This window comes from Psychrobacter sp. bablab_jr014 (genome assembly GCF_016464015.1).
Lineage (GTDB): Bacteria > Pseudomonadota > Gammaproteobacteria > Pseudomonadales > Moraxellaceae > Psychrobacter.
Window position 1 is genome coordinate 1 of sequence record NZ_JACDXT010000035.1, and the last position, 43798, is coordinate 43798.

Consider the following 43798-nt stretch of genomic DNA (forward strand, 5'->3'; position numbering starts at 1 on the left):
CCCGCAGGGACAGGACTCTTTTTTGCCGCTTCATCGTTAAAAATAAACGCTTAGAATGACTAAACTTATTATTTTTAACCTCGAATCGCCTAAAAAATAGTCGCTGTCAGTGCCATGGTCGAATGGTCAACACGCCCTAATCAGATTTAGCGAATGCTTTGTTTAAAGCTCTCGCGTTCAAAGAGGCGCGTCATATACTCATGCAATGGACGACTGATAGCACGTGGCAACACAATATCCATGGCGTTCAAACGATGCAATAAAGGCGCAAGCAGCACATCACACCAGCCAAAAGTATCCGCCATAAAATAGGGCTTGTGTGCAAAGAGTGGCGACAAGGTGATTAATGAATCGGCCAATTGTTTGCGCGCCAATGCCGCACTTTTCTTATCAAAACTATCAGGATGGGTGAGCAGTTTGCGCCCTAGTGCCAGCCAGTCGTGCTGAATGCGCCAAGCCAACTGACGAAACTGCGCACGCGTCTTAGGCGTATCAGGCAACAGCTTATGGCTATGATAGCGCTCTTCTAAATATTCAAAAATGACATTAATCTCATATAGTGAGACTTCGCGCTGCTGCAAAACGGGCAAGGTATGATAGGGATTTAACTCACTTAAATCCTCAGGGCGCTCTGAATTAAGACGCGACAGATAATATTCTAATTGCTTTTCTTCTAACAGCAAACGCACCACATGACTGTCATAGCCGTCATCGGCATAGAGAATCAGCTGACTGCTTGGGATGTCATTGGCGTCTATCATGAAGGCCTATTGTTTTATTGTTATTAAAGAGTGCCATCGTAAACAATGTATGTCCTATTATCAAGGGAGCGTACGTAACTGGGCGCAATGTATGACTCAAGCGCCCTCAGTATATAGACATAATAAAAACGAGCACAATAAAAAAGGGCGCTACCGAAGCAGCGCCCTTTTATCCCTAGCGGTAACCCGTACCGATAGCGTGTATCACTTATTTGACGTCTTTCCAGTATTCTTTGTTCAGTAGGTATACTGGGATGAGCAGCACCAATAAGAACAAGATGACAAAGAAGCCAATCACTTGACGGTCATGACGGGCAGGCTCACCCATCCATGCCATAAAGTTGACCAAATCACCCACCTCACTGCGGAACTCTTCTTCACTCAGGTCTTCTTGCAAGTTATGCAATACATGCGGCATAGCTGCATTTTTGAGCACCAAGTTGTTCGCGCCCCAAGGACGGCTTGGATCTTCGTAGAATGACAATAGGTACGTGTATACCCAGTCATCACCGCGCAAACGCGTTTCAAGTGACAAATCAGGTGGCGCAGCACCGAACCATGATGCTTGAATCTCAGGGTCAATCTCAGCATCGATATGGTCACCGATTTGATCGGTGGTGACCATCAGGTATTTTTCGACCAGCTCAGGTGGAATCTCCAAGTCCTGTGCGATGCGTGAATGACGAACGTACTTAGCTGAGTGACAGCCAGCACAGTAGTTCATGAACAGTTTAGCGCCGTTTTGTAGCGAGCCTTTATTGGTAAAGTCAATGGGGGCTTCACTACAAGCCAAATGTTCTACCACGCCGTCGGCATTGGTAAAAGTACCACATCCGCCGCCTGCTGCCAGCGCACTACCAGCAGTCAAACTCAATGCCGCGCCTAAGCCTAGACCAGCTAGGGATTTGATTAGCGTGCTCATTAGTGACCTCCGGTAACGCGTTCTGGTGGCTGTTTACACTTCTCGATTGCAGTGTAAATTGGCATCAGTAAGAAAAACAAGAAATACAGGACAGTAAAGACACGAGCCATAATGGTAGCTGTCGGTGTCGCTGGCGTCGCACCTAAGTAGCCTAGAACGATAAAGCTGATAACAAAAATCGTTAGCGCAATCTTAGACAAAATACCTTTATAGCGGATTGAACGTACTGGCGAGCGGTCTAACCACGGAATGATAAACAGTACCGCAATCGCTGCACCCATCGCAATTACCCCGCCCAGCTTACTTGGAACCGCACGCAAGATGGCATAGAACGGTGTGTAGTACCATACTGGCGCGATATGCGCTGGTGTTTTTAGAGAGTTCGCCGCTTCAAAGTTAGGTGGCTCAAGGAAGAAGCCGCCGCCTTCAGGGAAGAAGAACACCACAGCAAAGAAGAAGATAAAGAACACCACGATACCAACCATGTCATGCACAGTGTAGTAAGGATGGAATTCAACACCGTCTAAAGGCACGCCGTTTTTGTCTTTTAGCTTCTTGATGTCGATACCATCAGGGTTGTTTGACCCCACATGGTGAAGCGCAACCAAGTGCATAAAGACGAGACCAACAAGCACCAGGGGAATAGCAACCACGTGTAGCGCGAAGAAACGGTTTAGGGTAATGCCTGAGATGATATAGTCACCACGTACCCACTCAGCAAGACCATCACCAATCACAGGCAGTGCTGCTGGCAAGTTCAAGATAACCTGCGCACCCCAGAATGACATGTTGCCCCAAGGGAGTAGGTAACCAAAGAAGCCTTCAGCCATCAAGGCAAGGTAGATGCCCATACCGATGAGCCAAATCAGCTCGCGTGGCTTTTGGTATGATCCGTAAAGTAATGCGCGGAACATGTGTAAGTACACAACCACGAAAAACGCCGATGCGCCTGTGGAATGCATATAACGAATGAGCCAGCCGCCTTTTACATCACGCATGATGTATTCAACAGAAGCAAATGCCCCTTCAGCGCTTGGGTTGTACATCATAGTAAGCCAAATACCAGTCACCAGTTGGTTGACCAATACGACCATCGATAATACGCCAAAAAAATACCAAAAATTGAAATTTTTTGGTGCGTAATATTTTGACATATGATATTCGTAGGTTTCGGTCGCAGGAAAGCGCGCGTCCACCCAACCCATCAATTTTTTGCCCATACTCATATTAAGCCTCCCCAACCGTTAGGATACCGCCATCCATACTATATTCTGGGACAGGTAGGTTAAGCGGTGCTGGAACGCCACTATAGACGCGACCTGCTAAGTCATACTTTGACCCGTGACATGGGCAGAAAAATCCGCCATACCAGTCATTACCACCCAAATCGGCAGCACCAACTTCAGGGCGATAGTTTGGCGCACAGCCCAAGTGCGTACATACGCCCTCAACCACCAAGATCGACGGATCGATAGAGCGGTTGGTATTTTTGCAGTATTCAGGTTGTACCGACGCTTCAGATTCAGGATCTGACAGTAATGGTGTTACAGATTCCAACCCTGCAACCATATCGTCGGTACGTTTGACCACATAGATGGGCTTACCGCGATATTTTACGACAATCATTTGTCCTGCTTCGATAGCACTGATGTCTTGGGTAACCGCTGCGCCCGCAGCTTCTGCCTTAGCACTTGGGTACCAAGAACGGACAAAAGGTGTAGCCACCGCAGCTACCCCAGCTGCACCAATCGCGGCAGTCGAGGCAATAAGAACTCTACGGCGTTGTACATTAACGCCTTCGGCATGGCTCATTAATACTTCCTCCAGGTGAATGAAATGGGATTATCCCACACTGGGTTTGTGGCTTAGAAATTTTACAATACCAATAGGTAAGCCACTTTAGCTGTGCCTAATTTTGCTAATTGTTGCTATTCTAAGCTATTTTGGTCATAAAATAAATTATTGTGTTAAAAATAAGACTGTCTTGATAGGCACACTAAACGTGCTATCAATAATTTATTGACTGCATTAAAGCCTATATAAGAAGCAATATTAGAGTATGCTCGAATGAGCGTACTGTACTATACCCTTAGAAATAATAAGGATATAGGGCAATAAAGTATGATACTTTAAATTAAGGAAATGTTCACTAACTTTCAACATTATTGCTAGCTTTTGCGTGCGTATTGTACACGCATCATCTTGTAACATACAGACAAAAAAATGAGACATCCAGAAAGACGCCTCATCATCGCGCACTCTTTCAAGTGCGCTAAATGCTATTAATTCTCTAGTGATTCCCAACGCTCAAGCTTTTCAAGCAATAAGTCATCAATCTCAGCGATACGTTCGCTGCCTTTAGTAGCCGCTTCTATATCTGTATTAAACCACGAGCCATCTGCCAGTTTTTCAGTCAGCTCGGCATGTTCAGCTTCTAGATCAGCAATCTCTTTTGGTAATCGCTCAAGCTCACGCTGTTCATTATAGTTGAGCTTCTTGGTAGGTTTGGTCGGCTTTTCTGGCGCAGCCTTTGGGGTACTGACTTGCTTTTTATTTTCCTTTTCAGCCTTATTGGCATCGATACGGGCTTTTTGTACCAAATACTCTTGATAGCCTCCCACATATTCATGAACCACGCCGCGACCTTCATCGTCTTTGTCAAAGACCCATGTTGAGGTAACCACATTGTCCATAAAAGAGCGGTCGTGACTGATAAGCAAAATGGTGCCGTTAAAGCTACTGACAGATTCTTCTAGCAGCTCGAGCGTCGCCATATCCAAATCGTTGGTCGGCTCATCAAGCACCAAAATGTTGGCAGGTTTGAGCAGCTGCTTTGCTAACAACACGCGGTTACGCTCGCCACCTGATAAAGCTTTAACAGGCGTCCGCGCACGCTCAGGCGCGAACAAAAAATCTTGTAAGTAGCTCATGATGTGCGTCTTTTTACCCGCGACTTCGATGTAATCCGAGCCTTCAGACACGTTTTGTGCGACGCTGGCTTCTAAATCAAGCTGATCACGCAGCTGATCAAAAAAAGCAATCTGCAAGTTGGTACCTAGCGTCACGCTGCCTGCTTTGGTAATGTCATCATCGGACATACCAAGCAGGGCTTTAATAAGTGTGGTTTTGCCCACGCCATTGGGTCCAATGATGCCAATTTTATCGCCACGGATAATCGTGGTATTAAAGCCGTGTACTAAGACGTCACCATCGTATTCCAAGTGCAGGTTTTTAACCTTACAAACCAGCTTACCGCTTTTCTCACTCTCGCCCATAGTGATATTGACATTGCCGACTTGTTCGCGGCGGCGTTTGCGCTCTTCACGTAAGGCTTTTAGCTCACGTACACGACCTTCGTTACGAGTACGACGCGCTTTGATACCTTGGCGAATCCATACTTCTTCTTGTGCCAGCTTTTTATCAAAGTTGGCGTTGTTTTTCTCTTCAGCGAGTAGCTGCTGCTCTTTTAATTCTTGATAGCGGGCGTAACCTTTCGCGCCTTGAGTAACGTCATAGCTTGAGAGCTGTCCACGATCCAGCTCGACAATTCGCGTCGCCAGCTTGTCGACGAACGCTCTATCATGCGTCACAAACAATAAGGTCAAACCTTGCCAATCGAGCAAAAAGCGCTCCAACCACTCAATGCTGTCAACATCCAAATGGTTGGTCGGCTCATCAAGCAGTAGCACATCAGGCTTGGTGACTAAAGCGCGTGCCAATAGTACGCGGCGTTTACGACCACCAGATAGCGACGCTAGGTCATCATCAGCATTTAATCCCATGGTTGTAATCAGGCGCGTGGCTTCACGTTCCAAATCCCAGCCGTGCACGGCATCAATGTCATGCTGCAAGGTTGCCATACGCTCACAAGCGCTCATATCACCTGTCGCGCATAGGTCGGCTTGTTCATTATACGACTTGAGTAGGGCAGCTGTTTTTTGGCTACCGCCCATCACTATCTCCAAGATATTGCCTGAAGTCTCAGGTACATCCTGCTCAAGCATGGCCACGCGCACACTGCTGTTAATAATAACTTCGCCACTGTCAGGCTGTAGCGAGCCATTGATCAATTTAAAAAGCGTTGATTTTCCTTCGCCGTTACGTCCGATAAGACAAACGCGCTCGCCGTCATTAATACTAAAATCAATACCGTCTAGAATAGGGGCAACGCCAAAGGCGAGATGAATGTTTTTTAGATGTATCAGTGCCATATAGTGTCAATCGTCAACTTATGCAGAAATAAGAAAAATAAGTGTGTATGGGCGCAGTAATTTTGCATGCGTTTATTTTGTGGCAGTATAGCATGGCGCTGTCGTACTGGCGTGACTGTCTGCGCTTTTATTCTAATGCCATCAAGTAAATGTTTTACAACCTTTCATACTATAAAAACTGCGCTATGTCAGATAATGCCTCGCGCTACTTGCCATAAGGTATTTATAATTAGAGGATGCCACGCACCATCGCTATCGAGAATATTATGAGCACGTCAGACAGAAATAGCCTAAGCGAAAAGGTGGTTGATATTAACGTAGACAATACGACTTCCTGCATTGATAATAGTAGATCAGGAGACGATACCAACAACCTTACGGATACTTATATCATGACGTATACCGATATCAATACGCAAGTAGTCGACTTGCAAATGACTATTGCTCATCTTGAAATCAGTGTAGAAAAGCTGGATGCCGTTGTTGCCCAGCAAGACAGACGCATTCAAACCATGCAGCGTCAATTACAGCTGATGTACAAGCATATTGAAAGCCAGCAATCAGAAGAAGGGATTGCCCCTTTTGATGTGATGGCTGATAAGCCACCGCATTATTAGCCTATTATTAGCCCTCTGCTAGTGCATTAGCAGTCATTCACTACCTATTTTAATAATGACAAATCAAGTATTATCAGAAGGTTGGCTATTTTATCTAGGCGCTTATAAGCGCCCTTTTTTATGACTTAATTTTAGATTTATATTTATTAAGATAAGTTTGAGTAGTGTTAAGTGACCAAACAGTCACAAATCAACAATATTATGTGCTTAGTGTTGTTTTGCAGTGTAAAAGACATTACTATCATACAAACAGGATACTCATCTTTAGATAAAAAAGTTGCAACAATAACGGGTTTATCGTGATATGAGATGACAATAACAAGGATGTTTGGAGATATATTATGCGCCATAATTTTCAGTTAAAAACCCTCGCAATAGCGGTTGCCAGCTTATCTGCTGTCAGCTTGACTCATGCCGCAGCATTGGATCGTTCAGGTCAAGACATTACTGCCTTTTTACAAGATGGCCTCTATGCTGAAGCGTCTTACACCTATATTGATGCGGATGTAACAGGCTATGATAGTGCAAACACTGCTTCCAATAGTAAAGAGTATGTTAAAGGTCGTGAGATTGATGATATTGCAGAGTCTTATGACTTTTTCCGTTATGGCGTAAAAACGGATGTGAATGATACCTTTAGTGTCGGTATTTTATACGATGAGCCATTTGGGGCAGCAGCAGATTACGTAGGGGATAATAACTTTGTAGGTGCGGCAACTGGAGCTGTAAACGATATCATTGCTTCACAGTTACAGGCAACAACAGGTGTAACGGATGTTGCAGGTTTAAAGGAATTGATTCAAGGAACTGAAACTACATTAAACAATTCAGCAAATTTCTTAGATCAGTCAAGAGCTCAAGTTGCGCAGTTACAGGCAGCGTTACAAAACGACCCAAGTTTGGAGCCTGTCCTGCGTGACAGAATCGATACAGCGTTAGAGCAGATTGCAGCAGGGGAAACTAAATTAGCAGAAGGAAGAGCTCAATTAGCTGGACTTGAGAGACTAGAAAACTTCGCTGATGGTCGACTTGCAAATGATGAAGGCACACAGGTCGAAGTACGTACCGAAAGCATCACTGGTATTTTGGGCATGAAATTTGGGCAAAATAAAAACTTCCAAGTTTACGGCGGCCCTGTCGCCCAGCGTTTAAAGGCTGATGTTAAACTGCGTGGCAGCGCTTATGGCGGAGCAACAGGCTATACTGCGCATATCAGCCCTGACCAAGATTATGGTTGGTTAGCGGGCTTTGCCTATAGCAAACCTGAGATTGGACTAAAGGCTGCATTAACTTACCGTTCAGAGATTGATCATAAAGCCAATATTGGTGAAACTTACCCATTGGTCGGCGCGTTGGGTGGTAACCCAGAGCAGAGTGGCACGATTGATATCACTACACCAGAGTCGGTCAACTTAGACTTCCAAACAGGTATTAACCCAACCACCTTAGCCACTGCGCGCGTACGTTACGTACCGTGGAGCGACTTTGAAATCGTACCACCATTGTACAATCAAGTCAGTAAGCGCGTAACGCAAGACGACAAAGGCTTGGCATTGGTAGATTACGATAAAGACCAGTGGGTGGTAGAGTTAGGACTTGCTAAGCGTTTAACCCCTGCGCTTGCTGTGTCTGGTAATATTGGCTGGGATAGTGGGGCAGGCAATCCGACCACCTCTTTGGGTCCTATCGAGGGCTATTACAGCGCAGGACTGGGTGCAAAATATAACTTTACCGAAAACTGGGCGGTTTCTGCAGGTGGTAAATACCTGTGGTTCGGTGATGCTAAAGGTCGAATCCCAACAGGCAAATTGGCCAGTGACTTCCAAGACAACGACGGTTATATCCTTGGTGTGAAGCTGTCTTATCAAGATAAATAAGTACTTATGTATGACAAGAGCGACCTAAGATAGGTCGCTTTTTTACGTTTTCTGGTTTATCGCAAACGCCAACACCAAGGAAAGCGTAGGCAAATACACTTTTATGTCTACTGTGGTAGAACCTGAATAAAATTGATATAGCATCGAACACACGCTCGATTAAGTGTGAAACGACCCCTATAAGTTGTGTCTAACTTATAGGGGTCAGTTCAAGATGCGAGACTTTCTATACAAAAATAATAACGTAGGACAAACGCTTGATCAATCATTCAGCCCATTCATAATAGGAATGGCTAGCGCTGCACAGGTGCTCACCACACGCTATAGGGCGTTGGTGTCTACACTTGGACGAGGGGTTAATGGATTGTGTTGCATTAAAAAACCTTGCCAGCCCCAGTGCAGAAAGTTACGGATATTGGCATGATCCGTACCATTTGGTGTGGCCATCACTTTGGCGTAGTGTTCGCCAAACAGTTGTAAGGTATCGAGTTGGTTCAGGCCGTGATGCTTGGCAAAACCGAATACCTTTGCGCTGCCTTCATTTTCGCCAGCATTGTTGTGCACCATGCCATTAACGAAAGCAACAGGCGTATAGCGATAGTAGTCATCAATAAAGCTGATGACGTCATTAAAATGTATGGCTTTTTTTTGTAAGCCGTTAAGTAAAGCAGAAACATCTGATTGGCGAATACTCATAGGTCATAAACCTCAAACAAATAAGAAAAGCACACTCATAGCAAGTTAGCGGTTAAAATAATCCTCATCATCAAACGATGGGGCAAAGCTGCCTTGCTCTAAATGCTGCATTTGTGATTGTACTGAACGCTCATGTTGAATACGCTGATAAATCTCTTCACGGTGCACAGCGATGTCCTTTGGCGCATTCACGCCCAAACGTACTTGGTTGCCTTTAACGCCCAAGACCGTCACACTGACTTCATCACCGATCATTAAAGTTTCGCCCACGCGGCGGGTCAAGATTAGCATGCGTCACACTCCTTATGTCGCATTAATAGGTTATAGCTCATTAAATGGTATCTCAATTACTAGGTATTGCAGCCCATCTGTTGCAGCTTGCCACAAATGTTGATGAAGTGTCTAGAATAAAAACACAGTTTTAGCGTATCAACGCGTGTATAAAGCCACAAAGAATAGGGTACGGATAAAAAAATTCATTTAGCCCAAATGAAGCCCACCATTATAGGTGGCATCATCACAACTGTCACGGTTTTTCAGTAAAACTGCGCGTCACTTATTGACGCTATATACAGCATCCCCTGAGCGTAGGTACACAAGTGGGCCATATAAATACTTGCAGTTCAGTGTATGTATAAAAAATAGGGCCACTTAGGACCCTATTTGATGCGATTGGCAAACTGCTAGCGCATGATACAGTGAAGCGCGCAGTTTATTGGCCAGCAACCTTGCTCTCGCCATCTTCACGGTCAAGACCAAACGCGGTGTGTAGTGATTTGACCGCTTTTTCTAAGTATTGCTCTTGGATAAGGACAGAAACTTTGATTTCGCTGGTTGAAATCATTTGGATATTGATATTGTTTTCGGCGAGGGTTTGGAACATACGACTGGCAACGCCTGCATGTGAGCGCATACCCACGCCAACCAGTGAGACTTTGACCACTTCGCTGTTACCAATCACTTCTTTGGCATTAATCTCGTCTTTGACTTCATTGTTTAGCACGTCAAGGGTTTTGTCCATATCATTGCGGTTGACTGTAAAGCTAAAGTCAGTCGTGCCGTTGGTCGATACATTTTGGACTATCATATCAATTTCAATATTGGCGTTACCCACTGGGCTTAAAATCGCTGAGGCGATACCAGGATGATCAGGCACACCGCGTACCACAATCTTTGCTTCGTCACGGTTAAAGGCGATACCTGAGATGATAGCCTGTTCCATGTTGTCTCCTTCGTCTTTTGTAATCAGGGTGCCGACGTTATTTTTAAAGTCGTCATCAAAGTTGCCATCTGTGTCTTCATCAAAGCTTGACAATACGCGTAATGGCACGCTGTATTTACCTGCAAACTCAACAGAGCGAATCTGCAAAATCTTTGAACCTAGGCTTGCCATTTCAAGCATTTCTTCAAAGGTGATTTTTTTGAGCTTTTTGGCTTTTGAGGTCACGCGAGGGTCAGTGGTGTATACGCCATCAACATCAGTATAAATCTGGCATTCATCGGCTCCAAGCGCTGCAGCAATAGCCACGCCTGTGGTATCCGAGCCGCCGCGACCCAATGTGGTCGCGTTGCCATGCTCATCAATGCCTTGAAAGCCTGCAACAATCACGATATTGCCAGCATCAAGTTGCTCACGAATATTATGATCATCAATACTTTCAATACGTGCTTTGTTGTGCGCGCTGTCGGTCTTGATAGCGACTTGACGGCCTGTGAATGATTGCGCGCCAATGCCTAACTCTTTAATCGCCATTGCAAGGAGTGAAATAGATACCTGCTCACCTGTTGAGACCATTTGGTCATATTCGCGTGGGTCAGGGTGCTTACTGATTTGACGCGCCAAATCAATCAAACGGTTGGTTTCGCCACTCATGGCTGAAACCACAACAACGACTTGATGACCATTGTCGTGCCAGCGCTTCACACGCTTGGCGACATTTTTGATGCGGTCAATACTGCCCATCGACGTGCCGCCATATTTTTGTACAATTAACGCCATAGAAATTTACCTATAATTTATCGATGACCATTGATTTGCGCGCACGACACAGCCTTACAGCGCAAGCAATGAGAACCCAAAGTATAAAAGCGATGTGCCAATATATGTTTTATGTTCTTTTTACGAAGTGATGTTCTTTATACCACAATCAACGCCAATATTTAAACCGCGCCCAAACGGATTCATAAGTATCGCAAGTTTTCTTTAGAAAATAGGGTATCCGTTTGGCAATAAGCGGCTTTTTATGATGAATAAAGCATGTCGCATTTAAGCCTTTTTATTATTTCTTGAATAACGACATGCTTTAGTTTTTTACTGCGCCAAAGTTTGTGCTAGCCAAGCAGGTAGCGCTTGAACGGTTGCAGCGCTGGTATCACTCTTTGGTGCGCCGCCTTGGGCATAGTCAGGCTTACCGCCGCCTTTACCGCCAAGCTCACCCGCTAGGTGGCGAATGATATCACCTGCTTTGATACGGCTGGTCAATGATTTTGCCACACTTGCCGCCAGTGCCAATTGCTCGTCTTTATCGCCGACAAGTACAATCACACTCTCAGGCAGTTTTGATTTGACATCGTCCATCAGGGTGCGAATCGATTTGCCATCGACGCCTGCGAGGATACTGACCAACACAGGCACGCCTTCGATGGTTTGTACATCATCAATCAGGCTTGCGGCTTGTGCGCTGGCAATTTTTTGTGACAAGCGCTCAAGCTGTTTTTCAAGCTCGCGCTGTTTGTCCGCCATAATGCGTACGCGCTCCGCAACTTCTGGACGCTTAACTTTAAGCTGTCCTGCTAGGGTGCTGAGCTGGGTGTCATTTTGCTGAATGTATTTGACCGCGCTCATTCCCGTCAAGGCTTCGATACGGCGCACGCCAGCGGCAATGCCAGACTCGCTGATGATTTTAAAGATGCCGATATCGCCTGTACGCTCAACATGCAGACCGCCGCACAGCTCGATAGAGAAGGGTACGGCTTTACCGTCAACCACACGCTCAGTGCCCATCTTTAAAACGCGGACGCTGTCACCGTATTTTTCGCCAAACAGGGCCATCGCGCCTTGTTCCATCGCTTCATCAATGTTCATGTGCGCGGTGGTGGCGGGGACGTTGGCTTGGATTTGTTCATTGACCAAGCGCTCAATAGTAATCAGGTCTTTGTCCGCAATTGGCTGGTCGTATGAAAAGTCAAAACGCAGCACGTCGCTAGTGACTTGTGAGCCTTTTTGCGTCACACCATCGCCCAAGATTTGACGAAGGGCAGCGTGCAATAGATGCGTTGCTGAGTGGTTTTTGGCGCTGGCAGTACGGATGGCAGAATGCACGGTGGCTTCGGCGCTTTGATTTCGCTGCACGTCACCCATCGTGACCACGCCATAATGGATGATGGCTTGACCTGATTTTTTGGTGTCTTGAACTTCAAACACGCCAGAGCTGCTGCGAATCTCACCCAGCTCGCCCGCCTGTCCGCCGCCTTCGGCATAAAACGGCGTGCTGTCTAGGACGATGACGCCTTCCATACCTTCTGAGAGGATGCTGACTTCTTGACCGTCTTGGTACAGCGCGATGATGTTGACCGCATTGTCAGACAGTGAGTCGTAGCCTGAAAAGTGCGTTGGCGTCTCGACCTGAATCACACTGCTGTAATCGACATCGAACTTGCCTGCATCACGTGCACGCGCACGCTGCTCTTGCATGTGCTCATCAAACTCAGACTCATTAATCACGATGCCACGTTCACGGGTGATGTCAGCAGTCAAATCAATCGGAAAGCCGTACGTGTCATACAGTTTAAACGCGGCAGCGCCTGATAGCGTGTCGCCTTCACTCAGACCATCAAGCTCAGTTGCCAGCAGTTTTAGACCTTGTGCTAAGGTTTTGGCAAACTGGGTTTCTTCTTTTAAGATGGCGTTTTCAATGGTGGCTTGCTGCGCGACCAATTCAGGATAGGCATCGCCCATCTCGGTAATCAGCGGGGCGACCATCTTATAAAAGAAGGTGTCTTCTGCGCCTAATTTATTGCCATGACGTACCGCACGGCGAATCACACGGCGCAGTACATAGCCGCGACCTTCGTTACTTGGCAATACCCCATCGGCAATCAAGAAAGACACGGCACGGATGTGGTCAGCGATGACTCTTAGCGAGGCTTGCTGGGTGTTTTCAATACCCAAGATGTCTGCCGCCGCATTCATCAGATTGACAAAGGTATCAATCTCATAGTTGCTGTGGACGCCCTGCATGATGGCGCTGATGCGCTCAAGTCCCATGCCTGTATCGACGCTGGGCGCAGGTAGCGGCAAGAGTGTGCCATCTTTTTGGCGGTTAAACTGCATAAAGACGCAGTTCCAAATCTCAATAAAGCGATCGCCGTCTTCTTCTGGCGTACCCGGCAGGCCGCCTTCGACGTCCGCGCCGTGGTCATAAAACACTTCGGTACACGGGCCGCAAGGGCCTGTATCACCCATCGTCCAAAAGTTGTCTGACGCATATGGCGCGCCTTTATTGTCACCGATACGGATGATGCGCTCAGCTGGCAAGCCGATGTCTTGATGCCAAATATCAAAGGCTTCGTCATCGGTCTCATAGATGGTGACGTACAGGCGGTCTTTGTCTAAACCAAGCTGCTCAGGTGAGGTCAAAAATTCCCAAATATACGCGATGCCTTGCTTCTTAAAATAATCGCCGAATGAGAAGTTACCCAGCATTTCAAAGAACGTGTGGTGACGCGCCGTGTAGCCGACGTTATCCAAGTCATTGTGCTTGCCGCCTGCGCGCACGCATTTTTGCGCACTGACCGCGCGGCTATAGTCACGTGGCTCCATGCCCAAAAACGTCTCTTTAAACTGGTTCATACCCGCATTGGTAAAGAGCAATGTCGGGTCATTGTGCGGAATTAGGCTCGATGAACGGACGGCGGTGTGCTGTTTACTGATAAAAAAATCTATAAAAGCTTGGCGAATATCGGCTGAGCGAAATGATTGGCTCACAGCGGCTCCTTACTGTTGATAATGATAGGACGCATGGATAAACAGACTATGCAATAGGCGGGTCTGCTTTAAAAATTATGCGGCGAATGCGCCCTAAATGATGAATGAAAGAAAGATAGGTAAATAGGTATAAAAATAATTTTGCTAGCGATTTTAGCACAATCATATACTGCGTGTTGACTATTCTCACCGCCGTGATGCGTGAGAATAGGCGGGTATGACGGTACTTGCGCGTCGCTATAAAGTATTAGCCAATAATTGTCATTTATTTTGCTACCTTAACGACAATGTAAAAAATAACCTCTGCCAAAGCATCAATTATTGGTGCTTAAGATTGCGGCGTCCGTTTCATCAAGCTGGTCATCGCCCTGTGGGTCAGACTCAATCACTTGTACAGGCAAATAACGCAGCTGCAATTTGACAGGCAAGTAACCTGGGAACTTTTCGTTCATATTTTTCGTAATGACTTGCTCGATCTCGCGCACATCGGTTGCGCTCGGAATGGTTTCACCGCGAATCACCGCACGGATGACCTGATGCCCGCCAACTTTGTTAAACTGAGTGTTGGTCAAGACGTTGCCTTGGCTGTCAAAATGCTGATTGATGGCTTCTTTGACTTGGTTTTCAAAGGCTTGCTGCTCAGCATTGCTCTGTAGGTTTAAGGTCAAATATACCCCAAGCCCAACGAGCAGCAGTAGGGTCACCGCATTACGGCGCAAAAAGGTGAGATAGGTGCCCGATTTATAATCGTCCTCAACCAAGCGGCGAAAGCCCAAAAACCACAGCACCATGGCATTGGTAAACTGAATGGCAATGATGTTGGTAATGGCGAGTAGCAATGCACCTGCGCCAAGCTGCATCTCACCATTGGCAAATAAGATACCACTGGCAGCTAGCGGCGGCACTAAGGCGGTCGCTACGGCAACACCAACGACTGCGACAGACAAATGGGGCGACACCATCGCGTACGCACCTGCCGTACCGCCCGCTAGCGCAATCATCAAATCCATGGAGGTGGGCTGAGTCCGTGACAAAATCTCATTGGTCAGCGGTTGCCCTTGATGCAATAGCCCGACCACAAAACCCACGATAATCACCAAAGAGATACCCGCCAGCACCGTCAATAGCGACTTGCGCAGTAGCGGCATACGATAGTCAATCACCGCCAGCGCCGCGCCTGTGATGGGTCCGAGCATCATCGCTACCAGCATCGCGCCGATGACCACCGCTGCTGAGTTGGTCACCAGACCGTAACTGGCGATAATCGCGGATAGAGTATTCATCACGAAATACATTTTGCTCGGCAGTGCGTTGGCTTCAATACTGACACGTACTTCGGGATAGTCGATTTTTTTATCGCTAAACTGCTCAGCGACGAACTGTTTATAGGATTCGAGCTTGGCTTCTTTTTCTTCTTTAATGACTTCTTCTTCGCTGAGACCTTCTTCGTTTATCGCCGCTTCGACAGGCGTTTCTTCTACCGTCGTTGTGCTTGTGCTTTGTGTGTCTGCCACTTCTTCGTCTGTGACGACAGGCTCGATGGTTTCTTCTGCTGGCTCGTCAGTCGTGTCGTTGGTCGCTGCCTCATTATTCGCTGCATTGGCGTCTGTGTTGTCTGCTTGTGCTTGTGGCTCGGCTGCTTGCCTTGACAAGGTTTGCTGGTCAGCGGTGTTATCAAGCGTGCCCGCCGTATCAGCGCTTTGTTCTGGGGGATTGGTCATGTCGTCATAAGCCGCGTCGGCAGGGGTACTGGCATCGTCTTCGCTGGCGTCACCTTCACTGCTCGGCATTTCAGGGTCTTCTAAGGTCGCGATGACCACATCAGGGCTGGGCGAGGTAATGGTCACTTTTGGTTCAGGTGGCTTGGCGCACTCCTGTCCATCACCTTCAGAGTCGCATGGCACATCATCTAAGGCAGTGCCGTCGCCCACTGCTGTAGACGCATTGGCATCAACATCACTTGCGCTCGTATCTTCATTGGACACAGGCGCATCGGTCGTGTTTTTTTCATCGTCCACAGTAATTTCGACGACTTTGTCTGCGTCGTTGGACATGACTTCTTGGTCATCATTGTCGGTATGCTTGGTGGTGTTGGGCGAAGATGCGCTCATGCAAAGATTGCCTATAGCTGGGGTTAAAGAAGTCTATTCTAATGATAAAGCGCACGGATGCAAAAGCAATCTGGTTTTTTATGGTTAAAGGCGAGATGGCTAAGAAATAAAGAGATAAAAGGTGAGAGACGACAATAAAAGCAAATAAGAATGATTTAAAACTTTTGTTTGTTTGAAAAACCACTATATTATCATGGTTTTTTATCAAAATCAGTCTTTTTTGATGTTCGATGGCGTCTATAATAAATACTTACTAAAAGTAGGGATATAGCAGTATCATAACCATAAAACCACAATAGCTATGAGGATTAATGTATGAACTGGGCATTATTTTCTATCGTATTCGCTATGGCATCGACTGTCAGTATGGGACTGTGCTTAATTGCCGCTTTGGTATTTGGCTTTAATGGCACGGCGCACATTTTAATTGCGGTAGCGGTGGGCATTTTGATTGCTATTCCTGCAGGACTGTTTTTTACCAAAAAAATCAGCCGCATCACGGGTAAAGAAGAGGGCTACGGATTTTAAGTTTGAGGGCAGCAAAAAGTAGTCAAGGGCAAAAATTCATTGCAGGGACAGCAACCAAAAAGCCCCGTCACTTGGTACGGGGCTTTTTGGTATTTATCTGTCTATTAAAAGTCGGTTGTCGACAGCTGTTATTCTAAGACAACGGTCGCGCCATTTTCGATGTTGGCGTACACTTCAAGCACATCCCAGTTGGTCAGACGGATACAGCCGTGTGATGCTTGACGGCTGATGCCTTCAGGTTTTGGTGAGCCATGTAGACCGTATGAAGGTTTTGACAAGCCCATCCATACCACACCGACGGGGTTGTTCGGTCCTGGTGGTAGCATATAGACTTTTTTGCCGCCTGCTTCGTCGACGGTGGCTTTGTACCACGGCATTTTGACTTTGTTGACGATTTTGTACGTGCCGTGTGGTGATGGCGTCGCGTCACTACCAACGGTGGTTGGATAAGTTGCGACCAGCTTATCGCCATTATAGGCGTACAAGGTCTTATCCGCTTTGTTCGCAACCACACGGTTAATACGCTGATTTAACTGCCCACGCGTATTAACGACAGTAATGGTTTCGCCTGCTTTATAGCTCTTATTTTTATTGAGCTTGTCTAAATAACGCACATCCATGTGAAAGCGCTCACCCAACATCTCTTTAATGTCTTGATAATACAGCCCTTTCATTTTTGATTTGGCTTCAGAGCCTGAAGGCGTCGAGGCAAAGTTGGTATCAATATCTTCTTGCGTTAGCGTATAGCTGACGAGGACAGGTTTGTTTTTATTCACACCTTGAACGAGGGCGTCCCACGTTTGCTGGTTCATCTTGCCTGTGGCTGGCAAGCCCTTCATATTTTGAAAGTTCGTCAATGCTTTTTTACTGTTCATGCCCCAGCCACCATCAATCGGGCCTGGTGAGGCATGATTCCAATCAAGCAGCGCTTGCATCTTGATGGTCATTGCTGAGTTGACTTTCATATTCGGCGACCATGTCGCGCTATTGACCTGTTTGGCATAGTCTGACAAGTTCAATGTGGTATGACGTTTGCCATCCGCATCTTCGATGCTTTTAATCGTTGGGTCGTTGCTAAAGTCTTGTAGCTGTTCACTTTCAGGAAGCTCAAACGATAAAGGGTCTGCTGAGCTGGCGGCAAAGCCTTGATTGGGCGCGCTAACCGCTTGACCTTCATCAATATCATCATCACGGTCGGCTTGCTCGTCTTTACGTGTCAGCTCTTCGGCAGTCATGTTATCCGCTGCTACTGAAGTAGTGGGCGCAGAGGCAGGTGCACGGCGCGCTTGATTGTTTTGGTTTTTAATCAGTTGTCCCATGCTATCGTCACTTGCAGCGCGTGCCTCAGTCGTCGCATTCACGCGATTGTTGCGGCTTTCTTCAAGGTTGATACCTGATAGCGAGCCGATGGTAAAGGCATTGTTGTCGCTCGGCGCTGCAACAGCTGGGTTGATGATACCAGCACTCAGGGCAGCGATAGATAAGGCGGTGATTAATGGTTTTTTTGTCATCATATATCAGTCACAGTTTATAGTTGCAATAAAGCTATTATGCGTATTATTGCAAGCTTGCGCAAATTTTTGCCGTGCGTTTTCGATGGACGCAGCGTACAAGTGTGGCTTGGTGACGTATTGACTACAAATGCGCAAAACTTGGGTCATTATTTGACGCGTATCTTGCGTAAACACTGAGCATAAATAGGATAGCGTAAGCTAAATGCTGTCTTAAAATAAGTATAAAATTGGCAAACGTATTGTTAATAATAAGAAAAAAATGTCAATAGCCGTTATGGTAGAAAAACAGATAAACCGCATAGTAATTGGCGCGCTTCATGGTTTACGTCTATAATGCGCATATTACTATTTTATTTATTCGTATTTGTGCGCCCACCACAGCCACATTCGACAAAAGGTGCGATATGTCAGAACATGAGACCATGAGCGCAGAAGCGTTTCAAGACCAATATTTTGATGGCGATGAAGGCTTTGATGAAGGTCTAATCGGTGAAGATGCCGAGTTTGCCACGCTACGTGCTGAGCTGGATGAGGCGCGCGAGCAGCTGTTTAGCATTCGTGACTTTATTCGTTTTGCGGTGACTCAGTTGCGTCAATACGATGTGGTGGTCGCGCAAGGGACGACGGATGAGTTTGCCGAAGCTGCCGCAATTGTGCTGCATAGCCTGTCGCTTGATTGGTCAGCCGATGAGCAGGTATTGGATTGCCGTTTGACGATGTCTGAAAAACAGGCGGTATTGGGTCTGCTTGAAGAGCGTATTGCCGAGCGTAAGCCGCTAAGCTATCTGATTAACTTGGCCTATTTCTGTGACTTGCCATTTTATGTGGATGAGCGCGTACTGATTCCTCGCTCGCCAATTGCGGAGCTGATTCGTCAGCAGTTTTATCCGTATTTTGATGTCAATGAATTTGCCAAGCCTATTGGTAAAGCGACGGGTAAGCAAGGCGCAAGCTTTTTTGATCATGGTTTGGAGTTAAAGCAGCTGTCACAGCCTGAGCGTATTTTGGACTTGTGTACAGGCTCTGGCTGTATCGCAATTGCACTGGCGACACGCTTTGTCGATGCGATGGTCGATGCTGCTGATATTGACAAAGGCGCGCTAGAAGTGGCGGGCGTCAACGTCGAGCATCACGAGCTGAATCATCAAATTAATGTGATTGAGTCGGACTTATTCGCTAAAATTCCTGCTGAACATCAATACGAGCTTATCGTTACCAATCCGCCGTATGTCGATGCGGCCATCATGGCAGATTTGCCGCCTGAATTTTTATATGAGCCTGAGCACGCGCTTGCCGCAGGTCAAGATGGCTTGACGCTGGTGCATCGCATCTTGCACGATGCGCCTGACTATTTAAGTCCTGAAGGCTTGCTGGTCTGTGAAGTGGGCGACAGTGAGTGGGCGCTATCGCAAGCTTATCCTGAGATTCAGTTTGATTGGCTCAAATTCGCGCACGGCGGGCATGGTATCTTTGCCATCACTTATGCTGAGCTGATGGAACACCGCGAATTGTTCGCGCATCAAGTGGCACTGCTTGAGCAAAACGGCTTATAGGCCAATAAAAAAACGCTGTCGCTAAAAGGCTGACAGCGTTTTTTATCTGCATGGTTTGAACGGTACTCATTTTAAATGCACTATTTGCGTTTATACATTGCGTTCATATTTGAATATTTAAAAAAATTTAACTTATTGATTGTAAAGGGCTAGGGACGACTATGGCAGGCAATACTATCGGGCAGCTGTTTACGGTGACCACCTGTGGCGAGTCACATGGCGCAGGATTGATGGCAATCGTCGATGGCGTGCCACCAGGCATGAGTTTGTGTGCAGAAGACTTGCAAACTGATTTGGACCGCCGCAAACCAGGCACATCAAAATACGCGACCCAGCGCCGCGAAGATGATGTGGTGGAGATTATCTCAGGCGTGTTTGAGGGCAAAACCACAGGCACCCCGATTGGGCTATTGATTCGTAACACCAACCAAAAATCAAAAGACTATAGCGAGATTAAAGACACCTTTCGTCCAGGTCACGCCGACTATACCTATAGTATGAAGTATGGTTTTCGCGACTATCGCGGCGGCGGGCGCTCATCGGCGCGTGAAACTGCCATGCGTGTGGCAGCAGGGGCAATCGCCAAAAAATACCTGCTAGAGCGTCTAGGCGTTCAAGTGCGCGGTCACGTAACCCAAATCGGTAATGCGTACAGCAAAGTCACGGATCCCAGCCAAATCGATTGGGACTTTGTGAATAGCAATCCGTTCTTTTGTGCGGATAAAGACGCGATTGGCGACTTTGAAGCCTTGATTGATAACCTACGCCGTGAAGGCACAAGCTGCGGCGCGAAATTAGATATTATCGCAAGTAACGTGCCTGTGGGTCTTGGCGAGCCTGTCTTTGACCGCTTGGACGCGGACATTGCTCACGCCATGATGAGCATCAATGCGGTAAAAGGTGTTGAAATTGGTGATGGTATGGCAGTCGCAGGTCAGTTCGGACACACCAGTCGTGATGAGTTAACGCCAGAGGGCTTTACGGCCAATCACGCAGGCGGTATCTTAGGCGGGATTTCTTCAGGGCAAGACATTTGCGTCAGTATCGCGCTTAAGCCAACCTCAAGCATCACTACGGCAGGCAAGAGCATCAATACGGACGGTCAAGCCATTGATATGTTGACCAAAGGGCGTCACGATCCTTGCGTCGGCGTGCGTGCCACACCGATTGCCGAAGCCATGCTGGCGATGGTGTTGCTCGATCATTACTTACGCCACCGTGCTCAAAATGCCGATGTGCAGCAGCCTGTAGTGCCAATCTAATCATGGTTGAACGCTGATTGATTTGATAGTAAAGAGACAGGAATGCCCAAAGCCACACGGTTTTGGGCGTTTTTTTGCACCTGTATTATAAAGATATGCTTATAACGTCGGACAGCGGTCAACCGCGACACAGTGCTGATGGCGAAAGACCAGCAAGGTTTTTAAACTGGGAATCAGCAGCCAATGCCCAAAGTCCACGCTGTCAATCAGCGCGCCATGTAACTGCTGTTGGCAATGTTGGCGCGTCATACCAACAAAGCGGGCGATGGGCGGCAGCGCGCTGGATACAGATAGAGGATGCATGACGTTTCCTTAATACGATAATGAGGTATCTAAGGTAATGCGCTAATGTCCAAATACAGTGCAAAGGCGATGAAAAGTTAATGAATCTTCATGGTCTTTTTTGAGTTTTAAGGGTAGCGGGCGGCTCACTTATTCGCTGGGAGCAGGGATGGTCGGCAGCCATAAACGTAAGGCAACGCCTGTAAAGTTTGAAGTGCTCTTGTTATCATTGTCATCTGTCATATCGCGGTGAATATTGTGCATTGCCACGCCGCCGCCATGATGCTCGATGACTTGCTTAACCAAGGTTAAGCCCAGCCCTGTACCTTTTTTATGCGTGCTGGCACGTGTGGCGCTGGTATCACTGGTGGCGCTCTCCATACTTTGGCGCGATAGGCTAAAGTAGCGGTTAAAGACTTTGTCCAGCGCATACTCAGGCAGCAGCTTGCCATCATTGATAATCTCTAGCTGTAGCTGATTATCGTGATGATACAGCTGTATCTGTACTGAGGTTGCCGCAAAATATAGCGCATTGTCCAAAATATTTTGTAGCGCTTGCACCAACCAAAATCTATCGGCAAAGATATAAATCGGTGTATCAGTGACTATGTCCGCGTCAGGTATGCCGTTAATAAGAATAGCAATCGGCGCAAGGCCGCTTTGTTGCAGCTTGACGCTATTGTCATTTAGCAGCCTGCGTAATAGAGCAATAATATCAATCGGCTGGCGATTTAGGCGAAAGCTCGGCTGCTCAACCGCGGCTAATAGCAATAGCCTGTCAATCAGCTGCTGCATCTTAATCGATTGCTCGCCAATGGTTTGGCTTAGCATATGGCGGTCTTCGATATCGAGCGCCTCATCCTCTAAAAGCTCACTGCTGGCGCGAATGGCGGTTAGCGGACTTTTTAGCTCGTGCGTGAGGGTATGCACATAGTCACTGACGTAAGCGCGATTCTCCAAACGATGTTTCATGCTCTCAATCGTATCGGTCAAGCTGTTCAACTCGCGCCCAAGATAAAAGTACGGCTTTTGCCTGTCTTCTGCCAAAGCGCGGGTATAGTGAGTGACAAGGGTAATACTTTGCTTGAGCCACCATGCCACCAGTCCTGCCAATATCAATGCCGCGCCTGTCATAAGTAGCGCGGTCGCAAGCATCCGCTGACGAGTGGCGCTGAGATAAGGTAGTACGCTGGCAACAGGCTTGCCCACACTGACCACACCAATGATAGTGCCTGCTGGGTTTTTAATCGGCTGCGCCACGTACATCACCGCGTCATCGCTATAGGTCGGCTGCACCGTACTGCGTGCGCCATATTCTCCGCGTAAGGTTAGATACACATCATTCCAGCGGCTATAATCCTCGGTTTCGGCATTGTCAGGCGCAGGCTGTGAGTCGTACACGACTTTGCCTGCTGCATCAGTCACATACACGCGAAAGCTCGCTACAGAGTCATCGCCCACGATACCATTGATATTTTTTTGCGTGCCATAGCGATGCTGCAAGGATTCATCGAGTTGCCGCTGATAGTCTTCATCGTACAGGCGTTTGGACACTAAAGGCTGCTGCAAAGTCGCAGCGAGCAGGGTACTGGTATCGGCAAGCGTGTCCTCAATCACCTGATGCGCGGTGGGTTTGATATAACCAAAAAGTTGACTGAATGCCACCACCCCGCATAGCAGCAACACCAGCGCTACTGCCAGCCAAATACGAAAAAAAATACTAAGATTCAGTGGGCGCTTTGGCATATCATGCGCAAGCGCTGTACCGATAGGATGCAATTTGGCATACCAATTACTGGTATTTCGAGCGTTTGGCTCAGGGGTGGGCGGCTGGCGCGTCATAGAATCGTTTACTTTGTTTTATCAGGCAAAATGATATCAGGGAAAAGTGGCGTGAACCCAGACTACGCTGGGCACAGCGCATAGCCCAAGCCGCGATGGGTGTAGATGACCTCGGTGCTGTCATCAATCTGTGCAAGCTGCTTACGGATGGACTTTACATGGCTGTCAATCGTGCGCGCGAGGCGGTGGTCAGGATAGTCGCTGATGGCACACAGCAGCTGCTCACGGCTAAAGACTTGATTGGGCGCTTGTAACAAGGTGAGTAATATTTTGCGCTCGGTATTGCTGAGATCCAGTTTTTGTTGTTGCCATAGCAGCGAATAATTGAGCGGCTGATAATGCCAAATGCCCGAACGACAATGAAAGGTCAAGGCTTGCTCGCTCATGGGTGAGGCGGGTAAATCGTCTGTGCTGCTGTCAACAGCGGCAGACTGGTGCTGACGCAGCAGCTGTTCCCGCCGCCAAATCGCCTTGATGCGTGCGACCAGCTCGCGTGGGCTAAAGGGCTTGGCGCAGTAATCATCGCCGCCCATCTCCAGTCCCAAGATGCGATCCACTTCCTCACTGCGTGCGGTCAAAAACACAATCGGTGCATCTTGCAAGCGCCCAATATCCGCACTATGGCGGATTTTTTGGCACAGGCTCAAGCCATCACCATCGGGCAAGCCCACATCTAAGATAATTGCTGATAGGCTGGTCGCAGCATCGGTGCGTAAAAAGTCCAGCACCGTACTGGCATTGTCCAGCCACGTCATCTGCCAGCCCTCACGCTTGCACGTGATGTTCAAAGAAGTTGCGATGGCAGGGTCGTCCTCGACCAATAAAATATGACTCATGCGGCTACAGCTCAGCTAAAGAAGATAGCAATTATCCTAGCACAAAAGCCGACTGCGCCCATGCTGAGCGTTGCTGATTTTGATGAAAAACGTATGAATCCTGCGCCAAATACCCCGCGCCACGAACGGTGAGTGATGTAGTATACTGGCGAGCGACGCACCAGATGGTGAAGAACATTTAAAACACAAAACTTAAAACACAAAAAGGAAATCGTATGAGTGACTACTTAGACTGCGTGATTACCGAACACAATCCAAAGAATGAAGCCATCAGCGCGGCAGTCATTTGGCTGCATGGACTGGGCGCTAGTGGACATGACTTTGAGCCTGTCGTACCGCAGCTTGGCTTGGATGGCTCGCGCGGGGTACGCTTTGTGTTTCCGCACGCGCCCAAGCGTCCTGTGACCGTCAACGGCGGCTATATTATGCCCGCATGGTACGATATTTTTGATATGAGCATCGAGCGTAAAATTGATACCGACCAAATCATGCATTCTGCCGAGCAAATCGGCGCGCTGATTGAGCGCGAGCTGGCAAACGGCATCGCAGCGGACAAGATTGTCATCGCAGGCTTTTCGCAAGGTGGCGCGGTTGCCTATCAAACCGCGCTCAGTTATCCTAAGCGCTTGGCAGGCTTGATGGCATTATCGACTTATTTTGCCACCGATAGCAGCATTGACTACAGCGCTGCCAATAGCGACTTGCCCATTTTGATTCAGCATGGCACGCACGACCCTGTCGTTCCTACCCAGCTTGGCGAGCGCGCTTATACGCTGCTAAAAGACAAGCAATATCCTGTCAATTATTTGACCTATCCGATGGCGCACCAAGTGTGCATGGCACAAATAGAAGATATCGGACAGTGGCTAAACCGCGTATTGGCGTAATCATATAGTGCATACGGTATAACAGGTATTGTTATTAAATGTAAGTATCTGTCTATGAAGGCTTGTCAGACAATATCATGCCAGATATAATATGCCGTTCTATTGGGGATGTTCTGGCTTCGACGCTGGTAACGAAACTCAATGATGCATGTCGAGAGAGTATGCCCTCTCGTTAATCAAGTATATAATGTAATAGTCGCAAACGACGAAACTTACGCTCTAGCAGCTTAAACCCTGCTTACTTAATTGCTGATTGCCTATAGTTGGTTAATTAAGTTGAAGCGCACGCATATAGGTTCGCCACAAGTGGTTGTCTCAACTGCTTGGGTTCAAACTTAGAGACTCGCCTAATCCATCCTGACTGTCGGATCGGTGCAGGTTAAAGCTAAAGACAGACCCTAAACATGTAGATTCATGAGCGTAGTATTGGCGGACGCGGGTTCAACTCCCGCCATCTCCACCAAATTCTAATTTAAGGCTGACCGTCATAGACCGTCAGCCTTTTATTTTGGGCGTTTTTCAGGTTTTTGGTATCGTTTAGGTGCATGGCGTTCTATATAGAATGTTGGTATTATTGTTGGTATTGAGCGTTACGACTCATCACAATACCAACAATAGGTAATCAAAATGCCGCTAACTCAGACCATCATTAATAAACTATCCCCCAGTGATACAGCGCTGCAAACAAAGCGACCTGACAAACACAGTGACGGCAACGGGCTGCAATTATGGGTGCGCTATACTGGCGTAAAGTCATGGATATGTGCCTATAGATGGCAGGGCAAGCAGCAGACTTTAACCATTGGCACAACTGACACCCTAAAGCTGCAACAAGCCCGCCAGCGCAATTTAGAGATTAAGCGCATGATTGCTGAGGGCATCGACCCAAAAGAGGATAAGAAGCAGCAGCAAGCTGAGCGTGACGGCTCACAGTCGTTCGATACCATCGCCCAAGCATGGTACAGCGAACGTAAAACCTATTTAGCCGCCAGTACCTTTAGCCGCAATTATTCTGCCTATATGCGCGATGTAAAGCCCGCTATCGGTCATAAGAATATCAATGATGTTACCCCGCCTGATGTGCTGGCTATTGGTAAAGCAATCGAGAAGCGAGGCGCATCTGACATGGCAAAGCGTACTATCAGAGAAATAGGGCAAGTCTTTAAATATGCCATACGCAACGGGCTTGCCATGCACAACCCCGCCACCGACTTAACCGAAGCCATTAAGCCACGCAAAGCAGGCAACCACGCCCGCATTACCAGCCAGCAGCTACCCAAGCTATTACAGGACATAGAAGCATACGGCGGTGATATGCTGGTCAAGCTGGGGCTGTGGTTTATGTGCTATACATTTGTGAGAACGCAAGAACTGCGCTTCATGGAATGGTCAGAGATAGACTATCAAGCGAACGTATGGCGCGTGCCAGCCGAAAAGATGAAAGCTAAGCGCTTGCATATCGTACCGCTATCACCGCAAGTATTGGCGATGTTAGAGCAAATCAAGGCGCTGGGCTTCTCAGATAAGTACGTCTTTTTTAACCCATCAACCCGCAAGCCTTACAGCTCACACGCTTTTCTTAACGCATTAAAACGTATGGGCTATCAAGGGCGCATGACAGGGCACGGATTCCGTGGACTTGCCAGCACCACGCTACATGAACAAGGCTTCATGCACGAGGCTATAGAGCTGCAATTAGCCCATGAAAAAGAAAACAAGATAAGCAAAGCCTACAACGGCGCACAGCACTTGCCCTACAGAACTAAGATGATGAACGAGTGGGCGAACTTCATTGATGATGCTTACGCTGGCAAGACAGATAACATTATCTATGCCAACTTTAAGCAGCAAACGCAAAAGCACGGATAGACGGAATATCAAGCACATTTGCCAAAAACTGGGCAAATAACGACCATGCAAGGCTAGGAGTAATTACCCGAACGACAGCCATTAACACACCTTTGGGCTGTCACCGCCTTGCACCTTTTTTCATATAAGGGTGTGTAAAGGTGTGGATTGTGAGTATCTTGATTGATGAGCTGGAAGCGCGAAAAAAAGACTATATTGTAGTAGCTGATGTAATAAACACAATGGCAGAAGCAACCAATAGCGCACCTGACGAGGTGGTCAAATATCTTAACGCCCACGATGTTGACGAGCATTTGACCACGTTTTATATGGGTGATGATTATAACTTTTATCAATATAATGGTTTCTTAGTCAACGTAGGTAACGATGCAAACACAACTTACTTTCGAATATCCGATGTATTGGCGTTTGAACCGATTACTAAGCATGGTATTTTTAAAGATGGTGGCAATGACAACCTTAACCCATATCAAAACAACCTTGAAGATGACTACCTAACTATAGATGAAGTCAAAACTAACCTTAATAGTAGAACTGGAGTTCTTTATAATTATGACAAGATAAGAGACTTAGCAAGAAAGAAAAAAATAACGCCTTGCTTCTATTTTAGTGGTTATGTTTGCAGGCTAATTAAAGATGGTTTAGGCGAGCTAATACCTTCTTTAATGGAAAACCCATACACAGAAATAATGACAGGTTATTTCACCTACAGATTGTTGGTTGAGCAAATTATTGGTAATGAAGACTATATAACTTTGCCAACCTATGAGTTGGGTAACGAGGTATTAATTTATAGGTTACTTGAAAAGCAGGGCAATACAAATATAGGTTACGGGGAAGGTTTAGCTTTGTTTGAGAGTAAGCCTTATGCTTTTAACGAGTATCAAAATAATAGAAATAAATTTAGTTGCATCGGTATTGATGAAATCAGGTTCTCAAAACGAGAACTGGACAGTTATATAGACTCAATGCAAGCAACTAGCGACAATCATTCTATTGAGCGCGTAAACTTAGATGAAAGCACTAGGCTGAAACAGGTAGAGAGTTTAAAAGCTAAGAATGATGAACTCAATGCTAGATTAGGTAAAGCTAGTAATATTTATAGACAGAATCAGCGCGAGATAAAAGAGCTGAAAGAAAAGAACGAACAAGCAGACAGTGAAAAAGCGGAACTTATCGAACAGTTGAATAAAGCCAAAGCTGAATTAGCAGACAAGCCAGCCGAATTAAAGCCGTTACAGGGTATTGCTAAACATAACGCTGGTAAAGCATACATTATTTCCACAAGCAAAGCGCTTGCTAGTTATATATGGAGCATGGACACCGAAAAAGCGATTAGAACGGGTGATATGGTGCAACAAGTAAGACACGTCATGCACAAGGTAGCGCCTGAATTATTACCTGATGACAAAGCTATAAGGGAATGGCTATCAAGCATTGCCCCAGACTATGCAAAGAAAAGCGGTAAACCCCCAAAAGATGCCCCTAGTGAAATATCCCTAATCATGAAAAAGTAATATCCCTAAACACGCAAAATCCCTGTTTATGTCAATAAACACAAGGCTTAGGGAATTTTCTTAATCTATTTCAATCCTTAACCTATCCGTATCGCAGCGCACCACCGCTGCCCAATGTGAACGATACGGAGAAGTTAAGCATGACACACCTACACGCACACCAGCCCGCCCCAGTGATTCCCTTTACTGGTAACGCACCAACCGATAACCAGCCCGTTACCGCGCATTCTGAGGCAATACAGATGCCGCTAACAGGTATGGGACGCGCTAAAGACATTTTGCCATTTCTACCCTTTTCTAAGACGACACTCTTTGAATGGTCAAAAGATGGGCGCTTTCCTGCCCCCGTCAAACTGTCCCCCACCATGACCGCATGGCGCTATGCAGACGTGCATAATTGGTTAAACAACCTTGCTACCAGCAGCGAGGTATAAGCCATGACAGCTAAGACGAATGCACAGCAGACAAAACAAACTTACTGCCAAATCATCATGGCGCACCTACTGGCTGGCAAGACCATCAGCACGTATCAGGCGTTTGAGGAATACCGCATTACCTGCCTTGCACAGCGTATCAGTGACTTACGCGCCAGCGGTGAACCCATCAAAAGTAAAATCGTTACCAGTGACAGCGGCAAACACTATGCAGAATATTGGATAGATGACGCTGAGCGCCTATCTAAGGGGGCAGCAGCATGAACAAGCACCAGCATACCCATATCACGCCAGCGCCCCAGCACGGGGCACACGGTGAGCCACAAGCACACACAAGCGGCATACTGTCTTACTTAGTGACCTTTGCCCTATGGCTGGGCATTGCCTCACTGGTATTTTTGCTCACTGCCTGCCAGCCTGCGCTTGTAAAACCGATTGCAGCAGATGGCACAAGCAGTTACTATATAGACCTCTCAAAAACACAAAGCGGACAGCCAATCCGTTATTCTTTGGCTTTTTTTGTGCCTGTCATTGGTAAGGACTCTCAATCCGTAACCAATAAAACAGACACAGCCCCACGCGCCTATAACAGCGCCACAAGGGGGCAAACCATCATATCTAAGGCAATCCCTTTGCCGACCGACTATGACGGGTTGACGCTGCAAAATACAACAGCCGAAAGGCGAATATGCGGGGCGGTAGCTTTGTGTACCGAGAGTAAGACCCGTCACCCTATATCTTTATGGTATAGCGTGGCACATACTCAAAAACACAAAGGAGGCAATCATGCCTAAGTCAATCAATATCACCGCCAACACCCAAACCATGACCAACCGCGCACCAGCCACATTTAAGGCAGGTGACAGCGTGCTATGCCCGTCTGTGGGCAGCGGTACTTATCAGCTATTCAACGATAAAGAATACGGCTGTTTAGGCTTTACCACCAATGGCAAAACCTATCACTATCGCACAGATGGCAAAGTAAGCCGCGATGACTGCCAGCCGTCACTATTCCACGACACGCCAGCCAATCGGCAAGCGGTTGCCACCTTGTTTAACATGGCAGGCACGCCCAGCCGTAAGGTGATTGACACCAGCGCTGATGATGACAAGGAAGTGATTGTCGTATCTGCCTTTGACCTCTCACATATCGCAGATGATATATACGGCGCAATCAATGTCATTGATGATATTGGTCACTTACTGGGGCTTATCCATTACAAAAAGATAGACGGTGAAGCCGCCAAGTCTATGGCACGCCTTGCCCATGATGCCACCTGTACATGGTCAAACCTACTTACTGACCAACTGAACAAACTAAACAACACCTTAGCAAAGACGCGCTTCGGTAAGGTGGGCGACCTATGAGCCGCCCATCTAGTAAATACAGCCGCAAGCACGCCAAGCGCAAACGCCATTACCAAAAGTATAAGGCAGCGCGTAAGCCCAACCAGTCACCAGCTAAGGGGGAATAGATGACCACCTCAACCCAAACAAACACCCACGAAAAAGCCCGCGCATTACGCGCAGGCTTTTTGGACGTACTTAACAGCTTTGACGATGCCCCACAGCAAGGGCAGACAGACAATATGCTAAGTGCATTACAAAGTATTTATGAGCTATCAGGCATACCGCGTAAGTTATTGCATATTGATAGAGATATTACCATAACATCAGGCGATGATGATACAGGCAAAAAACTACCGACAACGGGCATGGTAGGGCTGGTACTCAGTGACAACCAAGACACGCCCGCAAGCCTGATGTGCGTCACACCGAACAATCAGCAAAGACCCATTATTACCGACCGTGTGCAGCCGTCCGCGCTCGTTATTGGCGAGCTGAGCCATGACCGCGAATTGATAGCCGCGGATAACCTGCATGACGGTATTAAGCTGGCTAATGCTTTAATAGCCGATAACGTCACGGTATTGGTAAGCCCTGATGCTTCTATGTTTGCTGAAACAGTGAAGCACTTTGCCGAAGCCTATCCCGTGACTGTGCTTGTGACCGCCGACAAACAAAACAAGGTATGTAAGCCGCTGGCAGGTGCGAACGTCAAGGCGGTTATCACAGCAATAGACTGCCTGACGCACTTAGAGCAAGGGCTGAGCTATCAAGACATACTAAACGACCAAGACACGCACACACGCAACCTACAAGACGATATATGGGGCGAGCCTGAACCCTTAGCCAATGACCCAAGCCAGCCGACCGCATTCCCGATAGACGCATTCACAGGCTTGTTACGGCGTGTGGTTGAAGCGGTAAGCCACTATGCCCAAGTACCGCCAGCGATGGCAGGCTATTGCGTACTGGGCGCACTGGCACATATAGGGCAGCGCTTTATTGATGCACCGATGGGGCATGAACATAAGCCTGCCAGCCTAATTATTATCATTGAGGGCGAGAGTGGCAGCGGTAAGACTAAAACCATGAGCTTGACCCATGCCGCCATCAAAGACTATGAGCGTGTGCAGTATGAGCGCTATATTCAAGACCTTGACACATGGGAAGCCGATAAAGCCAGCCTAAGCGGTAAAGAGCTTGCCGAGTATCTAAACAACTACCCAAAGCCGCAGAACCCTAAGAGCTTGTTTGATGATGCCACTATTGAGCCGATACTCGATAGGTTTATCAGTAGACTGATGACCAGTGCTTCATGGACGACAGACGAAGCAGGGCAGTTTTTTAACGGTCACACGATGAAAGGGGACACCGCTGGCAATGCCTTGTCCGCATTAACCAAGCTATACAGTGACGGCGCGGTATCACGCTTGCGCTCGCAAAAGTCTGCCAACGCCATACCGCAAACCGATGCTTACAACGTGCGTATGACTTTACTGCTACAGGGGCAGCGCGTTGTCCTTGAACAAGCATTAACTGACCCACTCATGAATGGGCAAGGCTTTTTAGCCCGCGCCATGATTGCCTGCCCACCTGATTTACGCGGGCAGCGGGTATGGAATGATAGTAAGCGCAGGCAGGACAGCCCTTACAATGATAGCGCCTTACAAGCGTACTGGGAGCGCTGTAACAGCCTCTTAGACCCATCGCCCGCCAATCTACCAAGCGACAGCACAGGCACGCCCCAGCGCGTTAAGATGCAATGGGCAGCGGGCGCAGAGCAGGCATTCTATGACTATATGCAGCAGGTGGAGAACCGCCAAGCCAGCGGGCAGACGCTCGAATACCTAAGGGCGTATGCCTCACGTATGGCAGAGAATGCCAGCCGTATTGCATCACTGATGGCGTTCTTTGATGAGCGAAAGGCAATTACTAGCGATGACTTACAGCGGGCGTCTAAGCTGGTGGAATACTCAACCGCTGAGCGCTTGCGGTATCTCGATGCCAGCCCCACAGGTGAGCAGAACGACAGTGAGAAGTTAAGTAGCTGGCTAGTGGATAAGGCAAAGAATAAGCAGCCGCCAATATTAAACAAGTCTTTTATCACTCAAAACGCACCAAACGCGCTAAGAGGTAAAAAGCTGCATGGTCTGCTATCTGACCTAGAGAGCGCAGGACATATCAGAATGGAAACTGATGGGCGTAGGCGATTGGTATTAATCAACCCTAAGTTATTTGCCGCGTAGCTAATGATAGCTAAACCTTAGCTACCTAGAAAAGCCGCTAAACTTGCTAAACTTTATCCAGCCCTTGACTGGTAAGGGGTTTACCTTAGACAGCCACCTGCTAAGCATTGCTAAACTTGCTAAGTTTCCGCTAACTTTAGCTAAAGATTAGCAACTTTAGCAGGACGTTAGCAGGCTGCTAACTAAGCTCAAAGCCTTTATATATAAGGGTTGACGCAACTTTAGCAACTTTAGCGGGTTTTTTAGAGTATATGCGTTATATGGCTGAAGAACTTCTAAGAGCGGTAATCAATTATAGGTAACAACAAAATTAGCGTATTAGGTATATATTTCTATTATAAATAATTTTGCTTATATACGAATTGATGAAAATAGATTGTCAGTTAAAAATTTATATATAATGATTGCTCTAAATGATTAAAGTAAATTTGAGATATCAGCTAAAATCTGTTGAGATGGCTGCCTGCTTATCACCTTGTATCAGTAGAGTAGAGCAAGAAACGTATTACAGTGAATACACACCATAACCTAATGTTTTTTATAATGGAATATTACAAAGCATATGAGAGAAAGTATATCGACATACCAAGAGATTCTTGTGCTTCTTGAAGTGATAGATAAAGTAAATGAAAAAGGAAGCGAAGCTTATGAGGCATTATGCTTTGATAAATTTTCTGATATAAATATTTCCCTTGATGACGTATTTTATTATTTTAGTGAAGATGGTGTGTTGAGCTTTGATATGATTGGTGAAGATGGCTTTACACCAATTGTTATACTCGACACAACAGAAAATACAATGCCATATTTATTAGGAAAATTATCAGAGTTAGAGCGGGAACGTGCTGCATTGGATGCACGATTAACTGAAATTTTAACTTTTAATCCTAAATTGCTGTCTGATAACGTTAAGGCAACTCAATTAGAGCTAGATAAAGTAGATAATCTTATAAAGAATAATGAGTTGTTAGCAGCTATGAAACAACCTATTGATGATATCAGACGTCATTTTGCAAGTGTCAGTACGGTAGCTTCAAGCTATGAAGACATTTATAAAAATATTATCAAACCAGTTCAAGAGGAAGGGCGCGCAGGGGTAAGGGAAACAGTAAAGTGGGCGATTATTAGTATAGTTGTTTCCACCGTTATTTCATTAGTTCTAAGTAACTGGGACAAGTTATTTTAAAACTGTTTAGCAATTGCAAAGTAGAAAAGCAATATAGCTAGATAGATAGCAGTTAAAAGACTATGCTTATTTTGATTTACCTTGTGATACAAGAAGCAAAAAGCGAATGACGATGAAAACCGCGTAAACCTTTGTCAGTATTGGTATAGAGTAGATGACTATCAATAAAACTAGGGCGAGCTGTAAATGTAAATAGATGTCTCCATTTTTGGATATATCCTTGCTGGCATTCAACTGCCACCAATGGCGGAGGCTAAGCAAAACTACCACGCAAGATGCGCCCAGCTTTGGACTTATAAGATGCAGCAAAGCATCAAACGGGTATTTCTTGGTATAGATTAGTATAGGTCAGATTGGAAAATGCGGGCGCGTTAAGAGTCTAACTTTTAATTTCGCGGGCGTAAAAATGTGACTAGGGAGGCGGTCATCTATTCATAACCGTTTGAACTATGGCTTCACCCTCCCTCTATAGCCCACAGAACGGCAATAAAATGGCAATGCGTGCAGCATAGCGAATAACCACCAATGGCGGGAATTTAGGAGATAACCCCCAGTGGGGAGAATTAACGCGCACAAAACGCGCCATATTTGCACGCCTCAAAGCGGTATTAATCGAGCGCGCGCAGTCGTCACCAAATTAACCCCATGAAAGGGCGTTAAAAACTTCACACCCTGATGAATTGCGCTTATACTTGGCGAAAATGGGTAGTTTTAAAATAAATGTTGGTATTATAGTTGGTATTGAATAAATTTATTAAAAATATAACCAGCATAATCATATACTTGGATTAAATGTTTGGTTTCCGCCATCTCCACCAAATATATTAAATTAAGTCAGTCACTCAGGTGGCTGGCTTTTTTTATGGCGTACTGTTTGACACCTTTTTTGACAACTCTATGAGAAGTATCGCCTATATGTTATCCAACCTTATGCTTTTGTCTTAACCCGCATTGACGTAGCACTGGCTATGCGTTTTTTTATCTATTATAGTAATCTCCCTCACTATCTTCTTGGACGATAACGTTATGAGTCTGGCAGACATTTTTATTTATGACACCACATGGCCGTTCGTCGCTGAGATTGCGATACGTGTATCAGTGATGTTTGTCTTAATCATTGTATTTTTACGTTTTACGGGTAAACGCGGGGTACGTCAGCTGTCTATCTTTGAGCTGACCATTATTCTGTCACTCGGCTCTATCGCTGGCGATCCGATGTTTACCGAAGATTTGCCGATTGTCCAAGCGGTTATCATTATGAGCTTGGTAATTATGCTTTACCGCCTGTGTACATGGCTAATGATGCGCTATCAGCCGTTAGAGGATTTGTTAGAAGGGCGCTCGCTTTATATTATCGAAGATGGGATGCTGGTACTCGATAAAATCGAACAAGGCAAGATGTCGCACGATGAGTTTTTTTCCGAGATGCGTCAACAGGGTATTGAACATTTGGGACAAGTGCGGGTTGGGCTGTTAGAGACGGACGGCACGTTTAGCGTGTTGATGTTCGCAGATGAGGAAGTGCATTACGGCTTGCCATTATTTCCTAAAGCCTATCAAGCGGTCAAAGACATTGAGGTGCATCAGCATTATGCCTGTATGTATTGCGGACAAGTGGTACAAGGAGTAGTGGCGAAACAACCCTGTAACCGCTGTGAAGAAAAATCTATCGGCTGGGCAAAAGCGATCAATACCAAAGTCATACGCTAAACCATGTAGCATTATAAAAATGATAGGATAACTCTTAAGGTGCAAAAAAAAGAAAACCAGCATAAAGCTGGCTTTCTTATAACGCTCACACGATCAGAGATTACTATTCTGAATCGTCTTCTTCGCTTTCTTCTGCAAAGCTGTTGTCGCCATCTTCAGATAAGATAGTAACAAGGATGCTAGCAGTTACGTCGTGATGTAGCTGAATATCAACATTGTATTCGCCAACTTGACGTAGTGCGCCTTCAGGCAGCTTCACTTCAGAACGGTCAACTTCTAGACCAGAGCTGGTTAGTGCTTCAGCGATATCGCGAGTACCGATAGAGCCGAATAGCTTGCCTTCGTCGCCAGATTTAGCGCGCATGATGACATTTACGTCAGTCAATGCGTCAGCACGAGTCTGTGCAGCGCTTAGCTCAGCGGCTTCTTCTGCTTCAAGTTCAGCACGACGTGCTTCGAACTTTTCGATGTTAGCAGCAGTAGCTGGCAATGCTTTGCCTTGTGGGATTAGAAAGTTACGTCCGTAACCTGGTTTTACATCGACAGTTTCACCGAGCTTACCAAGGTTGACGATACGCTGTAACAAAATAACTTGCATGAGTCACTCCTAGATAAACGTCAATTACTGATGGTTGTCAGTATACGGTAGTAGCGCAAGGTAACGAGCTTGTTTGATAGCTGTTGCCAATTGACGCTGATATTTTGTAGAAGTACCAGTAATACGGCTTGGTACGATTTTGCCATTGTCACTGATGTACTGTTTTAGCAACTCAACATCTTTATAGTCGATGTGAGTGATGCCTTCAGCAGTGAAACGGCAGAATTTGCGACGGCGATAAAAACGTGCCATGAGTATTCTCCTTTAATTAGTCTTCACTGTTGTCGTCATTGTCGTTGTCTGAACGACGGTTAGCTTTACGTGCGCGCTTTTCATCGGCATTTTTAGCTAACTGAGACTCTTCAGTGATTGCCTCATCACGGCGGATAACTAGGCTACGAATGATCGCGTCATTGTAACGGAATAGTTCTTCAAGCTCTGCAAGCGTTTCGCCATCGGTTTCGATATTGAATAGGACGTAATGAGCTTTGTGAATTTTGTTGATTGGGTAAGCCAACTGACGACGACCCCAGTCTTCTAGACGGTGGATAGTGCCATTGTTGTCTTGAACCAACTTGATGTAGCGTTCAACCATGCCGACCACTTGGTCGCTTTGGTCTGGGTGTACGATTAACACCACTTCATAATGTCGCATAAGAGACTCCTTGCGGATTAGTCAGCTATCAACCCTATGTTGATAGCAAGGAGATTTATAAGGTAAGCTAAAATAGTGTCTATAAATAAATAGGCACAAAGGCTTAGTATATAAAGCGCCGTATTATAACAACTCTGATTAAGAAGTACAAAGCCAAAATGCACGATTAATGGTCTTAACGTAAAAAATATCCAAATACTGTACTTGGGCGTGTCCCCATTTAGTCATAAACGCTTGAATTAGGGACACGCCCTTATATGCCCTAAGACGCCTGCGTTAAAGTCTATAGGCACAAAAAAACAGTACCGAAGTACTGTTTTTGTCAAAAACCAATAAAGACAGAATTAGGCTTTTGGCGTCTTACCAAGCTGACGGTCATCGGCTTTTACGACCAAGGTATGTGCCAATTTATCATGCAATCCAATGTTTTTATCGTTTTTTGCTGCCATAAAATAATGTATGGCAATGACCGCAAAGCCTAGGAAGCTGGTAAAAGAAAACAACAGGTTGTATAGAATAAATAGAACAATGGTGCGCATCAGGACACGTTTGCCAAACGATGGCAACAAGTGCGTGGTTTGGTCCACTACGCGAATTCCTGTGATTAATTTACCTAATGACTGTCCGCGCAATACGATAAATAAGAACTGAATAGCGAGCAAGCCAAATACCATCGCTTGCGACATCATTAAGGTATTCTGCGGTATCTGCTCCATAAGCGTGACGGAATACTGATAAGCCGCATCAAAATTTTGTACATTTTGAAATTTGCTGTAATCAATATTAACCTTGGTTAACGCCATGAGTAGGGGGATAACCGCGAGAAGATACAATAAACCATTGATGGCTGTCGCGAGTACGCGTGACATGATGGGCGCGAGTACCACATCGCCAACGACTTTATCTGTGGCGGCAATGGGTTTGGCTTTATTAAGCGATACAGATTTAGGTTTGGCAGTACTTTTCGTGTCGGTAGCGCGGCTTTCAGGCTTACCATACAGTCTATTAACAGACAAATTATCATCTGCTGTACTTGTTGTGTGATTCGGTGTGGGTGCAGAGGCTTGTGTAGCAAAAGCAGGTTGGTAAAATGCTTGATTGCCTGTTACCTCACCAACGCGTCGCCATTCAGTAAAGCCTTCATGCCACATCAAATCATCAAGTTGTACCTCACCTGATGCAAGCATGATATTAAGCTGATCCAACGTGTATGGACCTGCCTGTACATTGTTTCGAGCCAGAAAAATTTGCATAAATCCCTACATGTTCAGTCTTATCTTAGGTCATTAAATGGGGTCTGTTTGTTAAGAAACAAGACAGACCCCAGTACCAAAGCGGCTTACTTATATAAGTGGCTTATTTTTCGCCTTCACCAGCCAAGAAGAACCAAGTATCCAGTACAGAGTCTGGGTTCAATGACACAGAGGTGATGCCTTGCTCCATGAGCCAATGGGCTAGATCTGGGTGATCTGATGGGCCTTGGCCACAGATACCGATGTATTTGCCTTGCTTGCGACAAGCAGCAATCGCCATTGATAGCAGTTTCTTAACCGCAGGATCACGCTCATCAAACAGATGCGAGATGATACCTGAGTCACGGTCCAGACCTAGGGTCAACTGGGTCAAATCGTTTGAACCGATTGAATAGCCATCGAAGTACTCTAGGAATTCTTCTGCCAATAGAGCGTTGGTTGGTAGCTCACACATCATGATGATACGTAGGCCATTTTGGCCGCGTTTTAGACCATTTTTCTCAAGCAGTTCGATGACTTGACGTGCTTCGTCAGTGGTACGAACGAATGGAATCATAATCTCAACGTTGGTCAGACCCATCTCGTCGCGAACGCGTTTTAGGGCTTTACACTCAAGTTCAAAGCAATCGCGGAAGTTTTCTGACACATAACGGCTGGCACCACGGAAGCCAAGCATTGGGTTTTCTTCTGATGGCTCGTACAATTTGCCGCCCAATAGGTTGGCGTATTCGTTCGACTTAAAGTCAGACATACGAACGATAACGGGCTGCTCTTTAAAGGCAACGGCTAGGGTTGAGATACCTTCAACCAATTTATCAACATAAAAATCTACTGGTGACGCGTAGCCTGCGATGCGCTCGCTGATGGCTTGTGACACTTCACGGGGTAGGCTGTTCATGTTCAATAGTGCTTTTGGATGCACGCCAATCATGCGGTTGATGATGAACTCAAGACGCGCAAGACCAACACCTTGGTTTGGCATTTGCGTGAACGAGAAGGCGCGATCAGGGTTACCGACGTTCATCATAATTTTGAACGCAAGATCTGGCATAGACTCGATAGAGTTGGTCTGTACTTCAAAGTCGAGCTGGCTCTCATAAATGAAGCCTGTATCGCCCTCGGCACAAGATACGGTTACGTCTTGACCGTCGCTTAGCAGTTCGGTGGCGTTACCACAGCCAACGATCGCAGGCACACCAAGCTCACGCGCGATGATAGCAGCGTGACAAGTACGGCCACCACGGTTGGTAATGATGGCAGAAGCGCGCTTCATTACTGGTTCCCAATCTGGGTCAGTCATGTCTGATACCAGTACGTCGCCTTCTTGAACCTTGTCCATCTCGTTTAGGTTGCTTACGATACGCACTTTACCTGCACCGATACGCTGACCAATTGAACGGCCTTCGCATAGGATTTTGGCATTGCTGGTGTCGATGATGTAGCGTTCCATAACGTTGCTGTCTTGGCGGCTCTTCACGGTTTCAGGACGTGCTTGAACGATGAAAAGCTCGCCAGTATCGCCATCTTTTGCCCACTCGATATCCATCGCGTGACCGTAGTGCTTTTCGATAGTCATGGCTTGTTTGGCAAGTTCAGTCAGCTCTTCAGTCGATAGTGAGAACTGCATACGGTCTTGCTTATCAACATCAACGGTTTTGACTGATTTGGCAGTGCTGCCTTCATCGCCATAGACCATTTTCTTATGCTTGCTGCCTAGGTTACGACGGATAACGGCAGGCTTGTTGTCGTTGATAAGGGCTTTAGATAGGTAGAATTCGTCAGGGTTTACCGCACCCTGTACGACCATTTCGCCGAGGCCATAGCTTGAGGTGATAAATACGACTTGGTCAAAACCACTTTCGGTATCTAGGGTAAACATAACGCCCGCTGCGCCAGTTTCTGAGCGAACCATACGCTGGATACCCGCTGATAGGGCAACACCTGCGTGCTCAAAACCTTTATGTACGCGATAAGAAATAGCGCGGTCGTTGTATAAAGAAGAAAAGACTTCTTTAATCGCAATCAATACGTTGTCGATACCACGGATGTTTAGGTACGTTTCTTGCTGACCTGCAAACGAAGCGTCTGGCAAATCTTCAGCAGTCGCTGACGAACGTACAGCAACAGCGATGTCTTCGCCGCCACTCATTTCTTCAAAGGCTTGACGAACTTCTTGTTCCAAATCTTTTGGCAGTTCTTGGTCGATAATCCACTGACGGATTTTCTTACCGGTTGCCGTCAAGGCATTAACATCATCAACGTCTAAAGCTTTAAGCTCGTCATTAATCTTGTCAAGCAGACCTGTTTCAGTCAAAAAGCGGTTAAACGCTTCGGCTGTGGTTGCAAAACCACCAGGAACGCTTACGCCCAAATCTGACAGATGGCTGATCATTTCACCCAGTGAGGCGTTTTTGCCGCCAACTCTGTCGATGTCATCTTTTCCTAGCTTATCAAGATTGATTACGAGTGCTGTAGATTGCGCTGTCATGATAACTCCGAAAAATAAGGTTATTTAGTAAGGATTATAAGGGCAGATTATACCGTTATAATTTTAGAATTTCGAGTAGAGAAACAAAAAACTTGCGAAAAATTGCCATCTTTTTTGTATCAATACGCATTTTGAGACACATCTTAGACATATTTTCTTAATGAAAACAGGGTTGGGGATAGAGGTAAAGAGATATGATCAAGACAAGAGAAGCGCTCAAACATAGATTTTTATTCATTCGGCAATATGCGTATAATGACAAATCGGCATCGCGCTTTAAGATCAGACGCACTTAGCGCGTGCCATGCATAACATCATAGGTAGGCGGTATAAGTGCTGCGCGTAGAGGTGCAGATTTTAATCCCATATTTTTTGTTGCTTGATATAGTGAGATTTTTTATGTACGCCAATGTTTCAGGGCAAGACAAGCCCACTATCCAAAACCGTCATGCACTGAGCCTAGACAATTCACAAGCCATCCGCAGTGCCTTTTTTATCTCAGATGGTACGGCCATTACTGCCGAGACACTTGGCCGCTCTATCCTAAGTCAGTTTGCTTCTGTCCCTTTTGAGACCCATGTCTTGCCGTATGTAGATACGCTAGAGCGTGCGCAAGACGCGGTTGAGCAAATTAACATGGCGTATCAACGCGATGGGTTATTGCCGCTCGTTTTTGATACTATCGTCAGTCCTGAAATACGCGAAAAAATCAATTCGGCAGACAGTTGCAATCTTGATATGTATGAAGGTTTGATTGGCCGTATTGCCGAAGAAACAGGCATCGAGCCTGATGGGCACTCAGGGCACGCGCATGATCACGTGGATTCTGAGACGTATAAAGCGCGTATTGATGCGGTGCATTTTGCGCTTGATAATGATGATGGGGCGCGTACGCGTCATTACAACATGGCAGATATTATTTTGGTTGGGGTGTCACGCTCAGGCAAGACGCCAACATCGCTGTATTTGGCCTTACAATTTGGTATTCGTGCCGCCAACTATCCGTTGACCGAAGACGACTTGTATGACAATCAGTTGCCAAAGGCACTACGCGAGCATAAAGACAAACTGTTTGGCCTCATGATTGATACCGATCGCTTGGTGCGTATCCGTCAAGAGCGCCGTGCAGGCAGCCGCTATTCAAGCTATCAGCAGTGTCAGCAGGAGCAGCGTGCTATTCAGGGTATTTATATCTCGCAAGGCATTCCAAATCTGGACGTGTCAGAGATGTCTGTGGAAGAGATTGCAACACGCATACTACAGATGACAGGACTAAAACGCCGTATTGGTTGATATTATAGAAGAGGTCATGCCACATTGAGTATGACCTCTTTTAATAAAGCACGCCCTAATATTGAACAAATAAATGCTATCTATTTAGTTATAAGAATATAGGCATGTACAATGCACTTCGATGTCAAGCAGGATATGGGCACCTAAGAGCGCCCATCATGCGCCAATGATGACGTACAGACATCTTTACTGTAGGCACTAAATTTACGCACAAAAAAGATAAGAGGACACGATGGTTAATAAACGCAAAGGCGATACCACCAACGATACGGGTACAGACACCAAAACCGAAGTATCGAACAAGGACGCAGGGAGCGCGCCGAACACGACCCCTGAAAAAACCCAAGATAAAAGTACGCAAGAAAAAATCGAACAAACGCATGAGCAAGTCACTGAAGACATCATGCACCATCCTGCCTTAGTCAGTCCGCTTGATGATAAGCGCATCGATATCAAATCAAACCTAACACGTGACTCACAGCGCCTAAAAGCCGACAGCCATCCTTATGACTATGACGCGGTTATCTTAGGTGCAGGCCCTGCGGGTGAAGCGGCGGCAATGAAGCTGTCAAAAGCGGGCAAAAAAGTTGCCGTAATTGATCCACGTGAGCAGGTTGGCGGTAACTGTACGCACGTCGGTACGATTCCAAGTAAAGCACTGCGTCAATCGGTATTCAACCTGATTAACTATCGCCGTGACCCCATGTTCACGCAAACGATGGACTATCAGCAAGTACCACTCAATAAGGTTTTGGCCAGTGCGCGTCAAGTCATTCGTCGTCAGGTCAACACGCATACCCGCTTTTATGAGCGCAATCAAGTTGAGGTGGTTCATGGTTGGGCAAGCTTCGTAGACGCGCATACGCTACGCATCGAGATTGATGATAACGCCTTTGAGCAGATTACCTTTAATAAAGCTATTATCACTGTCGGTAGTCGTCCGTACCGTCCTGAGATTCTAGACTTTGATCATCCACGTGTCTTTGATTCTGACAAAATCCTACAAATGGATTATACCGTTAAGAAAATCATCATCTATGGCGCTGGCGTGATCGGCTGTGAATATGCCTCTATCTTTACGGGTCTTGGCTATAAAGTGGATTTAATCAATAACAAAGACCAATTGCTCAGCTACTTAGATAGCGAAATTAGCGACGCCATCGCGCATGACTTTAGACAATTTGGCGTCCTTATCCGTAGTAATGAAGAGATTGATCATTTAGAGACCCACGATGACTGCGTGATTTTGCACTTAAAGAGTGGTAAGAAAATCAAATCAGACGCTATTTTGTGGTCGAATGGTCGCTCAGGCAATACCGAAGGTCTTAACCTAGAAGCGATCGGTCTAACCGCCAACAGCCGCGGTCAGCTACACGTTGATGACACTTATCGCACCGAAGTTGACCATATTTATGCTGCAGGTGACGTGATTGGTTGGCCATCGCTGGCTTCAGCGGCTTACGATCAAGGACGCTGTGCAGCCGCCTTTATGGTCGGTGACCGTGATGCCGAGCCTGTCTCCAGTGTACCGACAGGCATCTATACTATCCCTGAAATTTCAAGCATCGGTAAAACGGAGCAAGAGCTAACGGATGAAAAAGTGCCTTATGAAGTGGGTCAGGCATTCTTTAAGCACTTAGCACGCGCGCAAATCATTGGCGAGCGTAGTGGCGTGTTAAAAATTCTTTTCCATCGCGAGACATTAGAGATTCTGGGTATTCACTGCTATGGCAACCATGCCTCAGAGATTATCCACATCGGTCAGGCGGTTATGAAGTGTAATAACACCCTAGAGTACTTTGTAAATACGACCTTTAACTATCCAACGATGGCAGAAGCGTATCGTGTGGCCGCGCTCAATGGTCTCAACCGCGTGTTTTAGTTCTTCTTAATGGATAAAATCAAAAAAAGCGTCTGCACAAGGTCAGACGCTTTTTTTATGAACCTCTATTTTATGGTTGCTGATCGTTACTGTCTATGATGTTGTTGAGCAAGATGTCTGGCATGGCTACTAGGGCGTGTCTTCAATTGAAACGTCTATGACTAAATGATTTAGAAATGGCTAAATCTTCGGCAAACGGTGTCAAATAGCTGTTCAATATCTCGATATTATCTGCGCTATTTTCCTTGTTTGCCTTTAGGGCGTGTTGACCATTCGACCATGGCACTGACAGTGACTATTTTTTAGGCGATTCGAGGTTAAAAATAATAAGTTTAGTCATTCTAAGCGTTTATTTTTAACGATGAAGCGGCAAAAAAGAGTCCTGTCCCTGCGGGCTGATGCTAAAATTGCCCCATACTGCGTTGCAAATCTCG

The 43798-nt window shown here is 46.4% G+C and carries 35 protein-coding genes, 1 other RNA gene and 1 pseudogene; 18 read left to right on the top strand and 19 right to left on the bottom strand.

What is annotated here, in order from left to right; genetic code table 11:
- Positions 1 to 146 precede the first annotated feature (146 nt).
- From JIE71_RS08700 to JIE71_RS08720, 5 genes are all read right to left on the bottom strand, one after another.
- Positions 147 to 761, bottom strand: a complete 615-nt coding sequence (locus JIE71_RS08700; protein ID WP_199508325.1) for a glutathione S-transferase N-terminal domain-containing protein — start codon at positions 759 to 761, stop codon at positions 147 to 149.
- A gap of 208 nt (positions 762 to 969) precedes the next feature.
- On the bottom strand, positions 970 to 1683 hold the full coding sequence (locus JIE71_RS08705; protein WP_199508326.1) for a cytochrome c1: 714 nt from the start codon (positions 1681 to 1683) through the stop codon (positions 970 to 972).
- The gene (locus tag JIE71_RS08710; protein ID WP_416232026.1) at positions 1683 to 2903 is read right to left on the bottom strand and encodes a cytochrome b; all 1221 of its coding nucleotides are present in this window, start codon (positions 2901 to 2903) and stop codon (positions 1683 to 1685) included. Before JIE71_RS08710 ends, JIE71_RS08705 begins: the two co-directional genes overlap by 1 nt.
- Before the next feature lie 7 nt (positions 2904 to 2910).
- Positions 2911 to 3495: a ubiquinol-cytochrome c reductase iron-sulfur subunit gene (gene petA, locus JIE71_RS08715; RefSeq protein WP_199508327.1), complete on the bottom strand. Its 585-nt coding sequence runs from the start codon at positions 3493 to 3495 to the stop codon at positions 2911 to 2913.
- Between the two features lie 470 nt (positions 3496 to 3965).
- Entirely contained in the window at positions 3966 to 5894 is a 1929-nt protein-coding gene (locus JIE71_RS08720; protein ID WP_199508328.1) for an ATP-binding cassette domain-containing protein, read from the bottom strand.
- 266 nt (positions 5895 to 6160) lie between these two features.
- Here JIE71_RS08720 and JIE71_RS12460 point away from each other — a divergent pair, with 266 nt between their 5' ends.
- A complete protein-coding gene (locus JIE71_RS12460; RefSeq protein WP_228284607.1) occupies positions 6161 to 6511 on the top strand; it encodes a SlyX family protein in 351 nt (116 codons plus the stop codon).
- A 341-nt stretch (positions 6512 to 6852) separates the two neighbouring features.
- Positions 6853 to 8388 carry an outer membrane protein transport protein gene (locus JIE71_RS08730; protein WP_199508329.1) on the top strand — a complete coding sequence of 512 codons (1536 nt, stop codon included), beginning with the start codon at positions 6853 to 6855 and terminating at the stop codon, positions 8386 to 8388.
- Between the two features lie 321 nt (positions 8389 to 8709).
- Here JIE71_RS08730 and JIE71_RS08735 read toward each other — a convergent pair whose 3' ends face one another.
- The 5 genes and pseudogenes from JIE71_RS08735 to JIE71_RS08755 all read right to left on the bottom strand — a co-directional run bounded on the left by JIE71_RS08735 (position 8710) and on the right by JIE71_RS08755 (position 16182).
- Positions 8710 to 9084: a HopJ type III effector protein gene (locus tag JIE71_RS08735; protein ID WP_199508330.1), complete on the bottom strand. Its 375-nt coding sequence runs from the start codon at positions 9082 to 9084 to the stop codon at positions 8710 to 8712.
- A gap of 123 nt (positions 9085 to 9207) precedes the next feature.
- Positions 9208 to 9375: pseudogene (gene csrA / locus JIE71_RS08740) on the bottom strand (carbon storage regulator CsrA); the annotation flags it as partial.
- A gap of 421 nt (positions 9376 to 9796) precedes the next feature.
- Positions 9797 to 11083: an aspartate kinase gene (locus tag JIE71_RS08745; protein WP_199508331.1), complete on the bottom strand. Its 1287-nt coding sequence runs from the start codon at positions 11081 to 11083 to the stop codon at positions 9797 to 9799.
- 312 nt (positions 11084 to 11395) lie between these two features.
- Positions 11396 to 14071: an alanine--tRNA ligase gene (gene alaS / locus JIE71_RS08750; protein ID WP_199508332.1), complete on the bottom strand. Its 2676-nt coding sequence runs from the start codon at positions 14069 to 14071 to the stop codon at positions 11396 to 11398.
- A 314-nt stretch (positions 14072 to 14385) separates the two neighbouring features.
- On the bottom strand, positions 14386 to 16182 hold the full coding sequence (locus JIE71_RS08755) for a DUF389 domain-containing protein (protein ID WP_228284608.1): 1797 nt from the start codon (positions 16180 to 16182) through the stop codon (positions 14386 to 14388).
- 315 nt (positions 16183 to 16497) lie between these two features.
- Here JIE71_RS08755 and JIE71_RS08760 point away from each other — a divergent pair, with 315 nt between their 5' ends.
- Positions 16498 to 16710, top strand: coding sequence for a hypothetical protein (locus JIE71_RS08760; RefSeq protein ID WP_199508333.1), 213 nt, complete (start codon positions 16498 to 16500; stop codon positions 16708 to 16710).
- 128 nt (positions 16711 to 16838) lie between these two features.
- Here JIE71_RS08760 and JIE71_RS08765 read toward each other — a convergent pair whose 3' ends face one another.
- Positions 16839 to 18224, bottom strand: coding sequence for a L,D-transpeptidase family protein (locus JIE71_RS08765; RefSeq protein WP_199508334.1), 1386 nt, complete (start codon positions 18222 to 18224; stop codon positions 16839 to 16841).
- 404 nt (positions 18225 to 18628) lie between these two features.
- Here JIE71_RS08765 and prmB point away from each other — a divergent pair, with 404 nt between their 5' ends.
- A complete protein-coding gene (prmB, locus tag JIE71_RS08770) occupies positions 18629 to 19777 on the top strand; it encodes a 50S ribosomal protein L3 N(5)-glutamine methyltransferase (RefSeq protein ID WP_199508335.1) in 1149 nt (382 codons plus the stop codon).
- 161 nt (positions 19778 to 19938) lie between these two features.
- Complete coding sequence (gene aroC, locus JIE71_RS08775) at positions 19939 to 21039, top strand: chorismate synthase (protein WP_199508336.1); 1101 nt, start codon at positions 19939 to 19941, stop codon at positions 21037 to 21039.
- Between the two features lie 99 nt (positions 21040 to 21138).
- Here aroC and JIE71_RS08780 read toward each other — a convergent pair whose 3' ends face one another.
- From JIE71_RS08780 to JIE71_RS08790, 3 genes are all read right to left on the bottom strand, one after another.
- Positions 21139 to 21342 (bottom strand): hypothetical protein, encoded by a 204-nt coding sequence (locus JIE71_RS08780; RefSeq protein WP_199508337.1) that lies wholly within the window; start codon positions 21340 to 21342, stop codon positions 21139 to 21141.
- Between the two features lie 129 nt (positions 21343 to 21471).
- Positions 21472 to 23163, bottom strand: a complete 1692-nt coding sequence (gene creC, locus JIE71_RS08785) for a two-component system sensor histidine kinase CreC (protein ID WP_199508338.1) — start codon at positions 23161 to 23163, stop codon at positions 21472 to 21474.
- A 62-nt stretch (positions 23164 to 23225) separates the two neighbouring features.
- The gene (locus JIE71_RS08790) at positions 23226 to 23999 is read right to left on the bottom strand and encodes a response regulator (protein WP_199508339.1); all 774 of its coding nucleotides are present in this window, start codon (positions 23997 to 23999) and stop codon (positions 23226 to 23228) included.
- A gap of 215 nt (positions 24000 to 24214) precedes the next feature.
- Here JIE71_RS08790 and JIE71_RS08795 point away from each other — a divergent pair, with 215 nt between their 5' ends.
- The 11 genes from JIE71_RS08795 (at position 24215) to JIE71_RS08845 (ending at position 35195) form a co-directional block, all read left to right on the top strand.
- On the top strand, positions 24215 to 24886 hold the full coding sequence (locus JIE71_RS08795; protein ID WP_199508340.1) for an alpha/beta hydrolase: 672 nt from the start codon (positions 24215 to 24217) through the stop codon (positions 24884 to 24886).
- A 104-nt stretch (positions 24887 to 24990) separates the two neighbouring features.
- Positions 24991 to 25349, top strand: a transfer-messenger RNA (tmRNA) gene (gene ssrA, locus JIE71_RS08800).
- A 164-nt stretch (positions 25350 to 25513) separates the two neighbouring features.
- Positions 25514 to 26755: a tyrosine-type recombinase/integrase gene (locus JIE71_RS08805; protein ID WP_199508341.1), complete on the top strand. Its 1242-nt coding sequence runs from the start codon at positions 25514 to 25516 to the stop codon at positions 26753 to 26755.
- Between the two features lie 149 nt (positions 26756 to 26904).
- Positions 26905 to 28272, top strand: coding sequence for a hypothetical protein (locus tag JIE71_RS08810; RefSeq protein ID WP_199508342.1), 1368 nt, complete (start codon positions 26905 to 26907; stop codon positions 28270 to 28272).
- A gap of 140 nt (positions 28273 to 28412) precedes the next feature.
- Entirely contained in the window at positions 28413 to 28706 is a 294-nt protein-coding gene (locus JIE71_RS08815; RefSeq protein WP_228284609.1) for a helix-turn-helix transcriptional regulator, read from the top strand.
- 3 nt (positions 28707 to 28709) lie between these two features.
- Entirely contained in the window at positions 28710 to 28970 is a 261-nt protein-coding gene (locus tag JIE71_RS08820; protein ID WP_199508343.1) for a helix-turn-helix domain-containing protein, read from the top strand.
- Positions 28967 to 29500 (top strand): hypothetical protein, encoded by a 534-nt coding sequence (locus JIE71_RS08825; RefSeq protein ID WP_199508344.1) that lies wholly within the window; start codon positions 28967 to 28969, stop codon positions 29498 to 29500. The genes JIE71_RS08820 and JIE71_RS08825 overlap by 4 nt, the downstream gene beginning before the upstream one ends.
- Complete coding sequence (locus JIE71_RS08830; RefSeq protein ID WP_199508345.1) at positions 29493 to 30074, top strand: hypothetical protein; 582 nt, start codon at positions 29493 to 29495, stop codon at positions 30072 to 30074. Before JIE71_RS08825 ends, JIE71_RS08830 begins: the two co-directional genes overlap by 8 nt.
- 107 nt (positions 30075 to 30181) lie before the next feature.
- A complete protein-coding gene (locus JIE71_RS08835; RefSeq protein WP_199508346.1) occupies positions 30182 to 32299 on the top strand; it encodes a DUF3987 domain-containing protein in 2118 nt (705 codons plus the stop codon).
- Positions 32300 to 32897: 598 nt separating this feature from the next.
- Complete coding sequence (locus JIE71_RS08840) at positions 32898 to 33485, top strand: hypothetical protein (RefSeq protein WP_199508347.1); 588 nt, start codon at positions 32898 to 32900, stop codon at positions 33483 to 33485.
- 1026 nt (positions 33486 to 34511) lie between these two features.
- Positions 34512 to 35195 (top strand): DUF421 domain-containing protein, encoded by a 684-nt coding sequence (locus tag JIE71_RS08845; RefSeq protein WP_199508348.1) that lies wholly within the window; start codon positions 34512 to 34514, stop codon positions 35193 to 35195.
- A 103-nt stretch (positions 35196 to 35298) separates the two neighbouring features.
- Here JIE71_RS08845 and rplI read toward each other — a convergent pair whose 3' ends face one another.
- The 5 genes from rplI to ppsA form a co-directional block, all read right to left on the bottom strand.
- Positions 35299 to 35793 (bottom strand): 50S ribosomal protein L9, encoded by a 495-nt coding sequence (gene rplI / locus JIE71_RS08850; protein ID WP_199508349.1) that lies wholly within the window; start codon positions 35791 to 35793, stop codon positions 35299 to 35301.
- 24 nt (positions 35794 to 35817) lie between these two features.
- Positions 35818 to 36045, bottom strand: a complete 228-nt coding sequence (rpsR, locus tag JIE71_RS08855) for a 30S ribosomal protein S18 (RefSeq protein WP_068404827.1) — start codon at positions 36043 to 36045, stop codon at positions 35818 to 35820.
- A 16-nt stretch (positions 36046 to 36061) separates the two neighbouring features.
- Positions 36062 to 36448 (bottom strand): 30S ribosomal protein S6, encoded by a 387-nt coding sequence (gene rpsF, locus JIE71_RS08860; RefSeq protein WP_199508350.1) that lies wholly within the window; start codon positions 36446 to 36448, stop codon positions 36062 to 36064.
- Positions 36449 to 36792: 344 nt separating this feature from the next.
- Positions 36793 to 37701 (bottom strand): RDD family protein, encoded by a 909-nt coding sequence (locus tag JIE71_RS08865; RefSeq protein ID WP_228284610.1) that lies wholly within the window; start codon positions 37699 to 37701, stop codon positions 36793 to 36795.
- 103 nt (positions 37702 to 37804) lie between these two features.
- Positions 37805 to 40189 (bottom strand): phosphoenolpyruvate synthase, encoded by a 2385-nt coding sequence (gene ppsA / locus JIE71_RS08870; RefSeq protein ID WP_199508351.1) that lies wholly within the window; start codon positions 40187 to 40189, stop codon positions 37805 to 37807.
- Between the two features lie 399 nt (positions 40190 to 40588).
- Between ppsA and JIE71_RS08875 the strand changes: the two genes are divergently transcribed.
- Positions 40589 to 41482 carry a pyruvate, water dikinase regulatory protein gene (locus tag JIE71_RS08875; RefSeq protein ID WP_199508352.1) on the top strand — a complete coding sequence of 298 codons (894 nt, stop codon included), beginning with the start codon at positions 40589 to 40591 and terminating at the stop codon, positions 41480 to 41482.
- Positions 41483 to 41885: 403 nt separating this feature from the next.
- Entirely contained in the window at positions 41886 to 43364 is a 1479-nt protein-coding gene (sthA, locus tag JIE71_RS08880) for a Si-specific NAD(P)(+) transhydrogenase (protein WP_199508357.1), read from the top strand.
- Positions 43365 to 43798 lie beyond the last annotated feature (434 nt).

Excerpts from the sequence above, each read along its gene's own strand:
- JIE71_RS08825 (WP_199508344.1), top strand. The coding sequence starts at position 28,967 with ATGAACAAGCACCAGCATACCCATATCACGCCAGCGCCCCAGCACGGG.
- JIE71_RS08730 (WP_199508329.1), top strand. The coding sequence starts at position 6,853 with ATGCGCCATAATTTTCAGTTAAAAACCCTCGCAATAGCGGTTGCCAGC.
- JIE71_RS08710 (WP_416232026.1), bottom strand. The coding sequence starts at position 2,903 with ATGGGCAAAAAATTGATGGGTTGGGTGGACGCGCGCTTTCCTGCGACC.
- JIE71_RS08755 (WP_228284608.1), bottom strand. The coding sequence starts at position 16,182 with ATGAGCGCATCTTCGCCCAACACCACCAAGCATACCGACAATGATGAC.
- JIE71_RS08820 (WP_199508343.1), top strand. The coding sequence starts at position 28,710 with ATGACAGCTAAGACGAATGCACAGCAGACAAAACAAACTTACTGCCAA.
- JIE71_RS08745 (WP_199508331.1), bottom strand. The coding sequence starts at position 11,083 with ATGGCGTTAATTGTACAAAAATATGGCGGCACGTCGATGGGCAGTATT.
- petA (WP_199508327.1), bottom strand. The coding sequence starts at position 3,495 with ATGAGCCATGCCGAAGGCGTTAATGTACAACGCCGTAGAGTTCTTATT.
- aroC (WP_199508336.1), top strand. The coding sequence starts at position 19,939 with ATGGCAGGCAATACTATCGGGCAGCTGTTTACGGTGACCACCTGTGGC.
- JIE71_RS08705 (WP_199508326.1), bottom strand. The coding sequence starts at position 1,683 with ATGAGCACGCTAATCAAATCCCTAGCTGGTCTAGGCTTAGGCGCGGCA.
- JIE71_RS08780 (WP_199508337.1), bottom strand. The coding sequence starts at position 21,342 with ATGCATCCTCTATCTGTATCCAGCGCGCTGCCGCCCATCGCCCGCTTT.
- JIE71_RS08815 (WP_228284609.1), top strand. The coding sequence starts at position 28,413 with ATGACACACCTACACGCACACCAGCCCGCCCCAGTGATTCCCTTTACT.
- JIE71_RS08735 (WP_199508330.1), bottom strand. The coding sequence starts at position 9,084 with ATGAGTATTCGCCAATCAGATGTTTCTGCTTTACTTAACGGCTTACAA.
- ppsA (WP_199508351.1), bottom strand. The coding sequence starts at position 40,189 with ATGACAGCGCAATCTACAGCACTCGTAATCAATCTTGATAAGCTAGGA.
- JIE71_RS08795 (WP_199508340.1), top strand. The coding sequence starts at position 24,215 with ATGAGTGACTACTTAGACTGCGTGATTACCGAACACAATCCAAAGAAT.
- JIE71_RS08760 (WP_199508333.1), top strand. The coding sequence starts at position 16,498 with ATGAACTGGGCATTATTTTCTATCGTATTCGCTATGGCATCGACTGTC.
- sthA (WP_199508357.1), top strand. The coding sequence starts at position 41,886 with ATGCACCATCCTGCCTTAGTCAGTCCGCTTGATGATAAGCGCATCGAT.
- JIE71_RS08865 (WP_228284610.1), bottom strand. The coding sequence starts at position 37,701 with ATGCAAATTTTTCTGGCTCGAAACAATGTACAGGCAGGTCCATACACG.
- JIE71_RS08790 (WP_199508339.1), bottom strand. The coding sequence starts at position 23,999 with ATGAGTCATATTTTATTGGTCGAGGACGACCCTGCCATCGCAACTTCT.
- rplI (WP_199508349.1), bottom strand. The coding sequence starts at position 35,793 with ATGCAAGTTATTTTGTTACAGCGTATCGTCAACCTTGGTAAGCTCGGT.
- JIE71_RS08765 (WP_199508334.1), bottom strand. The coding sequence starts at position 18,224 with ATGATGACAAAAAAACCATTAATCACCGCCTTATCTATCGCTGCCCTG.
- JIE71_RS08875 (WP_199508352.1), top strand. The coding sequence starts at position 40,589 with ATGTACGCCAATGTTTCAGGGCAAGACAAGCCCACTATCCAAAACCGT.
- JIE71_RS08835 (WP_199508346.1), top strand. The coding sequence starts at position 30,182 with ATGACCACCTCAACCCAAACAAACACCCACGAAAAAGCCCGCGCATTA.
- creC (WP_199508338.1), bottom strand. The coding sequence starts at position 23,163 with ATGACGCGCCAGCCGCCCACCCCTGAGCCAAACGCTCGAAATACCAGT.
- JIE71_RS08845 (WP_199508348.1), top strand. The coding sequence starts at position 34,512 with ATGAGTCTGGCAGACATTTTTATTTATGACACCACATGGCCGTTCGTC.
- JIE71_RS08805 (WP_199508341.1), top strand. The coding sequence starts at position 25,514 with ATGCCGCTAACTCAGACCATCATTAATAAACTATCCCCCAGTGATACA.
- rpsR (WP_068404827.1), bottom strand. The coding sequence starts at position 36,045 with ATGGCACGTTTTTATCGCCGTCGCAAATTCTGCCGTTTCACTGCTGAA.
- JIE71_RS08700 (WP_199508325.1), bottom strand. The coding sequence starts at position 761 with ATGATAGACGCCAATGACATCCCAAGCAGTCAGCTGATTCTCTATGCC.
- JIE71_RS08720 (WP_199508328.1), bottom strand. The coding sequence starts at position 5,894 with ATGGCACTGATACATCTAAAAAACATTCATCTCGCCTTTGGCGTTGCC.
- rpsF (WP_199508350.1), bottom strand. The coding sequence starts at position 36,448 with ATGCGACATTATGAAGTGGTGTTAATCGTACACCCAGACCAAAGCGAC.
- prmB (WP_199508335.1), top strand. The coding sequence starts at position 18,629 with ATGTCAGAACATGAGACCATGAGCGCAGAAGCGTTTCAAGACCAATAT.
- JIE71_RS08830 (WP_199508345.1), top strand. The coding sequence starts at position 29,493 with ATGCCTAAGTCAATCAATATCACCGCCAACACCCAAACCATGACCAAC.
- JIE71_RS12460 (WP_228284607.1), top strand. The coding sequence starts at position 6,161 with ATGAGCACGTCAGACAGAAATAGCCTAAGCGAAAAGGTGGTTGATATT.